The organism is Paracoccus haeundaensis (assembly GCF_006239215.1).
Classification (GTDB): Bacteria; Pseudomonadota; Alphaproteobacteria; order Rhodobacterales; family Rhodobacteraceae; genus Paracoccus; species Paracoccus marcusii.
Map to the genome: position 1 here is coordinate 57,672 of NZ_VDDC01000008.1, position 55,975 is coordinate 113,646.

56 protein-coding genes and 1 pseudogene (2 of these 57 only partly in view) are annotated in these 55,975 nt (G+C 67.8%); 24 read left to right on the forward strand and 33 right to left on the reverse strand.

The annotated features are described in order from the left end of the window. The 9 genes from FHD67_RS04280 to FHD67_RS04320 all read right to left on the reverse strand — a co-directional run. Positions 1-255, reverse strand: the 5' portion of a protein-coding gene (locus tag FHD67_RS04280) for a Y-family DNA polymerase (RefSeq protein ID WP_046001534.1). The gene continues 1,254 nt to the left of window position 1, outside the view; the window shows 255 of its 1,509 coding nt (coding positions 1-255); it begins with the start codon at positions 253-255; its stop codon lies beyond the left edge, outside the window. After that, positions 176-922, reverse strand: coding sequence for an ImuA family protein (locus FHD67_RS04285; protein WP_139597933.1), 747 nt, complete (start codon positions 920-922; stop codon positions 176-178). The genes FHD67_RS04280 and FHD67_RS04285 overlap by 80 nt, the downstream gene beginning before the upstream one ends. 84 nt (positions 923-1,006) lie before the next feature. Beyond that, the gene (locus tag FHD67_RS04290; RefSeq protein ID WP_139597934.1) at positions 1,007-2,239 is read right to left on the reverse strand and encodes an MFS transporter; all 1,233 of its coding nucleotides are present in this window, start codon (positions 2,237-2,239) and stop codon (positions 1,007-1,009) included. Between the two features lie 149 nt (positions 2,240-2,388). Continuing rightward, complete coding sequence (locus FHD67_RS04295) at positions 2,389-3,468, reverse strand: DUF475 domain-containing protein (RefSeq protein WP_045981808.1); 1,080 nt, start codon at positions 3,466-3,468, stop codon at positions 2,389-2,391. Positions 3,469-3,899: 431 nt separating this feature from the next. Then, positions 3,900-4,469, reverse strand: coding sequence for a type 1 glutamine amidotransferase domain-containing protein (locus FHD67_RS04300; RefSeq protein ID WP_139597935.1), 570 nt, complete (start codon positions 4,467-4,469; stop codon positions 3,900-3,902). Between the two features lie 112 nt (positions 4,470-4,581). Continuing rightward, a complete protein-coding gene (locus FHD67_RS04305) occupies positions 4,582-6,381 on the reverse strand; it encodes a glycoside hydrolase family 15 protein (RefSeq protein WP_139597936.1) in 1,800 nt (599 codons plus the stop codon). Next, positions 6,381-7,160 (reverse strand): SDR family oxidoreductase, encoded by a 780-nt coding sequence (locus FHD67_RS04310; RefSeq protein ID WP_139597937.1) that lies wholly within the window; start codon positions 7,158-7,160, stop codon positions 6,381-6,383. The genes FHD67_RS04305 and FHD67_RS04310 overlap by 1 nt, the downstream gene beginning before the upstream one ends. Positions 7,161-7,262: 102 nt before the next feature. Then, positions 7,263-8,123 carry a glutamine amidotransferase-related protein gene (locus FHD67_RS04315; protein ID WP_139597938.1) on the reverse strand — a complete coding sequence of 287 codons (861 nt, stop codon included), beginning with the start codon at positions 8,121-8,123 and terminating at the stop codon, positions 7,263-7,265. Positions 8,124-8,241: 118 nt separating this feature from the next. Beyond that, positions 8,242-8,460 (reverse strand): DUF3072 domain-containing protein, encoded by a 219-nt coding sequence (locus FHD67_RS04320; RefSeq protein WP_045981813.1) that lies wholly within the window; start codon positions 8,458-8,460, stop codon positions 8,242-8,244. Positions 8,461-8,609: 149 nt separating this feature from the next. Here FHD67_RS04320 and FHD67_RS04325 point away from each other — a divergent pair, with 149 nt between their 5' ends. The 5 genes from FHD67_RS04325 (at position 8,610) to minE (ending at position 12,784) form a co-directional block, all read left to right on the forward strand. Continuing rightward, on the forward strand, positions 8,610-9,539 hold the full coding sequence (locus FHD67_RS04325) for a DMT family transporter (RefSeq protein WP_246071223.1): 930 nt from the start codon (positions 8,610-8,612) through the stop codon (positions 9,537-9,539). A gap of 138 nt (positions 9,540-9,677) precedes the next feature. After that, positions 9,678-10,688 carry a peptidoglycan-binding domain-containing protein gene (locus FHD67_RS04330; protein WP_139597939.1) on the forward strand — a complete coding sequence of 337 codons (1,011 nt, stop codon included), beginning with the start codon at positions 9,678-9,680 and terminating at the stop codon, positions 10,686-10,688. A gap of 220 nt (positions 10,689-10,908) precedes the next feature. Then, entirely contained in the window at positions 10,909-11,673 is a 765-nt protein-coding gene (gene minC / locus FHD67_RS04335; RefSeq protein WP_139597940.1) for a septum site-determining protein MinC, read from the forward strand. Beyond that, positions 11,670-12,518 carry a septum site-determining protein MinD gene (gene minD / locus FHD67_RS04340; protein WP_045981816.1) on the forward strand — a complete coding sequence of 283 codons (849 nt, stop codon included), beginning with the start codon at positions 11,670-11,672 and terminating at the stop codon, positions 12,516-12,518. The genes minC and minD overlap by 4 nt, the downstream gene beginning before the upstream one ends. After that, positions 12,515-12,784, forward strand: coding sequence for a cell division topological specificity factor MinE (minE, locus tag FHD67_RS04345; RefSeq protein ID WP_176695051.1), 270 nt, complete (start codon positions 12,515-12,517; stop codon positions 12,782-12,784). The genes minD and minE overlap by 4 nt, the downstream gene beginning before the upstream one ends. A gap of 39 nt (positions 12,785-12,823) precedes the next feature. Here minE and FHD67_RS04350 read toward each other — a convergent pair whose 3' ends face one another. From FHD67_RS04350 to FHD67_RS04360, 3 genes are read right to left on the reverse strand one after another with little or no spacing between them, the layout of a single operon-like run. After that, complete coding sequence (locus tag FHD67_RS04350; protein WP_139597941.1) at positions 12,824-15,061, reverse strand: xanthine dehydrogenase family protein molybdopterin-binding subunit; 2,238 nt, start codon at positions 15,059-15,061, stop codon at positions 12,824-12,826. Next, entirely contained in the window at positions 15,054-16,076 is a 1,023-nt protein-coding gene (locus FHD67_RS04355) for an FAD binding domain-containing protein (RefSeq protein ID WP_139597942.1), read from the reverse strand. The genes FHD67_RS04350 and FHD67_RS04355 overlap by 8 nt, the downstream gene beginning before the upstream one ends. After that, positions 16,073-16,564 (reverse strand): (2Fe-2S)-binding protein, encoded by a 492-nt coding sequence (locus FHD67_RS04360; protein ID WP_139597943.1) that lies wholly within the window; start codon positions 16,562-16,564, stop codon positions 16,073-16,075. The genes FHD67_RS04355 and FHD67_RS04360 overlap by 4 nt, the downstream gene beginning before the upstream one ends. A 110-nt stretch (positions 16,565-16,674) precedes the next feature. Between FHD67_RS04360 and FHD67_RS04365 the strand changes: the two genes are divergently transcribed. Beyond that, positions 16,675-17,214 carry a TetR/AcrR family transcriptional regulator gene (locus FHD67_RS04365; RefSeq protein WP_139597944.1) on the forward strand — a complete coding sequence of 180 codons (540 nt, stop codon included), beginning with the start codon at positions 16,675-16,677 and terminating at the stop codon, positions 17,212-17,214. 12 nt (positions 17,215-17,226) lie between these two features. On the opposite strand, the gene FHD67_RS04370 is transcribed toward FHD67_RS04365, so the two are convergent. Further along, positions 17,227-18,117 (reverse strand): LysR family transcriptional regulator, encoded by an 891-nt coding sequence (locus FHD67_RS04370; protein ID WP_139597945.1) that lies wholly within the window; start codon positions 18,115-18,117, stop codon positions 17,227-17,229. 111 nt (positions 18,118-18,228) lie between these two features. Here FHD67_RS04370 and FHD67_RS04375 point away from each other — a divergent pair, with 111 nt between their 5' ends. From FHD67_RS04375 to FHD67_RS04395, 5 genes are all read left to right on the forward strand, one after another. Next, complete coding sequence (locus tag FHD67_RS04375; protein ID WP_139597946.1) at positions 18,229-18,552, forward strand: nuclear transport factor 2 family protein; 324 nt, start codon at positions 18,229-18,231, stop codon at positions 18,550-18,552. After that, positions 18,549-19,325: an SDR family oxidoreductase gene (locus FHD67_RS04380; protein ID WP_139597947.1), complete on the forward strand. Its 777-nt coding sequence runs from the start codon at positions 18,549-18,551 to the stop codon at positions 19,323-19,325. Before FHD67_RS04375 ends, FHD67_RS04380 begins: the two co-directional genes overlap by 4 nt. 94 nt (positions 19,326-19,419) lie before the next feature. Then, entirely contained in the window at positions 19,420-19,614 is a 195-nt protein-coding gene (locus FHD67_RS04385; protein WP_139597948.1) for a hypothetical protein, read from the forward strand. 460 nt (positions 19,615-20,074) lie between these two features. Further along, entirely contained in the window at positions 20,075-20,440 is a 366-nt protein-coding gene (locus FHD67_RS04390) for a hypothetical protein (RefSeq protein WP_218062270.1), read from the forward strand. Between the two features lie 292 nt (positions 20,441-20,732). Further along, positions 20,733-21,110 (forward strand): DUF1622 domain-containing protein, encoded by a 378-nt coding sequence (locus FHD67_RS04395; RefSeq protein WP_139597949.1) that lies wholly within the window; start codon positions 20,733-20,735, stop codon positions 21,108-21,110. Between the two features lie 30 nt (positions 21,111-21,140). Here the strand turns inward: FHD67_RS04395 and malQ are convergent, their stop codons facing one another. From malQ to FHD67_RS04455, 12 genes and pseudogenes are all read right to left on the reverse strand, one after another. Further along, entirely contained in the window at positions 21,141-22,973 is a 1,833-nt protein-coding gene (gene malQ, locus FHD67_RS04400; protein WP_139597950.1) for a 4-alpha-glucanotransferase, read from the reverse strand. Further along, complete coding sequence (gene glgB / locus FHD67_RS04405; protein ID WP_139597951.1) at positions 22,970-25,150, reverse strand: 1,4-alpha-glucan branching protein GlgB; 2,181 nt, start codon at positions 25,148-25,150, stop codon at positions 22,970-22,972. The genes malQ and glgB overlap by 4 nt, the downstream gene beginning before the upstream one ends. After that, a complete protein-coding gene (treS, locus tag FHD67_RS04410; protein ID WP_139597952.1) occupies positions 25,147-28,446 on the reverse strand; it encodes a maltose alpha-D-glucosyltransferase in 3,300 nt (1,099 codons plus the stop codon). Before treS ends, glgB begins: the two co-directional genes overlap by 4 nt. Beyond that, the gene (locus FHD67_RS04415; RefSeq protein WP_139598034.1) at positions 28,443-30,410 is read right to left on the reverse strand and encodes an alpha-1,4-glucan--maltose-1-phosphate maltosyltransferase; all 1,968 of its coding nucleotides are present in this window, start codon (positions 30,408-30,410) and stop codon (positions 28,443-28,445) included. Before FHD67_RS04415 ends, treS begins: the two co-directional genes overlap by 4 nt. A 205-nt stretch (positions 30,411-30,615) precedes the next feature. Beyond that, positions 30,616-30,822 carry a hypothetical protein gene (locus FHD67_RS04420; RefSeq protein ID WP_046001513.1) on the reverse strand — a complete coding sequence of 69 codons (207 nt, stop codon included), beginning with the start codon at positions 30,820-30,822 and terminating at the stop codon, positions 30,616-30,618. 10 nt (positions 30,823-30,832) lie between these two features. Continuing rightward, positions 30,833-31,689 (reverse strand): annotated as a pseudogene (locus FHD67_RS04425) (SDR family oxidoreductase). A gap of 80 nt (positions 31,690-31,769) precedes the next feature. Further along, the gene (locus FHD67_RS04430; protein ID WP_052715344.1) at positions 31,770-32,333 is read right to left on the reverse strand and encodes a response regulator; all 564 of its coding nucleotides are present in this window, start codon (positions 32,331-32,333) and stop codon (positions 31,770-31,772) included. Positions 32,334-32,449: 116 nt separating this feature from the next. After that, a complete protein-coding gene (locus FHD67_RS04435; protein WP_139597954.1) occupies positions 32,450-33,193 on the reverse strand; it encodes a DUF2243 domain-containing protein in 744 nt (247 codons plus the stop codon). Continuing rightward, complete coding sequence (locus tag FHD67_RS04440) at positions 33,193-34,164, reverse strand: NAD(P)/FAD-dependent oxidoreductase (RefSeq protein WP_139597955.1); 972 nt, start codon at positions 34,162-34,164, stop codon at positions 33,193-33,195. The genes FHD67_RS04435 and FHD67_RS04440 overlap by 1 nt, the downstream gene beginning before the upstream one ends. Before the next feature lie 210 nt (positions 34,165-34,374). After that, complete coding sequence (locus FHD67_RS04445; protein ID WP_045981831.1) at positions 34,375-35,199, reverse strand: manganese catalase family protein; 825 nt, start codon at positions 35,197-35,199, stop codon at positions 34,375-34,377. A 55-nt stretch (positions 35,200-35,254) separates the two neighbouring features. Further along, positions 35,255-35,746, reverse strand: a complete 492-nt coding sequence (locus FHD67_RS04450) for a YciE/YciF ferroxidase family protein (RefSeq protein ID WP_046001510.1) — start codon at positions 35,744-35,746, stop codon at positions 35,255-35,257. A 75-nt stretch (positions 35,747-35,821) separates the two neighbouring features. After that, positions 35,822-36,055, reverse strand: coding sequence for a hypothetical protein (locus tag FHD67_RS04455; RefSeq protein ID WP_046001509.1), 234 nt, complete (start codon positions 36,053-36,055; stop codon positions 35,822-35,824). A gap of 168 nt (positions 36,056-36,223) precedes the next feature. Here FHD67_RS04455 and FHD67_RS04460 point away from each other — a divergent pair, with 168 nt between their 5' ends. Both FHD67_RS04460 and FHD67_RS04465 read left to right on the forward strand, forming a co-directional pair. Then, complete coding sequence (locus FHD67_RS04460; protein WP_045981834.1) at positions 36,224-36,673, forward strand: DUF892 family protein; 450 nt, start codon at positions 36,224-36,226, stop codon at positions 36,671-36,673. A gap of 163 nt (positions 36,674-36,836) precedes the next feature. Beyond that, positions 36,837-37,628 (forward strand): hypothetical protein, encoded by a 792-nt coding sequence (locus FHD67_RS04465; protein WP_139597956.1) that lies wholly within the window; start codon positions 36,837-36,839, stop codon positions 37,626-37,628. 106 nt (positions 37,629-37,734) lie between these two features. On the opposite strand, the gene FHD67_RS04470 is transcribed toward FHD67_RS04465, so the two are convergent. After that, complete coding sequence (locus FHD67_RS04470; protein WP_139597957.1) at positions 37,735-38,208, reverse strand: sigma-70 family RNA polymerase sigma factor; 474 nt, start codon at positions 38,206-38,208, stop codon at positions 37,735-37,737. A gap of 318 nt (positions 38,209-38,526) precedes the next feature. Between FHD67_RS04470 and FHD67_RS20375 the strand changes: the two genes are divergently transcribed. Beyond that, positions 38,527-38,688 carry a hypothetical protein gene (locus tag FHD67_RS20375; RefSeq protein WP_157001366.1) on the forward strand — a complete coding sequence of 54 codons (162 nt, stop codon included), beginning with the start codon at positions 38,527-38,529 and terminating at the stop codon, positions 38,686-38,688. Here the strand turns inward: FHD67_RS20375 and FHD67_RS04475 are convergent. Continuing rightward, positions 38,685-39,107, reverse strand: coding sequence for a response regulator (locus FHD67_RS04475; RefSeq protein ID WP_139597958.1), 423 nt, complete (start codon positions 39,105-39,107; stop codon positions 38,685-38,687). The genes FHD67_RS20375 and FHD67_RS04475 overlap by 4 nt on opposite strands. A 187-nt stretch (positions 39,108-39,294) precedes the next feature. Between FHD67_RS04475 and FHD67_RS04480 the strand changes: the two genes are divergently transcribed. Then, positions 39,295-40,542 carry a glycosyltransferase gene (locus FHD67_RS04480; RefSeq protein WP_176695052.1) on the forward strand — a complete coding sequence of 416 codons (1,248 nt, stop codon included), beginning with the start codon at positions 39,295-39,297 and terminating at the stop codon, positions 40,540-40,542. Here FHD67_RS04480 and FHD67_RS04485 read toward each other — a convergent pair. After that, a complete protein-coding gene (locus tag FHD67_RS04485) occupies positions 40,505-41,080 on the reverse strand; it encodes a DUF2585 family protein (RefSeq protein ID WP_139597960.1) in 576 nt (191 codons plus the stop codon). The two genes, FHD67_RS04480 and FHD67_RS04485, sit on opposite strands and share 38 nt — an antisense overlap. A gap of 1 nt (position 41,081) precedes the next feature. Continuing rightward, entirely contained in the window at positions 41,082-41,234 is a 153-nt protein-coding gene (locus FHD67_RS20380) for a hypothetical protein (protein WP_176695053.1), read from the reverse strand. Positions 41,235-41,376: 142 nt separating this feature from the next. On the opposite strand from FHD67_RS20380, the gene FHD67_RS04490 reads away from it, so the two are divergent. The 3 genes from FHD67_RS04490 (at position 41,377) to FHD67_RS04500 (ending at position 44,109) form a co-directional block, all read left to right on the forward strand. Then, complete coding sequence (locus FHD67_RS04490) at positions 41,377-41,919, forward strand: cysteine hydrolase family protein (protein ID WP_139597961.1); 543 nt, start codon at positions 41,377-41,379, stop codon at positions 41,917-41,919. 163 nt (positions 41,920-42,082) lie between these two features. Continuing rightward, complete coding sequence (locus FHD67_RS04495) at positions 42,083-43,183, forward strand: HPP family protein (RefSeq protein ID WP_232303378.1); 1,101 nt, start codon at positions 42,083-42,085, stop codon at positions 43,181-43,183. An 83-nt stretch (positions 43,184-43,266) separates the two neighbouring features. Then, complete coding sequence (locus FHD67_RS04500) at positions 43,267-44,109, forward strand: DUF1206 domain-containing protein (protein ID WP_045981840.1); 843 nt, start codon at positions 43,267-43,269, stop codon at positions 44,107-44,109. Between the two features lie 16 nt (positions 44,110-44,125). Here the strand turns inward: FHD67_RS04500 and argE are convergent, their stop codons facing one another. Together argE and FHD67_RS04510 are read right to left on the reverse strand one after the other, a co-directional pair. After that, positions 44,126-45,292 (reverse strand): acetylornithine deacetylase, encoded by a 1,167-nt coding sequence (argE, locus tag FHD67_RS04505; RefSeq protein ID WP_139597962.1) that lies wholly within the window; start codon positions 45,290-45,292, stop codon positions 44,126-44,128. A gap of 10 nt (positions 45,293-45,302) precedes the next feature. Continuing rightward, complete coding sequence (locus FHD67_RS04510; protein ID WP_176695054.1) at positions 45,303-46,259, reverse strand: LysR substrate-binding domain-containing protein; 957 nt, start codon at positions 46,257-46,259, stop codon at positions 45,303-45,305. Positions 46,260-46,403: 144 nt separating this feature from the next. On the opposite strand from FHD67_RS04510, the gene FHD67_RS04515 reads away from it, so the two are divergent. From FHD67_RS04515 to FHD67_RS04540, 6 genes are all read left to right on the forward strand, one after another. Beyond that, positions 46,404-48,008 carry an ABC transporter substrate-binding protein gene (locus tag FHD67_RS04515; protein WP_139597964.1) on the forward strand — a complete coding sequence of 535 codons (1,605 nt, stop codon included), beginning with the start codon at positions 46,404-46,406 and terminating at the stop codon, positions 48,006-48,008. 64 nt (positions 48,009-48,072) lie between these two features. Continuing rightward, positions 48,073-49,050, forward strand: a complete 978-nt coding sequence (locus FHD67_RS04520; RefSeq protein ID WP_045981844.1) for an ABC transporter permease — start codon at positions 48,073-48,075, stop codon at positions 49,048-49,050. After that, complete coding sequence (locus FHD67_RS04525) at positions 49,047-49,961, forward strand: ABC transporter permease (protein WP_084697290.1); 915 nt, start codon at positions 49,047-49,049, stop codon at positions 49,959-49,961. Before FHD67_RS04520 ends, FHD67_RS04525 begins: the two co-directional genes overlap by 4 nt. Then, the gene (locus FHD67_RS04530; RefSeq protein WP_139597965.1) at positions 49,958-50,938 is read left to right on the forward strand and encodes an ABC transporter ATP-binding protein; all 981 of its coding nucleotides are present in this window, start codon (positions 49,958-49,960) and stop codon (positions 50,936-50,938) included. The genes FHD67_RS04525 and FHD67_RS04530 overlap by 4 nt, the downstream gene beginning before the upstream one ends. Beyond that, a complete protein-coding gene (locus FHD67_RS04535) occupies positions 50,935-51,936 on the forward strand; it encodes an ABC transporter ATP-binding protein (RefSeq protein WP_139597966.1) in 1,002 nt (333 codons plus the stop codon). The genes FHD67_RS04530 and FHD67_RS04535 overlap by 4 nt, the downstream gene beginning before the upstream one ends. A gap of 16 nt (positions 51,937-51,952) precedes the next feature. Next, complete coding sequence (locus tag FHD67_RS04540) at positions 51,953-53,368, forward strand: M20 family metallopeptidase (protein ID WP_139597967.1); 1,416 nt, start codon at positions 51,953-51,955, stop codon at positions 53,366-53,368. 334 nt (positions 53,369-53,702) lie between these two features. On the opposite strand, the gene FHD67_RS04545 is transcribed toward FHD67_RS04540, so the two are convergent. Together FHD67_RS04545 and FHD67_RS04550 are read right to left on the reverse strand one after the other, a co-directional pair. Then, positions 53,703-54,812, reverse strand: a complete 1,110-nt coding sequence (locus FHD67_RS04545) for a ParB/RepB/Spo0J family partition protein (RefSeq protein ID WP_139597968.1) — start codon at positions 54,810-54,812, stop codon at positions 53,703-53,705. Then, positions 54,790-55,975, reverse strand: partial view of an AAA family ATPase gene (locus tag FHD67_RS04550; RefSeq protein WP_045981848.1) — the 3' portion only. Its footprint extends 221 nt past the window's final position; the window shows 1,186 of its 1,407 coding nt (coding positions 222-1,407); the start codon falls outside the window, past its right edge; it ends in the stop codon at positions 54,790-54,792. The genes FHD67_RS04545 and FHD67_RS04550 overlap by 23 nt, the downstream gene beginning before the upstream one ends.

Genomic DNA, 55,975 nt, shown 5'->3' on the forward strand with positions numbered 1-55,975 from the left:
TTCCAGCGCCGCCATGTCGGCATCCGGGTCGGCCGGTTCGACGCGCAGGTCGGGGACCATCGCCTGCGCCTTGCTGACCGACATGCCCGGCCGCAGCCCAAGCGCCAGCGCGCGGTCGCAGGCGGCAGTGACCACCCGGCGGCTGCCCGCCCGGCCCGACAGGATCAGCGGCGCGCTATCCGAAGGCGTATCGCCCACCCGCCGCAGCCGGTCGATCGGCCACATCGGCAGGCAGACCGAGATGACCCGTGCCATCGCATGCCTCCACTTCCAGATCGAAGGTCTCGCCCGCCCGTGCGCGCATCAGTTCCACCAACCACAGCGCATGGCCAAGGCCCGGCACCGGCAGCGCGACTGAGGGGCGTTCCGACACGCGCCAGCGCGTCATCGCCGCGGTGGGCTGGCCAAAGTCGTCGGCATCCGCCAGCCACCGCCAGCGGCGCAGCGCGATGCCCGTGGTGCCGGTGTTCTTGGCCGCCAGGTGCAGCCTGCGCGAGGCGGTCATGGACAGGCGCCCGATCTCGGCCACGACGGCGGCCAGGCCGCCATGGCGCAACCCCTCCTCCATGCAGGCCAGGACGGATGTCTCGTCCCCGGCCTCGACATGGATGACCCGGTCGGGGGTCAGACCGGCCTGCGCCAAGCCCGGCGCGAACAGGTCCGCCCGCGTCACGCACCACAGGACCTGACCCGGCAGGCGCGCGGCGATGCCGGCCGCGAAGCAGGCGGCCGCGGCCCCGTCATCGGCGCCCGCACCGCTGCCCGCGACCTCGTGCAGACAGCCCAGGGGCAGCCCGCCTTGGGGCAGGCGGCGGTCCAGCTCGGGCAGCCCGAAGGGCAGCACCGCATGGGCCTGCACATGCCCCTCGAGATGCGAGATGCGACTGCGAAGCGCGGAAAGCGTGGCGGAGGAGGCAGACATGGGGTTACCGGAACAGGGCTGTAAGTTCCTGTTTTGTTCTTTTCACCATCAAAAGTCAACGCATCAGGCCATTCCCCTGCCCGGTCAGTCCGCGGACCGGGGTCCCGGCGCGATGGTCCGGCTGAAGAGCAGGAACACCGCCAAGGCCGCAAGGGCCACGCCCGCGCCGATGAAATGGGACATGCCATAGCCGTGGCCAGACACGATCCAGCCGGCAAAGACGTTGGAGAAGGTCGCCCCGACCCCCTGCACGGTCATCACCGTCGCAAAGCCCAGATTGAACCGCCCGGTCTTGGCCAGCAGCCGTTCCGCGGCAACCGGGGTCAGGATGCCCAGCATGCCGGCGCCGATCCCGTCCAGCATCTGCACCGGAACCACGACCCAGAAATCCGGGACCATCCCCGCCAGGACGCCGCGCAGCGGCAGCGCGCACAGCGTGATGAGAAAGCACGACCGCAACCCAAGACGCCGGATCAGCCACGGGGTCGCCGCGGCCACCGCGATCATCGTCGCCTGTGCAACCCCGGTGATCAGCGCCGTCGTGCGGAAAGGCGTTCCCAGCTGGATCGAGAATTCCTGCGCGATCAGCCGGCTCATCGGGGCATTGCCGAAATGGAACAGCATCATCACCAGCGCCAGCAGGATCAGGCCGCGGTTGTGCAACAGCACCGACAGGCCGGATGGCCGGGCATGGTCGTCCGTACCCCGGCCCCCGACCATGCCGCGTGCCACGTCATGGTCGATCCGATCCGGGCGGATCATCCGCAACGCGATCAGCGCCCCAAGCGCCGTCACGATCATCAGCCAGACGACCGAGAACTCTCCGAACAGGCTGACGGCCAGATAGATGGCCATCAGCGATGCCAGGTTGCCGCTGTGGTTCCAGAATTCGTTGCGAGAGATCTGGCGCGGAAAGGCGCGCTGCCCGACCAGCCCTAGGCTGAGCCCTGCCAGGGCGGGGGCGATGACTACGCCCAGCACCGCGGTGGCGATGGTACCGACCCAGACCACGGCCGGATCAGGCACCAGCAGCGTCAGCAGCGCCCCCGCGGTGATGACGATCACCGGGCCGGCGATCAGCGCACGTTTCCAGTGCGACCTGTCGACCAGCGCCCCCGCGAACGGGGTCAGGGCAAGGCCGATCAGCCCACCGACCGTCGCGATCGCTCCCAGGGTCAGCGGCGACCAGCCGCGCGTCGCCAGAAAGGCGTCCAGGAACGGGCCAAGCCCGTCCCGCGCATCCGCCAGGAAGAAATTCAGGATCGCCAGGCCCAGCAGGGAGCTGTCCGACAGGCCGGAACGCGAAACTGTGGCCATGGGATGCGCCCTTGTGATCAGTGGTCCGTCTGCCGAACCCGCCGATCACGCCATCGTTCCCGTTCGAACGATGAAATTGCGACATAAATGATGGCGCGCCATTCATGCCGTTCCTGCGGCCGCGTCGGGCGCGGCCGCAGGGTGCGTCGTCACTGGGCGGCGAGCTGTGCCTCGTGCCGATTCCAGCGGATCGACGACCACAGCGAGATGCCGATCAGCGTCGCACCGCCCAGGCCGGTGATGACCTCGGGGATGTGGACAAGGGACTGGGCGAACATCACCACGGACAGCGCGATGATCGCATAGAAGGCGCCGTGTTCCAGATAGCGGTATTCCGACAGGGTGCTGTTCTCGACCAGCATGATGGTCATGGACCGCACGTACATCGCCCCGATGCCCAAGCCGATCGCGATCACGAACAGGTTCTGGCTGAGCGCGAAGGCACCGATCACGCCGTCGAAGCTGAAGGACGCGTCCAGGACCTCAAGGTACAGGAACGCGCCCAGACCGCCCTTGGCGGCACCGTGCAGGGTCTCCTGCGTGCTGTCCAGCAGCCCGCCCAGAACCTCGACCAGCAGGAAGGTCATCAGGCCCCAGATCGCGGCGGTGAAGAAGGTCGTGCGTTCCGCACCCTCCAGCAGATGCGAGAAGCCCAGGACGAACAGCAGGACCACCGCGACCTCGACCCCGCGGATCGAGGCGTACTTGGCCATGTGATGTTCGATCCAGCCAACCCAGTGCACGTCCTTTTCGTGATCGAAGAAGAAGCTGAGCCCGACCATCATCAGGAACGTTCCCCCGAAGGCGGCGATGGGCAGATGCGCGTCATGCATGATGCGGGCATATTCATCGGGCTGGCTTGCGGCCAGCACCAGCGCCTGCCACGGGCCGATGCCCGCCGCGATCACCACGATCAGCAGCGGGAACACGATCCGCATGCCAAAGACGGCGATCAGGATGCCCCAGGTCAGGAAGCGGCGCTGCCAGACCGGCTGCATGTCCTTGAGCTTGTTGGCGTTCACGATGGCGTTGTCGAAGGACAACGAGATCTCCAGCACCGCCAGCACCGTGACGATGAACAGGATCGACAGCATGCCCCCAAGCGTGCCGGTCGTCTGCCATCCCAGCACCGCGCCCAAGGCCAGGCCCAGGAAGGTGACGATGATCGCCCATTTCAGATAGGAAAGGACCGGGCGCTTTTGCGCGGTGGATAGGGTGTCCTGTGTCATGAGGAAAAGTCCAGGCGGTGAATCCGAAAACAGGTGCCGACATCACGAAAGCGCCGCCACTTTCGTCAGAGGGGCCCGGACACCACTCGATGCGTTCACGACGCCGTGCGACCGTGTGTCCGCCGGGAAGATTCGGCAAGCCCTTCGTTCAGCTTTTCCCGCGATGGGCGCCGTTCCGCGGATCGGGTCGAGGGATGTCGTGTCGATAGCGGGAAGCACGGACCCTTTGCTGATCTTGTCAGATCGGTGACAACGCTTCGGAAAACGGCCAATGCCGGCCGTGGCACGATTGCGCTACTGTGGCTGCGTCATCTCAGTCGCAAAAAAATATGGCCCGGTGGGCCCTGAATTTTTCGTCCAGATGGGACGCGGCTTGACCATAAATGGGTCGGCAGATGCGCCCGTCACGGGTGACGGGCGCGGGAAACGGATCAGGCGCTGCGGGTCTGGTCCTCGTGCCGCCCTTCGCCGAATTCCTCGATCAGCTTGGCGCAGAAGGCGGGCAGATCGTCCGGGTTGCGGCTGGTCACCAGACCGCTGTCGGTCATGACCTCCTTGTCCACCCAAGTCGCGCCGGCATTGGTGATGTCGGTCTTGAGGCTGGGATAGGATGTGATGGTCCGCCCCTTCAGTACACCGGCCTCTATCAGCACCCAAGGGGCGTGGCAGATGGCACCGACGGGCTTGCCCTGCGAGAAGAAGTCGTGGACGAAGGCCACCACATCCTTGTCCGCGCGCAGCGTATCCGCGCCCACGGTGCCGCCCGGAATGACCAGCCCGTGGAAATCGCTGGCCGAGACCGACCCGACCGCGCTGTCGATCTGGTGATCCGACCCCGGGTCCAGATCGCCGTTCACCGTCTTGGCCGTGCCGGTCTTGGTGCTGACGACCGTGACCTTGGCACCGGCGTCGCGCAATGCGGCCAGCGGCTTGGAAAACTCCGGCTCCTCGGTTCCACGGGGAGAGATCAGCAGGGCGATGTTCTTTCCGTCCAGTTTCATGGGACGTTCCTTTCAGCAGCAGTTCGTTCGCTGATAGAACGCGGCCCCCCGGGGGAACGGTTCCTGCGCGCCGACCGGATGGCGCGCAAGCCGCGGGGCATCCTGAAAACTTTCACGGCGCTTGGCGTGACAGGGCCAGGCTGGCCTGCAAGGCCGCCAGATGGCTAAGACCCTGGGGCATGTTGCCCAGCCATTCGCCGCTGTCGGGGTCGATCATCTCGGGCAGGATGCCCGGCGCATCGCCGATACGTGCGCGCAGCCCCGACATCAGCGCAAGCGCCTTGTCGCGCTGATCCAGCAGGACGCGCGCCTCGACCATCCAGAACGAACAGGCCAGAAAGCACCCCTCCTCGGCGTCCATCCCGGTATATCGGTAGTGCAGGTGCCCGCCCGCGCCCAGTTGCGCGTCGATCGCGTCCAGCGTGCTGCGCAGACGGTCATGGCCGTCGTAATCGAAACGCACCGCCAGGATCAGCGCCGCGTCCAGCCGCGTGGTGCCGGGATGCATGACATAGGCGCCGATGTCCGCGTCCCAACAATGCGCATCGATCCAGGCGGCGATGCGGGCGCGTTCGCGGCTCCAGCGGTCGCGGCAGGTGGTGGGCAGCTGGCCGGCATCGGCCAGTTCGACCGCGCGGTTCAGCGCCTGCCAGCAACTGATCTTGGACATTGTGTAATGTTCAAGCTGCGGCAGTTCCCAGATGCCGCTGTCCTTCTGCTTCCAGCGGTCGGCGCATTCGTCGGCCAGATGCGACAGCGTCTCGGCGCTGCGGTCGTCGATCAGGCCGCCGGCGCGCACGAATGCCGACACCGTCTCGAAGATGTCGCCATAGATGCCATGCTGATGCTGGCGTGCCGCGCGGTTGCCCGACAGGACCGGGCGTGATCCGCGATAGCCGGGAACGGGGATCTCCTCCATGCCCTCCTCGACGCCGCCGTCCAGCGAAAAGCAGACCTTGGCCCCATGCGCGCAAAGCTGGTTCAAAAGCCAGGTCAGCGCGGCCTTGGCCTCGGCCATGATCCCCAGGTGCAGGAAGGATTCGATGACGTAGCCCGCGTCCCGCACCCAGGCAAAGCGATAGTCATAGTTCTTGTCGCCCCCGATCCGTTCGGGCAGCGAGGTCGTGGCCGCCGCGGCGATCGCCCCACTGGGCGCATAGAGCAGCACCTTGAGCGCCAGCGCCTGACGCATCAGAAAATCGCGGTCGGGCAGGTCAGGCGCGATCAGGGCGCACCAGTCGCGCCATTCCTGGTCGGACAGGTCGATGCGGGCGTCGATGTCGGACAGGGGCGGCACGACCAGCGGCTCGTTCGCGCCGGCAACGATGGCGATGACCTCGGTCTGGCCTTGGGTCAGGACCAGCCGCGCCTCGACCCGGTCGTCGCCACGATGGTCGATCTGCAGCTGTTCGCCATGCAGGAACAGGCCCAGCACCGATCCTACATGGAACGTCTCGTAGGGGCCGCGCTTGGCCATGTAGGGGCTGCGCTTGCCCGACCGGTGGCCCAGCTGCAGCACCACGTCAAAGCTCATCCGCCCGTCCAGGACCTGAATGCGTCGCGCCAGCTCCGCCCAAGGCAGCCGTCCTGCGGTGGAGCTGTTCAGGCTTTCGGTCAGCACGGCCACGCCGTCATCGGTGCGAAACCGCGTCTCCAGCACGTTGCTGTCGGGCCGGTAACGCCGGGTGGCCGAGAACGTCCCCCGCGGCGTGATCGTGAAATGGCCGCCCTGCGCGCCGTTTTCCAGCACGTCATGACCCACCAGAAGACGATCGAACAGCGGCGGGCTGTCCATATTCGGCACGCACCACCAGTCGATGCCCCCGTCCGCACCGGACAGGGCCACGCCGCGCCCGTCGCCAAGCGCGGCATAATCGGACAGGGGCAGATAGCCCGCGGCGTCGCGCGCCATCAGGCGCCCTGCCCCAGGTTGATCGACAGCCCGCCATCGATGAAGAAGCTTTGCCCCGTCACATATGCCGCCGCGTCCGACGCCAGAAAGGCGATCAGGTCCGCGACCTCGTGCGGTTCGCCCGCGCGGCCCAGGGGGATGTTCTTCTCCATCTTGCGGCGCAGGTCGGGGTCGTCCTTGGCTGCTTGGTTGATCGGAGTCAGGATCATGCCGGGCGCCACGTTGTTCACGGTGATCGCATCGCCCGCCAGCTCCAGCGCCAGCGTGCGCGTCAACATCCGCAGCCCGCCCTTGGCCGCGTCATAGGCGGCCGATCCGATGCGCGGCGTATCCTCGTGGATCGAGCTGACATTGACGATCCGCCCGCCATTCCCTGCCCTGACGGCACGGGTGGCAAAAGCGCGGCACAGCATGAAAGGACCGGTCAGATCCGTGGCGATCGTCTTGAGCCAGTCATCGTCGGTCATCTGCGCCGCCGGCGTCCCGTTGGCGTCGATGCCGGCATTGTTGACCAGCACGCGCGCGGCGATCCCTCGGTCATCCAGGTCCGCGAACATCGCGGCGATGTCGTCAGGGACGCTTTGGTCGCAACGCACATGACGTGCCCGGCGGCCGATCTGGGTGATCTTGGAGACGGTCTCGGACGCGCCGTCGCGGTCCGACCGATAGGTGATCAACAGGTCATGGCCCGCCTTTGCCAGCGCGATGGCGGTTGCCCGCCCGATACCGGAATCGGCGCCGGTCACGATGGCAAGGGGGTTCTGCAGAGTGTCTGGCATGGGATGCGGTCCGAATGGCTGAGGTCCGGTGCCAACGCCCGCCTGCGGCCGTCGTTCCGCGCCGCGGCATCGCGTCCCAATGTTATGGGCCGCAGCGGAGGGTCAGCGCCAGTGCGGCAGACGCAGGGCGTCCCCCTCAAGCGCGGACAGGAAATTGCCGATCTCTCGCATTCGGTTGGCCGTGTCGGTCACCTGATCATCCACGCCCAGCTGCCAGGCCAGATCCGTGCGGGCGGGGTCGTCGCTGAGCGCCTGCAGCCTGTCCGCATGATCCTCGACCGCCTTGATGCTGGCGGCCAGCCCGACATCGACAAGGTCGGACGCCTGGCGGCGCAGCGAGGCCGCGACCTCGGCCAAGGTGATCTCGGGGTGATACTGGACGCCCCAGAAGACGCCGTTACCATGCCGGATCTCGGCCGCCTCGACGGGGGTATCGGCGTTCCGGGCCAGCACCCGTGCGCCCGGCGGCAGGGTCGTCACGACGCTGGAATGCATTGCGGGCGCCGTCCAGACCGGGGGGCGACCGGCCAGCATGGGGTGGTCGCGACCGTCATCGGTGGTCAGGATGTTGCGGGCCAGCGCGGCCTCTATGCCCGGCTGTCGCGGGCCGGTCGCGCCCCCGGCAGCCACCGCCGCGATCTGCAATCCCGCACATGATCCAAAGGACGGCGTCCCTGAATCGAAGACCAAACGCATGAATGAGGCGGCACGGCGCGTCTCGTCGCTGACATGGTGCATCTGGATCGGCGATCCGGCAAAGACGATGCCGTCGAACTGCGCCAGATCGCGCAGGCTCATCTGCGTGCCGCTCTCTACACAGGAGGTCGAATCGATCTCAAGATCATCGCGCAAGGCCTTGAGCGCCAAGGCATAGCTTTCGTGGGAAGCCGTATTGGCATAGCGGCGTCGTTCGTCACGCTGGTCTTTGGTCTCGCTGGCGACAACCAGGATGCGAAGGGGCACGGTTCAGGTCCGATCAACAGGGAAAAGGTGCCGGCCAACGCGACGGCGATCCGGTCGTTCCCGCACGATCGCGACAGGCGAAATCAGGCTGCGAGCCATCGCGGCCCGCAGCCCGGTCTTATTCAAGGTCCAGCTTGGCCTTCAGCGCATCGATGCGGGTCGACGCCTCAGCCTTGCTGATGCTCTCGTCATAGGCGTCGGGCTGGTGCGCCTGCTCGCTGAGCGTCTTGAGATAGGACGCCTGTGCGCCGGTCATCGGATCGTCGCCGCTGACCCACGCCGAAGGGTCCTTTTCGGCATTGTCGACGGGATGGGACTTGGGATCGGTATCGTCCATGGGAACAGCCTTTCGTGTTTCAGCATGGTTAACGCGATACGCATGTTCCGGTTCCGTTCCATTCGCGCCGTGGACGACGAACGGTTGGGGTTTGCACATCGGAACCGGGACGCCTATGCGCAGGGCGCAAGGCAGCGGCGGGGACCACGATGTTGAAGACGGACACGCCCGCGCGGCTGAACGCCATCGGCGCGGCATGGATGATCGTCGCCATGGCGGCCTTTGCGCTGGAGGATGCGCTGGTCAAGGCCGTGTCGGACCTGCTGCCCGTGGGCCAGATCATGATGCTGTTCGGCTTGGGCGGCGCGGCGCTGTTCGCGATCATCGCCCGTGCGCAGGGCGACGCGCTGATGACGCCGGACGTGCTGTCGCGGGCCATGCGGGTCCGGGTGCTCTTCGAGATCACGGGACGGCTGTTCTATGTCCTGGCGCTGGCGCTGATCCCGCTGTCCACGGCGACCGTGATCCTGCAGGCGACGCCGCTGGTGGTGGTGGCCTGCGCGGCCCTGATCTTTGGCGAACGGGTGGGCTGGCGGCGCTGGACGGCGATCGGGCTGGGCCTGCTGGGCGTGCTGATCATCCTGCGGCCGGGGACGGGCGGGTTCTCGGCCCTGTCGCTGCTGGCGGTGATCGGCATGCTGGGCTTTGCAGGCCGCGACCTGGCCAGTCGCGCAGCGCCGCGCAGCCTCAGCACCGCGATCCTGGGGCTGTACGGCTTTCTGGCGCTTGCCGTGGCCGGCCTGCTGTTTTCCCTGTGGCAGCGGCAGGGCTTCGTGATGCCCGATGCGCGCGCCGCCCTGCTGTTGTCGGCGACCGTCTTGATCGGCATCGGGGCCTATTCCTGCCTGATGAAGGCGATGCGCACCGGCGACGTGTCGGCCGTGACCCCGTTCCGTTATACCCGGCTGCTGTTCGGCGCGGCCCTGGGGATCGCGCTGTTCGACGAGACGCTGACCGTGGGGATGCTGGTCGGATCGGGGCTGATTGTGCTGTCCGGCCTGTTCATCCTGTGGCGCGGCAAGGCCAAGGCCCCCGCCATCGGCGATCCCGTCCCGGTCCGCCCCGCCCCGCGGCGATAGGCGTCGCGCGGGGGCCCTCCGGTCCCGACACGAACGGACACATCTACTTTATTTTGCGTCTTCACCGGTTCCGCGGGAAATATTTCGGGTATCACGCACGTTGACAGTACGGCTTTGATCCGCGCGGGAAGGACAGACATGATGCGACGCTTTATCATTTCCACGATGCTGGCAGGCACGATGGCCCTGCCCGGCCAGATGGCAATGGCGGAAACCGACCTGGGCGAGATGGTCGGCACGATCGCCAAGACCCTGCTGGAACAGCAGCAGGCCGCCCAGGAAAGCTCGCTGTGGCAGGGCGTGGTCGAGAACGGCTCTGCCGCGGCCTATCGCCAGTATCTCGACGCCTATCCGAACGGCACCCATGCGCGCGAGGCCCGCCAGCGGCTGTCGAACCTGGGCGGCGCGCCCGTGGCGCAGAACAACGCCGCACGGGCCGAGGCCGATCTGGGCCTGTCGCGGGCCAGCCGCATGGCGATTCAGCGGCGGCTGGCGACGCTTGGCTTCTATCGGTCGGGGATCGACGGCGTCTTCGGGTCCGGCACGCGCCGCGCGATCGCGGCCTGGCAGGATTCCCGACAGCTTCCCGGCAACGGCTATCTGAATGCCAACCAGGCGCGGATGCTGCAGAACGGGGCGGCCGCATCGAACCCCGCCCCCGCCGATCCGGCGACATCCGCGGCGCAGGCCGAACTGGACCTGCGCCTGTCGCGCAGCCAGCGCGTGCAGATCCAGCGCAACCTGATTGCCCTGGGCTATGACCCCAAGGGCGCGGACGGCCTGTTCGGCACCGGCACGCGAGAGGCGATCCGCATGTGGCAGCGCGACACCGGCGAACGGGTGACGGGCTATGTCACCAACGCGCAGGTCCGGTCGCTGCAAAGCGATGCGGCAGGCCGCGACCCGGCGCCGACGGAGAACCGCGCGGCTGCCATCGACGAGGAGCTGCTGGGCCTGACCCGCGACGAACGCGTGGCGATCCAGCGTCAGCTGATCAGTCTGGGCTATCTGAACGGGCGCGCCGACGGGGCGTTCGGACCCTCGACCCGCAGCGCCATCGCCCGCTGGCAGGGCGACAACGGTCTGGCGGCCAGTCGTTATCTGACGGCCGAACAGGTCCGCACGCTGCGGCAGCAGGCGCGCATCTGACCCGACCCGGCCCTGCGCGGCGGTCGCGATCGCTGCGCAGGGGATCGCGCGCGTCGGCAGGGAACCGCCTGTCTGCCATGGGCGGGCCATTCCGGCGGCAGGTTCCTGCTGAAAACGCGCAGGGATTCTTCCTTTGTCCGCCAGTTCGTGAAAGAGGAGGGTCAACAAAAGCGGCGCGGCACCGAATCGCGACCCGCCCCAGAGCAGGAGCAGCCTCGACGTGTCAGAACGATACGCCCGGAACCGGCAAGATCGCGCGCCGGCCACCGTCGCCGCCTTTCAGGTGCGCGGTCGATTCCTGACTGCGCTTGTCCTGCGCATCGATCGTGACAGCCCGGACCCGGCCTTTTATGCCCAGCTGGACGAACAGCTGCGCACCACGCCCCAGTTCTTTGCCGGCGCGCCGATGGTGCTGGACCTGGCCAACGCCCCCGGCCTGCGCGAGGACGGCCGCATCGGCGACCTGCTGGCGCATCTGCGGACCCGCGAACTGCGGGTCTTCGGCGTCCAGAACGCGCATGGCATGGACGAGGCGCTGCTGGACCGGCACGGGCTGATCCCGGTGACCACCGGACGCGACGCACCGCTGCCCCGCGCGGCCGCCGCTGCCGCCGCCGCGTCGGGTGCCGCGGCTGCCGCCGACGTGCCGCCCCCGGTCCAGAACGTCGTCATCCACGCGCCCGTCCGGTCCGGACAGCGGGTGATGGCCGAACATGGCGACCTGACCATCATCGGAACCGTGGCGTCGGGCGCCGAGCTGGTGGCGGCGGGCAACATCCATGTCTATGGCACGCTTCGCGGGCGCGCGATGGCGGGATGTCATGGCGACGAGGGCGCGCATATCTTCTGCCAGAACCTCAGCGCCGAACTTGTGGCCATCGCGGGCCTTTACCAGACCAGCGAGACGCTGGATGCGGCGGCCCTCCAACGCTGCACGCACATATATCTCAGGGATGAAAAACTTTGCATGGAGGTGATCGCATGACGACAGAACCCAAGACCAACCCGCCCCTTGGGCGGGTCATCGTGATCACGTCGGGCAAGGGCGGCGTGGGCAAGACGACATCGTCGGCGGCGATCTCGGCCGCGCTGGCCAAGAAGGGCTTCCGGACCGTCGTCATCGATTTCGACGTGGGCCTGCGCAACCTGGACATGACGATGGGCTGCGAACGCCGGGTGGTGTTCGACTTCATCAACGTCATCCAGGGCGACGCCAAGCTGAAGCAGGCGCTGATCAAGGACAAGCGGGTCGACACGCTGTCGATCCTGCCGACCTCGCAGACCCGCGACAAGGACGCCCTGACCAAGGAAGGCGTCGAGAAGGTCCTGAACGAGCTGAAGGCCGAATTCGACTATGTCGTCTGCGACAGCCCGGCGGGGATCGAGCACGGCGCCCAGATGGCGATGTATTTCGCCGACGAGGCCGTCGTCGTGACCAACCCCGAGGTCTCGTCGGTGCGCGACAGCGACCGCGTCCTGGGCCTGCTGAGCAGCCAGACCAAGCGCGCCGAGACCCAGGGCGCCGAGCCCATCAAGGCGCAGGTCCTGATCACCCGCTATGACCAGGAGCGCGTTGACCGCGGCGAGATGATGACCGTCGACGACGTGCTGGAGATCCTGGCCGTCCCGCTGCTGGGCGTCGTGCCGGAAAGCAAGGCGATCCTGAAGGCGTCGAACGTCGGCACGCCCGTCACCCTGGACGGCCCTTCCGCCGCGTCCCAGGCCTATAACGACGCCGTCAGCCGCCTGACCGGCACCCAAGTCGAGATGCGCATCCAGGGCGAACGCCGCCCCGGCCTATTCCAGCGTCTGTTCGGGCGGGCGTCATGAACCTGTTCGGATTCGCCCGCAAGAAGACCCCGCCCGCGACCGCGCAGACGGCCAAAGACCGCCTGCAGATCCTTCTGGCCCATGAACGCAGCAGCAGCGGCACCGCCGAGGCGGATTACCTGCCGATGCTGCAGCGCGACATCGTCGCGGCGATCCGCAAGCACGTGCCGATCGGCGACAAGGATGTCGACGTCCGCATGGAGCGCGGCGACAACATGTCCAGCCTTGAGATCAACATCGACTTGCCCGCGGTCAAGTCGAACTGATCCCTGCGGCCGGCCCCTGCGCGGGGCCGGCCCTTTCCGTCAGATCAGGCTTTCGGGATGGATCGGGAACCGTGTCGGGCGGATGCCGGTCGCATGCCAGACGGCATTGGCGATGGCGCCCACCGTGCCGGTGACGCCCAGCTCTCCGACACCCTTGATGCCAAGCGCGTTCACGAACTCGTCGTCCTCGTGGACGGTCAGCGCCTCGACATGCGGCACGTCGGCATTGACCGGGATGTGATATCCGGCAAGGTCGTTGTTGGTGAACCGCCCCGTGCGCGGGTCATGGACCGCCTCCTCGTGCAGCGCAAAGCCGATGCCCCAGATCATCCCGCCCAGCAGCTGGCTGCGCGCCAGATGCGGGTTGACGATGCGACCGGCGGCAAAGGCACCGACCAGCCGGCTGACCCGGATCTGACCCAGGTCCGGGTCGACCAGCACCTCGGCGAAGACCCCGCCATGAGAGAACATCGCCCGTTCCGGCTCGCCCTCGCGGGCGCCCCTGCCCTCTCCGCGCAGCAGGTCCAGCCCGGCGCGGGCCAGAATGTCCTCATAGGCCTCGCTGCGGCTGTCGTCGTCGTTGCGGTACAGGCGCCCGCCCCGCGCGGTGACGCCCGCATTGCCGGCCCCGAACAGCGGTGATCCGGGATCCTTCGTCGCGATGTCGGCCAGCTGCCGCACCGTGTCGGCGCCCGCGTTGAACAGCGCCGTGCCCGCCGTGGCCGTGTGACCCGATCCGCCCGCCACCCCGGCGTCGGGCAGGTCGGAATGACCCGACCGGAACTCCAGCCGGTCGACATCGATGCCAAGCCCGTCGGCGGCGATCTGCGCCAGCGCGGTCCAGGCGCCCTGCCCCATATCCGCGGCCGAGGTTTCAACCACAGCGCTGCCATCGGCACGAAGCGTCGCATGCGCCGCAGCCTGGAACATCGGGCAGGGAAACTGCGCCGTGCCCATGCCCCAGCCCTTGAGGAGCCGCCCTTGGCGCATCTGCCGCGGCGCGGTCGGGCGGTCGGCCCAACCGAACAGGTCAGCGGCCCGCGCATAGCATTCGCGCAGCGCCTTGGACGAAAACGCCATCCCCGATGCCGGGTCGGTTTCGGCATAGTTCAGCAGGCGGAAGGCCAGCGGGTCCATGCTCATCGCATGGGCTGCCTGGTCGATGGCCACCTCCAGGGCCGCCGATCCCGGCGCCTCTCCGGGCGCGCGCATCGGGCCGGGCGTGCCGGTATCGGCGCGCACCGCGCTGTGCGTCATGCGCATCGCGGTCGTAGCATAGACGCTGTGCGAGGCGTTCGATGCGCTTTCGATGAAATCGTCGAAGCTGGAGGCGACGGCCAGCGTGTGATGGTCCAGCGCCATGATGCGCCCCTGGTCGTCCAGGTCCAGCCGCAGCGTCTGCCGCGTGGCGGGACGGTGGCCGACCGGGCCGTACATGTGGTCGCGCCGCAGGGCAAGCTTGACGGGCCGGCCCAGATCCCGCGCCGCCAGAACCACCATCAGTTGGGCACCGTAGAGGATGGCCTTGGACCCGAAGCCGCCGCCCAGGAACGGGCTGCGGATCACGATCTGCGCCGGATCGATGCCCAGATAGGCCGAAAAGCTTTGCTTGAGCAGGCCGATGGCCTGGTTCGGCGTGTCGATCTCCAGCCGGTCACCGATCCATCGGGCGGTGATGGCATGGGGTTCCAACGCGTTGTGATACTGGGCCGCGGTTTCGATCACCGTGTCGACATGGTGGGCGGCCCGCGCGCGGACGGCGTTCATGTCCCCCACCAGCAGCGATGGCGGGCGGCCGATGCTGACGGCCTCCGGCTCATAGGGCGCATCGCCGTCTAGGCCGATCCGCGGCGGGTCGGCACGATACTGCGGGTTCAGCAGGCGCGCGCCCTCGGTTGCGGCCTCCAGCGTCTCGGCGACGACCAGCGCGATGGGCTGGCCGGCATAGCGGACCGTGTCGTCCTGCAGCGCCTCGGTCTTCCAGGCAAAGCCGTGGATCTTGGTGTCGGGATGAACCGCCAGCGGGGGTCGGTTCGCGGGGGTATAGACCCTGACCACGCCCGGATGCGCCATGGCCGCGTCGGTGTCCAGATGCGTGACCGTGCCCCGCGCGATGCCCGCGACGGCGGTGACGGCATGCAGCACGCCCTCGGGCCGCAGGTCGGCCGCATAGGGGGCCCGGCCCGTCACCTTCAGCACCCCGTCCCGCCGGGTCATCGGCTGACCCGCGTTCGAGCCCAAGCGCACATGATGCTGGGTGGTCGTCATGTCAGCCATGGTCGTCTCCTTCGAAGACAGAGGCGGGAAGCGCCGGCATCCGGTCGGGCGTGCCCTGTGCGGCCAGCACCAGCGCGCGCAGGGCGATCCGCTGTGCCAGCACGATCTTGGCGGCATTGTCCCCCGACGGCGCGGCATCCTGCACCGCCAGCGCGGCGGCATGGGCAAAGGCGTCCCCGGACGCGGGCTGGCCGATCAGGGCGGCCTCGGCCGCATGGGCGCGCCACGGGCGGGCCGCGACCCCGCCCAGGGCCAGGCGGGCGGCCACGATCCGGTCGTCCTCCACATGGACCCCCGCCGCAGCCGAGACGATGGCAAAGGCATAGGACGTCCGCTCGCGCAGCTTCAGATAGCGGGCGTGTCGGGCCATGCCGCCGGGATCGGGCAGGGTCACATGGGTGATGACCTCTCCGGCCGAAAGGGCGGGCGGCACGCCGACCGCATCGGGCAGCGGGTGGAACACGGCCATCGGCACGCTGCGGGTGCCGGTGGGGCCCGCGACATGGACCACCGCGTCAAAGGCCGCCAGCGCCACGCACAGATCGGACGGGTGCGTCGCGATGCAGGCGTCGGACCAGCCAAGGATCGCGTGGTTGCGCGTCACGCCGCCGATGGCGGAACAGCCCGACCCGGGTTCGCGGCGGTTGCAGGGCGACAGCGGGTCCTGGAAATAGCTGCAGCGGGTCGCCTGCATCACGTTGCCGCCCGTGCTGGCGGCGTTGCGCAGTTGCGGGGACGCGCCGGACAGCAGCGCCTCGGCCACGGCGGGAAACCGGGCCAGGATGCGCGGGTCGCGCGCCAGATCCGCATTGCTGACCATCGCGCCGATGCGCAGGCCGCCGTCATGGTCGTCGATCTCCCGCATCGGCAGCCGCGAGATGTCGACAAGCCGCGACGGCGTCGCCACGCCGATCTTCATCAGGTCCAGCAGGTTCGTCCCACCGGCCAGGATCGCGCCATCGGCGCCCACTGCGGCCTCCAGCGTGTTGGCGCGGGTGTAATCGAACGGGTTCATGCCGCGTCCTCGCGGGCGGTCATGACGCGGGTCGCGTCCAGCACGGCCTCGGTGATGCCGGCATAGGCGGCGCAGCGGCACAGGTTGCCGCTCATCCCTTCGCGGACGCGCTCGGGGTCCAGCCCGACCTCGCCTTCGGCGATCAGGGCGACGGCCGACATGATCTGGCCGGGCGTGCAATAGCCGCACTGGAACCCGTCATGGCGGATGAACGCGGCCTGAACGGGGTGCAGTTCCTCACCCTGGGCCAGGCCTTCGACCGTGGTGATGCTGGCACCGTCATGGGACAGCGCCAAGGCCAGACAGGCGTTCATGCGCCGCCCGTCGATCAGCACGGTGCAGGCGCCGCACTGGCCGCGGTCGCACCCCTTCTTGGTCCCGGTCAGGCCGATCCGTTCGCGCAGCACATCCAGCAGGGTCGCGCGCGGGTCGTCCAGGGCGATCGCCCGGGGGGTTCCGTTGATGGTCAGGTTCAGGGTCTGTGTCATCTTTCCCTCGTTGGCGGTAAGCTATCGGGAAGTCGGGCCGGTGGCGGCCATGGCATCACTATACGGAGGCATCCTCCGTTTCGCAACAACGATGAAGGAGACGTCGGGGAATGGGCGAAGACACGCCAGTCGCGCGCAAGCCGCGGGCAGATCAGGCCCGCAACCGCGACCGCCTGCTGACCGCCGCGCGCGAGGTCTTTCGCAGCGACGCCGCCAGCCTGGAGGCCGTGGCGCGACGCGCAGGCCTGGGCATCGCGACGCTGTACCGCCATTTCCCCACGCGCGAGGCGCTGTTCCAGGCCGTCTATGCCCGCGAGGTCGAGGCGCTGGAGGCACTGGCCCGCGCCGACGACCTGCCCGTCTGGATGCACGCCGCGCTGGACATGATGGCCACCAAGCGGGGCATGGTCGCGGCCCTGGCCCCGGTGCTGGACAAGGAGGCGCCGTTCTTCACCGAACAGTCGGCGCGCATGCTGGCGGCCGTGGGCGGGCTGCGCGACCGCGCCGTGGCCGCGGGACAGGTCCGCGGCACGGTCACGGCGGACGACCTGATCCGGGTGCTGCTCAGCCTCAGCTATGGTCCCGGCGCGGACCCGGCGCGGGCCGGCTTGCTGCTGGACGTGTTCCTGGACGGGCTGCGGCCGCGATAGGACCGCGGACCATCACGCACGCCCCGCGTCGCGGACCATGGCCAGGAACGCCGAAAACCCCGCCGACGGGTTGCGCCGATCCGGATAGTACAGGCTGAAGCGCGCCCGCGGCGGCGTCCAGTCGGCCAGCAGGCGCACCATCCGCCCGGCAGCAATGTCATCGGCAACGTCCTGTTCGATGAAGAACCCGATGCCGGCGCCATCCAGCACCGCGGCGCGCGCGATGGCGGCCTCGTCCAGGGTCAGGCGGCCCTGGGCCTCGATCTGCACCACCTCGGCGCCGCGCTGAAACGGCCAGCGCAGCAGCGCGCCGTTGGGCAGCCGCACCCGGATGCACTCCGCCGGGGGCAGATCGGCCGGCGTCAGGGGCGTACCATGTGTCGCGATCCAGCCCGGCGATGCGACGACGGCATGGCGCTGCGGCCGCCCCACGGGCAGGGCGATCATGTCACGCGGCACCAGGTCCGCAGGGCGCAGGCCCAGGTCGAACCCTTCGGCCACGATGTCGACCAGCCGCCCTTCGGTGACAAGATCGACCTGCATCCGGGGGTGACGGCGCAGGAAGGCCAGGACCAGCGGCGCCACCTCGCGCCCCGCCTGGACGGATGCGTTGATGCGCAGCAGGCCGGAGGGGGTCGTCCCTTGCGACTGCGCGGTCTCCATCGCGGTGCGGATCTCGGTCACCGCGGGGCCGATGCGGGCGACAAAGGCGCGGCCGGCATCGCTCAGCGACACGCTGCGGGTGGTGCGGTTGAACAGGCGGACGCCAAGCGCCGCCTCCAGCCGCGCGATGCTGTGCGACAGGGCGGTCGTCGACATGCCCAGGTCCAGCGCCGCGGCTCGGAACGATCCGCGCCGCGCGATGGCCAGCACTGCCTCCAGCGCCTTCAGCCCTGCATCCATCGCACGACGCCCATTGTCCCGATCCTGTCATCACCAGATGCCGATCTATCCCGATTATCCGCATGACCGTCCAGCGCTATGTTGGGGGCAGCAGACATGAAAGGACGTCCCATGCAGATGCCGCCCCCGATCCGCACCTATTTCAGCGCCCGCGCGCCCCAGGATGGCGACGCCCTGGCCGCCGCCTTCGCCACCGATGCCGTCGTCCACGACGAAGGTCGCGACCATCACGGGCCGCGGCAGATCCGCGACTGGTGGCTGGCCGCCAAGGCCAAGTACCGCCACCATGCCGAACCGATCGACATGACCCAGGCCGATGGCAGGACGATCGTCCGCGCCACCGTCACCGGCGATTTCCCTGGCAGCCCGGCAGTGCTGCGCTTTGCCTTTGCGCTGTCCGACGATCGCATCACCACATTGGAGATCGGCGCATGACCTGGTTCCTGACGCTGGCGGGCAAGCGCGCCCTGATCACCGGCGGCACGCAGGGCGCAGGCGCGGCGACGGTGGCGCTGTTCCGCGACCTTGGCGCGCGGGTGCTGACCACGGCGCGCAAGGCCGCCGACCTGCCGGACGATCTTTTCGTCGCCGCCGACCTGACCACCCTGGCGGGATGCGACAGCGTCGCGGCCGCCGTGCGGGATCGGATGGGTGGCGTCGACATCATCGTGCACATGCTGGGCGGATCGTCCGCCCCCGGCGGCGGCTTTGCCGCCCTGGGAGAGGCGGAGTGGGAGGCCGAACTGGACCTGAACCTGCGGCCCGCGCTGCGTCTGGACCGCGCGCTGGTGCCCGGCATGGTCGCGCAGGGGTCGGGCGTGGTGGTCCACGTGACCTCGATCCAGGCGCTGCTGCCCCTGCCCGAGGCCACGACCGCCTATGCCAGCGCCAAGGCCGCCCTCTCGGTCTACAGCAAGAGCCTGTCCAAGGAGGTCGCGCCTCGTGGCGTGCGCGTGGTCCGCGTGGCGCCGGGATGGATCGAGACCGAAGCCTCGGTCAGGCTGGCCGAACGCGTGGCGGCGGATGCAGGCACGGACCTGGACGGGGGGCGGCGGATCATCATGGACAGCCTTGGCGGCATCCCCCTGGGCCGCCCGTCCCGGCCCGCCGAGGTGGCCAGTCTGATCGCGTTCCTGGCGTCCGATCGCGCCGCCAGCATCACCGGCACGGAATACGTGATCGACGGGGGGACCGTGCCAACCGCGTGACGGTCGGCGCCATTTTCGCCCGGCGCGCGTTGCAGTAGGGATCGGCGGGCCGCAGCCATGCCCGACCCCACCAGTCCGGACCGGAGAGAGCAGAATGCAGACATTCGTCATCGCCCTGGGCGCCGCCCCGCACATGAAGCTGTCGCAGGCAGGCGACGGATTCACCGCGACCGACGCGCCCATGGCATTCGACAGCCATCAGGCGGCCTATGACTATCTTGTCCGGCATACGGAGGAAGACCCGCTGAAGGGCGTGCGGGCCGAGATCATCGAGGATCTGTCGCTCTAGGCAATCTTGCCCGCATAAGGTGAAACTTTTCCGGACCCCGCCCGTAAACTGTATGTGCAGGGTTTGCCCGATCAGCGAGTTCCCTCTCCTCTCAGCCTTCATTAGGCGGGTGGATCAGGCCCCTGCAGCGGCCCCCGGTCCCGTTTCCGGGGGCCGGTCTTGTTCGTGCCGTCGGATATGCGATCACCCCACCCTGTCGAAACAGATAGGCTGACTGGTCAATCAATTTCAGGCATAAGGTACATAACAACCGGGGACGTTGATTGGTGTTGTTTTAGGTTCTTTCCCCGGTTGTTTATCTGCCCGAACCGGTTTTGTACGCGACGCGTGCGGGACGGGACTGCCGATCGATCCATCCGCGATCATTGCTACGCCCCCTGCCATCATCACGACACTGTGCCGCCCGTCGGGGAACCGGCTGCGATCCCTCCTGTTGAGGTGGAACGCAAGCGGGAGATGCATGATGGATGACACACGGGTCTGGAACTTTGAGGAAAGCCTGTGGCGCGCCTCGGAAGGGCGCTACCATGAGCGGGTCGACCCCGAATGCGTGATGGCGCTGAGCCATGCGCCCTATCTGTTTCACGGCGAGGCCGCGGTCGAGGCCGTCACCGGCACGCCGGAATGGGACGAGGTCGCCTTTTCGAACCGCCATATCTCTCGTCCCCAGGAGGGTCTGATCGTCGTCGGCTATGAGGTCAAGGCGCAGAAGGGCGACACCACATTTACTGCCGCCTGTACATCCGTCTATCGGCAGAAGGCCCATGAGGACTGGACGGTCGTCCAGCACGCGCAGGTCGTGCAGGGGCATGGCGATCAGGCCTGATGACCGGTCAGCGGTTCAGGCAGTAGGATCGATCCCGGCAGGAATGCCGGGATTTTCTGTTGGATTTGAATGATTTGGGATCGAACCTTTTCCGTAACGCATTCCTTGTAACGGTCAGGAATGACGCCCCAATGGCCGTGCGGGAGGGCGGACAGGCGACCACTTATTGGTGTCGGGCATTAGGGCGACGATGTCCGTCGAACCTTGGGTGGTGCATCGGATGCCGTCTTGCTCTATTCCCTGCCTGAACGGACGAAGACGGCATGAACCGGCCGCCACAAGATGAGGCAGCATGACTGACACGACGATGTCCTCCATGGCGGATCACCTGGGCATGGTGGCGACGGGGCTGGAATGGATCGTGATCGCGCTGGAGCTGTTCGCGATCGGGATCCTGCTTCCGGGCGTGGCGCGTTTCGCTACGCGTTTTGTGTCGGGTGACGTGATGCATCGCGACGCGCATGACCGCCATCATCAGCTGAACCATGGGCGGCTGGCACTTGGCCGGCACATCCTGGCAGGGCTGGAGGTGCTGATCGTGGCCGACCTGATCCGCACCATCCTGCATCTCAGCCTGGCAAACATCCTGCTGCTGGGCGCGATCGTGGTCATCCGGTCCTTCATCTCGTTCATGATGGAATACGAGATGAAGGCGTTGAAGAACGACTGACGGCCCCTGGCGCTGCCTGTTCCACAGGGGTCAGACAGCGTTGGGTTCGATCGGCCGTTCCGCTGCCAGTCCGCCTGTCAGATCCCGAAACAGCGCCGTTGCTACCAGATCGTCCAGCGGCATCGACAACTTGCGCCGCCAGTTGGGATATTCGTCCACCGTCGACGGCACGTTGACCGGGTGCAGCTCGGCCGCCAGATCCTCCAGACGCACGGCGAACAGGCGCGACGGCGCGCTGGCCAAGTGGCGATGCACGGCGATGGTCAATGTGGTGGGGGCGTCGGTCGGGTCGATCCCCGCCGCGACGTCGCCGGTCAGCAGCCCTGCCGCGACAAGATCGGCCAACAGATCGGCGCGTTCCACCGTGCGCGCATCGCGCTGTTCGGTCGCGGCCGCGTCGCTGATGAAGCCGAACCGCTGTCGCAGGGCCACGTCATCGCCCTTCCACCAGCCGCGAAACGTCGGCAGGTCATGCGTGGACAGGCAGGCAAGCGCGTCGCGCGGATAGTCCGCAGGCGGGATGAAGCCGTCCTCGCGTCGTTCGAAGAAGAAGATGCGATAGGACAGGATGCGGCACGCCTCCATCACTTCGCGGAAGCCCGGGGGCACGTTGCCCAAGTCCTCTCCGATGATGGTGGTCCGGTTCTGCCGGGATGCCTCGGCCAGTGCGGACAGCATGTCCTCCAGCGGATAGCGGGCATAGGTTCCGTCGGCGGCCCCGGCCCCCTTGGGCATCAGGAACAGCTGCCACAGCCCCATCGCATGATCGATCCGCAGCGCGCCTGCCTGCCGTGTCGCGTGCCGGATCAGGTCGCGGAACGGTGCCGCGCGGGTCGCGGCCATGGCGACGGGTGACAGCGGTGCCAGACCCCAGTCCTGCCCCTGTTCGTTGAAGTAATCGGGCGGTGCCCCGATGCGCACGTCGGGCAGCACGATGTCGCTGCCCCAGCTGCCAGAACCGTCGGCCGCCTCTCCGACGGCGAAATCCAGATAGAGGCCGATCGCCATGCCCAGATCGCGACAGCGGTCGCGCAGGGCCTGAAGTTGCGACTGGCACAGATATTGCAGCCACATGTGAAAGGCGACGTCATCCGCCCGTTCCTGCGCCATCTGGCGCATGGCATCGCCATCGACATCGCGCCATGCCTTGGGCCAGCCAAGCCAACCCGCGCCGTGACCGGCATCGACCATCGCGGCCGAGGCGACCTCGAACAGCGCATGGCGGCGCAGATCGTCGCCGCCTTGGGCCACGAAATCGTCCGGCAGGCTCGCGCCTGCGGACCAGATGGCGCGCAAGGCCGACAGCTTGGCCGCGGCTACGCCCGGATAGTCGACCAGTTCCGCGGCGCGCAGGTCCTCAAGCACCGCCGCATCGGCCATGTCGGCGCGAAATCCCGGCACCTGATCGACGGCCAGGTACAGCGGATTCAGGAACCGGCGGTTCGAGGGTGAGAACGGGCTGCACCGTGACGGGTCGGCCAGAAACATCGCGTGCAGCGGGTTCAGGCCCAGAAACGCCGCCCCGGCTTGCGCGGCATGACCGGCCAGCACGTGCAGGTCGCCGAAATCGCCGATGCCCCAGTTGCGGTCGCTGCGCAGTTGGTACAGCTGCAAGGCGATGCCCCAGTGACGACCCTGACCGGGCACATGGCATTGCGCGCCGGCGGGCGCGGTCAGGCATGGCTCTGACGCCAGGGGCGGCAGCGTGTCCGCGTCGAACGCCTCCAGCAACCCGCGCAAAGTTTCATCGGGGGCGTCATGCACGGCGCCCCCGACCAGGTCGTATTGCGGCTGGATGCCATAGGCGCGGGCGCGGGCATGCAGGTCGCTGCCGTCACCCGGCGCCGAAGGGGCAGAGGTCATGCCTGCACCGGCATCAGCACGATGGTCGCCAGCGGCGGCAGGGTCAGGCTCAGCGACTGGTCGCGGCCATGCCAGACGACGGCTTCGGCATCGCGCACCGCCGCGTTGCCGACACCCGATCCGCCATAGGCCTGATCGTCGCTGTTTAGCACCTCGCGCCAGGCACCGGGAACCGGAACGCCGATCCGGTAATCCTCGCGCACGACGGGGGTCAGATTGCACACCACCACCACCGGGGGCGCGCCGTCGTCCGACTTGCGCATCCAGACCAGGACGCTTTGGGCGCTGTCGCTGCTGTCGATCCATTCGAACCCGTCGGGATCGCAATCCAGCCGGTGCAGCGCGGGCGTGTCGCGATACAGCCGGTTCAGGTCCCCGACCAGCGCCTGCACGCCGGAATGCATGGGGTCGTCCAGCAGATGCCAGTCTAGCGACTGGTCGTGGTTCCATTCGCGGTCTTGCGCGAATTCGCAGCCCATGAACAACAGCTTCTTGCCCGGATGGGTCCACATAAAAGCGTAATAGGCCCGCAGGTTCGCGAACTTCTGCCAGCGGTCGCCGGCCATCTGGCGGATCAGCGATCCCTTGCCGTGCACGACCTCGTCATGGCTCAGCGGCAGGACGAAATCCTCGGAGAAGGCATAGACCAGGCCGAAGGTCAGATCGTGCTGATGATACTGCCGATGGATCGGGTCCAGCCGGAAATAGGCCAGCGTGTCGTGCATCCAGCCCATGTTCCACTTGAACGCAAAGCCCAGGCCCCCCTGGTCGACCGGACGGCTGACCATCGGGAAGGCGGTCGATTCCTCGGCGATGGTCACGGTGCCGGGATGGTCGGTGATGACACGGGTGTTCACCTCGCGCAGAAAGTCGATGGCCTCCAAGTTCTGGTTGCCGCCATGGCGGTTGGGCACCCATTCGCCGGGCTGGCGCGAATAGTCCAGATACAGCATCGACGCCACCGCATCCACGCGCAGCGCGTCGACATGGAACTTGTCGACCCAGTAGAGCGCGCTGGCCTGCAGGAAATTGGCAACCTCGCGGCGGCCGAAGTTGTAGATCAGCGTATTCCAGTCCTGATGGAACCCCTGGCGCGGATCGGCATGTTCGTACAGCGCCGTGCCGTCAAACTGCGCCAGACCATGCGCGTCGGACGGGAAATGCGCGGGCACCCAGTCCATGATGACGCCGATGCCCGCCTGGTGCAGCCGATCCACCAGCCGCGCGAATGCCTCGGGGGAACCAAAGCGGCTGGTCGGCGCGAACAGGCCCACGGGCTGATAGCCCCATGATCCGGTAAAGGGATGTTCGCCCACCGGCAGGAATTCGACATGCGTAAAGGCCATCTGCTGGACATAGGGCACCAGCAGATCGGCCATCGCGTCATAGTCCAGGATCTCGGCATCGCCGCCCCGGCGCCATGACCCCAGATGCACCTCATAGATCGAGATGGGCGCCTGGCGGTCCTGCCAGCGCGCGCGTTCGGTCATCCATGCGCCGTCGCGCCAGTCGTGATCGGGCAGCCCGTGGACGACGGACGCGGTTTCCGGCGGCTGCTGATGGGCGAACCCGACGGGGTCCGCCTTGAGCGGCAGGCGTTCGCCATGCGCGCTGAGGATTTCGTACTTGTAGACCTCTCCGGTCGTCAGGCCGGGGATGAACAGCTCCCAGATGCCGGGGCCAAGACGGCGGCGCATCGGGTGGCGGCGCCCGTCCCATGCGTTGAAATGGCCGACCACGCTGACACGCCGCGCGTTGGGCGCCCAGACCGCAAAGGCCACGCCGGCGACGCCCTGATGGGTGACCGGATGGGCGCCCAGCTTGTCGTACAGGCGACGGTGGCTGCCTTCGGCCAGCAGGTATTCGTCCATCTCTCCCAGCACGGGGCCAAAGCGATAGGGGTCGTCGACCTGCCATTCATGATCGCCCGCCCGCATCGCCAGTCGATAGTCCCCCTGCGGGGCGGGCCCGCAGAAGAACCCTTCGGGGTGGATGCGTTCCAGCGAAAAGACACCGCCATCGGCCACCGCGCGGACCTCGGCGGCCTGGGGCGCAAAGACGCGCAGCTGCCCGTCATGCGGACCTAGGATCGCGAAGGGATCGTGATGCTGGCCCCGCAGGATCGCCTCGATCCCGGTGTAGGTCAGCCCGTCGGGCAGATATGCGACATCGGTCATGCGTTCTCCTGCGTCAGCAGTTCCAGGATACCGGCCAGCGGGATGCCGACCCAGGCCGGGCGGTTGCCCAGCTCGTACCCGGTCTCGTAGATGGCCTTCTGCAGCAGGAACAAATCCAACAATGCATCGGCCGCGGCGCGATCGGATGGCAGGTTCGCAGACCCCTCGACATGCTGGCGATAGCTGTCCAGGAAGGCCGCGCTGACGGTGCGCCGCCAATCCTCGATCCGCTCCAGCGCCTGTTCGACCGTCGTGCCAAAGCTGGCGCGATGCCGTGCCACGACCGTCATCGCGGCATAATCAAAGGACCGCAGCATGCCCGCCACGTCGCGCAAGGGCGACGACAGGGCCCGACGTTCGTCCAGCGACCGAGCGGGCTCGCCTTCGAAATCGATGATGGCCACGTCGTTCTGCGCCAGCAGGACTTGGCCCAAGTGATAGTCGCCATGGATGCGCGACAGCCCGCCGGACGGGGTCAGCTTCGCAACCCGGCGCAGCTGGTCCAGCAACGCGTCGCGCTGCGCCAGCACCTGTTGCGCCAGGGGCGCCGCATCGTCCGGCAGGTCGGCCTGTTCCAGCCGTGCCAGCATCGCCTCGGCATCGGCGACCGCATCATCGGCCCAACCGCGCAGCGTCTCGGCGGTCAGGTCCTGCAGCGCGAAAGCCGGATCATCGGTGGGCGTCGCCAGGGCGCGGTGCAGCTCGGCAGTCCGCTGTCCCAGCAAGGTGCCGATCGACAGCGGAAAGTCGTATCCGTGCCGCACCGGCGCGGCATCGCCCGCCGAGGTCCATCCGTCGCTTTCGTTCAGTTCCAGCATCAGCGCATCGACGATGCCCGTCCAGGCATCACCCCGGTTCGGCACGAAGGCAAAGGCCGCCGCCAGGGTCGTGTCCTGTTCACCCTTGTGATCCAGATGGCCCAGATAGCGCGGCGTATGGGCAAAGCCCGCGACCGTGGTCAGGAACTGCGCCACTTCCACATCAGGCTGATGCCCGGTGCGCAGGCGACGGTACAGCTTCAGGATGATCTGGTCCGAGAAGGCGATCGACAGGTTCGACTGCTCGACCCCCATCTGGCGCGGGGTGCCGGGTTCAGTGATGGCTCGCAGGGCGTCGGTGCCGTGGAACTGCAGATCGCCCTGGGCCTTGCCTTCGACCATTCCGTCCAGCAGCAGCTGCGGCAGGCGTTCGTCGAAGGCGCCGTCGACCAGCGCGCCAACCCGTGCGGTGTGGCGGATCTTGGCCAGCGTCCAGGACAGCTTGGGCGCACCGGGACGCAGGTTCTCGTCGCCCCACCGGGCCGACAGGGGCAGGAAATAGCTCTGCTCCTCGCCCTCGCCGCCGGGGGTCACGTCCAGTGCGACCATCGCATGTTCGCCCTGCCCCAGATCGCCCAGCTGACGCAGACGAACACGGGTCGGGACGGACTGGTCCTTGGCCGCGAACCAGCGCTGCAGCGGCAGCCATTGGGGTAGAACCTCGGCCTGCAGCTGCGCCCCCTCGCGGCCGGCCAGCGCGGTGCTGACCTTGCCGTCGCGGGTGGTCAGCGTCATGAATTCCGGCAGGATGTCGGGCAGCTGTTCGTGCCAGGACGGCATCTCCTCCTCGCCCGACAGGGCGAACCAGAAGAACCCATAGGCCGGCAGGGTCAGCATGTAGGGCAGATCGCCGATCGGCGGAAAGGCCGACCGGCCGGTCAGCTCCACCGGCACCATGCCGCGGCGGCTGGCCAGGTCCAGCTCGACCGCCTGCGCGCTGTCCGACAGGTTGGCGACGCACAGATAGGCGCGCCCCTCGTGTTCGCGGACATACGCCAAAATCTTGCGGTTGCGCGGATAAAGCAGCGTCATCTCTCCGCGCCCGAAGGCGGGATGCTGGCGGCGCACGGTGATCATCCGGCGCATCCAGTTCAGCAGCGACGATGGGTCGTCCGCCTGCGCCTCGACGTTGATCACCTGGTGGCCATAGACCGCGTCGATGATCGTCGGCAGATAAAGCTGCTGCGGCTTGGCCGTGGAAAAGCCCGCATTGCGGTCGCCCGACCACTGCATCGGCGTGCGGACCCCGTCACGGTCGCCCAAGTAATAGTTGTCGCCCATACCGATCTCGTCACCGTAATAGATGATCGGTGTGCCGGGCATCGACAGCAGCAGCGAGTTCAGCAGCTCGATCTTGCGGCGGTCATTCTGCATCAGCGGCGCCAGGCGGCGGCGGATGCCCAGGTTGATGCGCGCCCGCGTGTCGGTGGCATAGGTCTGCCACAGATAGTCGCGCTCCTCGGACGTCACCATCTCCAGCGTCAGCTCGTCATGGTTGCGCAGGAAGATGCCCCACTGGCAGTTTTCCGGGATCTCGGGCGTCTGGCGGATGATGTCGGTGATGGGGTGTCGGTCGGCCTGCGCCAGCGCCATGTACATACGCGGCATCAGCGGGAAATGGAAGCCCATGTGGCACTCGTCACCCTCGCCGAAATAGGGTCGGGTGTCCTCGGGCCACTGGTTCGCCTCGGCCAGCAGCATCCGGTCGGGAAAATGCTTGTCCAGATCGGCACGGATGGCCTTCAGGACGTCATGCGTCTCGGGCAGGTTCTCGTTGTTGGTGCCGTCGCGTTCGACCAGATAGGGGATCGCGTCCAGGCGCAGCCCGTCGACCCCCATTTCCAGCCACATGCGCATGACCTTTAACACCTCGGCCAGCACCTTGGGGTTGTCGAAGTTCAGGTCGGGCTGGTGCGAATAGAACCGGTGCCAGTAATAGGCTCCCGCGACCGGATCCCAGGTCCAGTTTGACTTTTCCGTGTCCAGAAAGATGATCCGCGTCTCGGGCCATTTCTCGTCCGTGTCGGACCAGACATAGAAGTCGCGCGCCGCCGATCCGGGCTTGGCATGGCGGGCCTTCTGGAACCACGGATGCTGGTCGCTGGTGTGGTTGATGACCAGTTCGGTGATCACGCGGATGCCGCGCCGATGCGCCTCGGTCACGAAGGCCTTGAAGTCGCGCATCGCGCCATAGGACGGATTGATCGACCGATAGTCGGCGATGTCATAGCCGTCGTCGCGCAGGGGCGAGGGATAGAAGGGCAGCAGCCAGATGGCCGTCACGCCCAACTCCTGAACATAGTCCAGCCGCTGCATCAGCCCGGCGAAATCGCCGATGCCGTCGCCGTTCGAATCCATGAACGCCTTGATGTGCAGCTGATAGATGACCGCGTCCTTGTACCAGTCGGCCTGGTCGCGGTCGATGCCGCCGGTGACGGCGAAGGTTGCGCCGTCGCGCTTGGGGTTCGGGATGTTCATGGGCGCGGCGCTCCGGGTGCGATGAGTTGCCAGATGGCATAGGGACGGGTCTGCGGATCAAGGTCCAGGGTCTGGGTCTTGCCGTGCCAGGTGAAGCTGTTGCCGTGGATCAGGTCACGGACCTCGATCGACGCGTCGTCGGGCAGGCCGAATTCCCACAGCGGGACCTCGAACTGGAACACCTGGGTGTTGTGCGGGTCCAGGTTGACGTGGATCAACACGTAATCGTCCCCGGAGCGCTTGCCATAGGCCAGAACCTGGTCGTTATGGGCCACGTGGAAGGTCAGATCGGTGAACTGGCGCAGCGCCGGGTGATCGCGGCGCAGGCGGTTCATCAGGCGGATGTCGTCCTGGATGTTGCCCGGCTGGTCCATGTCCCAGACCCGCAGCTGGTACTTCTCGCTGTCCAGATACTCTTCCTTGCCGGGCACGGGCGCGGCCTCGCAGATCTCGAAGCCGCTATAGACGCCGTAATTCCCGCCCAGGGTCGCGGCCAGTGCCAGGCGGATGCGAAACCCGGGCCGACCGCTGGACTGCAGATAGCGTGGATTGATGTCGGGGGTATTCACGAAAAAGTTCGGGTTCATCACCAGACGGCTGTCGGTCTGCGTCAGCTCGGTCAGGTACTCGGTGATCTCGGCCTTTTCGTTGCGCCAGGTGAAATAGGAATAGGATTGCGAAAAGCCGACCTTGGCCAGCCGCTTCATCACCTTGGGCCGGGTGAAGGCTTCGGCCAGAAAGATCACGCCCGGATCGACGCGACGGACCTCGGCGATCATCCATTCCCAGAAGGGGAAGGGCTTGGTGTGCGGGTTGTCCACGCGGAAGATGCGCACCCCGTGGTTCACCCAGAACAGCACGATGTCGCGCAGCGCGTACCACAGCCCCGGCAGGGCATCGCGATAGAAATGGACGTTGACGATGTCTTCGTACTTCTTGGGCGGGTTCTCGGCGAACTTTATGGTGCCGTCGGGGCGCCAGTCGAACCATTCCGGGTGTTCCCTGATCCACGGGTGATCCGGCGAGCACTGGATCGCGAAATCCAGCGCGATCTCCAGCCCGTGGTCGCGGGCGGCATCGATCAGGCGGCGGAAATCGTCGAAATCGCCCAGTTCGGGGTGGATCGCATCATGCCCGCCATCCGCGGACCCGATGGCATAGGGGCTGCCGGGATCGCCCGGCCCCGCGGTCAGGCTGTTGTTCGGACCCTTGCGGTTCGTGCGCCCGATCGGGTGGATCGGCGGGAAATACAGCACGTCAAAGCCCAGATCGCGCACATAGGGCAGGCGCGCGATCACATCGTCGAAGGTGCCGTGCCGGTCCATGCTGCCCGATTGTGACCGGGGCATCAGTTCATACCACGCGCTGAAGGCCGCGGCCTGCCGGTCGACATGCAAAGGCAGCGTGTCGGACAGCGTCAGGTCGGTCCGGGGTGCAGCGCGGTTCATCAGCGCGGTCACCTGATCATCCGTCAGCGCGGCCAGGCGGGCCGCATCGCCCTGCGCCGCCAGACCGTCGTCCTGCGCCAGAACCGCCTCCAGCGCGGCCCGGTCGTCGGCGCCGCCTCGGCCCTTGGGGCCCATGGCGGCCTCGATCAGACGCCGGCCCTCGGTCAGTTCCAGCGATATGGCTTGACCCGCGGCATGCTTGGCCAGGATCTCCTTGCGCCATGTCGCGAACAGGTCGCGCCAAGCGGCAAAGCCGATCTGATAGTCCCCCGGCGCGTCGAAGGCGTGACTGGCCTGCCAGCGGTCGTTGATGACGAAGGTCATCGGCACCTCGGCAAAATCCTCCTGCCCGACCGGGCGCCACAGCAAAGCGGCGCCGATGATGTCGTGCCCGTCCGAAAAGATGTCCGCCTGGAACAGGTCCGGCTGCCCGGCCACGACCTTTGCCGCAAAGCGCCCGCCATCGACCTGATGGGAAATCCCCTCGATCGCCAGACGCGCGGCGGCAAGGCGCAGCAGGGTCGGATCGGCGTCGGCTGCCCGTCGCGGCGATCGCCGGGGAGTGCGGGCCTTGGCGGGGGATGGCGTAGCGGGCTGGTCGTTGGACACGGATATGCCTCCTTGGATCGGACAGGAACAGAACAGGCACCGCCCGCGAATGTTCCGGCAGAAGGCGAAACAAGGGTCGATTTGCCCGCACCAAAGGCAGGAAGGCCGGGCCCTAGTAGGTCCCCGGCGGATCGCTGGCCGGAAAGGATTCGTCCCCGCGTTCATCGACATCGGACCAGTCCGGGGGCGGATCGCGCATCTGGTCGGGCCCGGCAGGTCGGATCGCATCGCCCGCGTCGGGGCCGGATCGGCGCGCCACGGATCGGACCAGCAGCGCGACCCCCGCAAGGGCCGCGACAAGGGCAAGGGTTCTGGTCATGGCATCCCCCTCAGATGATCGGCTGACCGCCGGTGACCGCGATGGTCGCCCCGGAGATGTAGCTGGAGGCCGCCTCCGCCAGCATCACATAGGCCGATGCCAGTTCCGCGGGCTGCGCCGGCCGCCCGATGGGATAGTTCTGGCCGAAGGTGGCGACCTTGTCGCCCGGAAAGCTGGCCGGGATCAGCGGCGTCCAGACCGGCCCCGGCGCCACGACATTCGCACGGATGCCCCGATCGGCCAGCATCTGCGCAAGCCCCGCGGTGAAGTTCTGGATCGCGCCCTTGGTCGTGGCATAGGCCAGCAGGTCCGGGCTGGGCTTGTCGGCATTCACCGATGCGGTGTTGATGATCGCGGCCCCCCGACCCATATGCGCGACCGCGGCCTTGGTCAGATGGAACATCGCGTCGATGTTGGTGGCGAAGGTATAGCGCCACTCCTCGTCGCTGATGTCCTCGATTTTGGCAAAGCTGCGCTGATGGGCGGCGTTGTTGACCAGGATGTCGATGCGCCCGAACCGATCGGCGGTCTGCGCGATCACGTCGCGACAATTTTCGGCCTTGGACAGGTCGGTCATGATGACCAGACACTCGCGGCCGGCCTGGCGGACCAGGGCGGCGGTATCCTCCATGTCCCCCTTTTCGTCCAGGCAGACCAGCGCCAGGTCGGCCCCCTCGCGGGCATAGGCGATGGCCACGGCGCGCCCGATGCCGCTGTCGGCGCCGGTGATCAGCGCCACGCGACCCTTCAGACGGCCGTTGCCCTTCCAGCTGTCCTCGCCGTATCGGGAACCGGGTCCATCCTACGGAAGCTGCCGGGCAGGTCCTGTTCCTGTTCGGGAAAGGGCGGATAGGGATAATCGGTCATGCGCGGTCTCCTGTGGCATTCGGGCCCGTCACGGGACGGACCGGTGCCTGCAACCGGCGACAGGGCGCGATGTTCCCGCCCTAGTGGAAATGGCGGGACAGGTTCCGCGCGATTTCGTGGTCCATCAGGGCGATCATCAGGCCGCGCAGGGTGCCCGTGACGGCATCGCCCTCGATGGCGCGGATCGCCTGCAGCATCACCCGCTCGACCAGGCGTTCGGCCGCAGCGGCGTCCGAGGCGACGAGGCGGACATAGGACAGCATGTCCACCATGACCTCCTGCACCCCGTCCGCGTCACCGAACCGCAGGCGTTGCGCATGCAGCTGCAGCAGCAGGCTGCGCGTCGGGCTGGGCTTGGCGTGGATGACGGTCTGGCTGAACCGGTCCGGGACGTCCCGCACGGTATAGCCGGTCAGAAAGACGAACGGCACCTCCTGCAGGCTCAGCTGATCGGCGATGCAGAACGACGTCTGCGCGCCCAAGCGCACGTCCAGGATCGCCGCGTCGGCATCCGCGCTGGTCAGGCTGCACATCGCATCGCCGATGTCCGAAAAGGGACCGATCACGGTATCGCCAAGATTGCTGATGTCGCGGGACAGCTGTTCGGCGATCAGGAATTCGTCTTCGACCACCAGAATGCGCATGGTCCCCCCGGATCGCCATCGTCAGGCATGACCCTATCCAATCACGCAAAGACTGCCCATTAAACATACCTTAACGGAAGGGCCTGTTTCGGCGAAAAATTGCCTATCGTGCAATATCAGGTTCTGCGCCATCCCAGGCAGCCCGCGGGCAGGCCCCCGCCCGCGACCAGCAGGGCGCCCTGTCCGTACAGACGCCATGCGCCGCCGGCGGGCATGTCGACCACAGCCAGGGACAGGGCCGCGTCCTGCCACAGGATGGCTGCGCCTGTTGCGGTCAGGCGGTCGCGGATCTGGGCGTCCGTCAGGTCCTTGCGGAACACGACCGAGGCAAGCCGGCCGTCGCCGGGCGGCTGTGCGGCCCAGATGCCCATCCCGACGGTCAGCGCCAGCAGCGCGGCCGTGATGCCCCCGACGCGACCTTCGGGACCGCGCGGCCCCATTGCCACGTATAATCCGGCGGCCGCGGGCAGGATGCCGAACCCGATCAGCCAGCCCGCATCCCACAGCAGCGGGACGGGGCTGTCGTCCCGGATGCGGTGGATGCCCAGCACCCAATGCGACAGCACCGCATCGATGCCGTGCCACAGTCCGAACCCGACCGGCAGCATGGCCCACAGCCGGCGGCGCGGATCGGCGCCGATCACCGACCGGTGGCGCCACACCGCCACCAGGCCGACCAGCGCGACCGCGTACATGGCGGCGTGGAAATAACCGTCCCACAGGATCTGCAACCGCAGGTCGTCCATGCCCGGCACCAGGCTGAGAAGATGGTGCCATTGCAGGATCTGGTGCAGCAGGACCCCGTCGAAAAAGCCGCCCAGGGCAAATCCCAGGGTCACCGCGGGCAGCCACGCCCGCATCACCCGCCCTCCTGCGGGGCGGGGGCCAGGGCACGCCGCTCGGCGCTGCGCAGGATGCTGTGGATGCGGCTGGCGGCGATCTGGGCCTGGCCCATCGCGGTGCCGATCTGGTTCAGCCCGGTCGTCAGATCGCCCGCGGCGAACAGGCCTGGCACCGTCGTCTGCTGATGATCGTCCGTGGGGATCCGACCGTCCGGCGCGGGCGTCAGGCCAAGCCGGGTCGCCAGTCCCGCCTGCGCCACGGCCCCCAGGCCCGACCAGACCGCCTCGACCCGCAGCGGGGGCGCGTTCGGGCGGATCAGCGTAACCCCCGGCCCGGACAGGTCCCAGGTCACGTCCGGTGACGTGTCGACCGCGACGCCCGCATTCGTCAGGCTGCCGTGATCGTCGGGCGACAGTCGCAACGGCGTGCCAAGCGTCAGCAGGGTGACCTGCCGGGTGTAATGGGACAGGAACAGCGCCTCGGACGCGGCATGGGCATCGGCGCCGATCACGGCCACCGGCCTGTCCGTCGCTTCATAGGCGTCGCAGACGGGACACAGGCGCAGCTGGCCGGCCAAGATTGCGCCGCGGGCATCGGCGATCGGCGGCAGCCGGTCGACGGCCCCGGTGGCCAGGATGATATGCCGCGCAATGTGCAGGCTGCCCGCCAGAACCTCGAACCCACCATGCGGCAGGGGGTCCAGGCGCACGACGCGCCCCCGGATGACAGGAACGCCCAGATCGGTCACCTGTTGGCGCATCCGCCCCAACAGGCGACCGCCCCGGATGCCCGTGGGATAGCCCGGATGGTTCCAGGTCCGCGGGATCAGCGCGGCGCGGCTGGCGCCAGCATCGATGACGACCACGCGACGCCGGAACCGGGCCAGGTGAATCGCCGCCGTCAGCCCGGCCGGACCCCCGCCGATGATCACGCAGTCCAGCATCACGCTGTCGCCCGCGCCGGCGTGACCGAAGGTTGACTGTCTCATGATCGCGTCGGCATCCGGCCGTAGATTGGCGTCGCGCAATGACCGATCCGCCGTTCCGTGCGAAGGGCTGTCGCGCGGTGCGACCTGTCGCAAGGTGCCGAAAGACTGCGGCGCCCGATTCCAGGTACGGTGGCGGCGGATAGGTTGTCGGTCATGGGCATGTCCTGGAACGAGGGCGTGCCGGCGACCCCAGGGCCGCCGGCACGGATGCTACATCTGTTCGGTCTGCGCGCCGCTGCCGGTGCGGGCCGGACCCAGGTCGGGCTGCTGACCCATCGCGGTCGTGGGCTGGGACGTGAATTGGCCCTTGCCGTCGACGGACGGACCCTGCGACCAGCGGCCGTCGACCGGCGCGCTGCCATCCGCCTGGAACCCCAGGAAGGCATAGCTGAACTCGGACTGCTCCTCGGCCTGGGGAAAGCTGTTGGGGATCGGGAAAGCGCCCTGCGCGCCGCCCAGTTCCTCCAGCGCGGCCATCCACTGGTTTTGGTGCATCGTGTCCCGCGCGATCAGATAGGACAGCATGTCCTTCATCCCTGGGTCGTCGGTCATGTTGTACAGCCGCACAGCCAACGTGCGCCCGGTGGATTCGGCAGCGATGTTGGCGGTCATGTCGGCGGCGATATTGCCGCTGGCATAGATGTGGGACATGTCGAAGGGCACGCCGTCGCTGTCCACCGGCATCGCCGACAGACCCGCCGACAGCAGGTTCTTGAGGTTCATGCCACCCATCACGGCCTCCACCGCCTTGTCGCGGGCGCCCTCCTCTTGCATCGCCAGGGGCGCGCCTTCCAGGTTCAGGGCGACCGCGGTGGCCAACATCTCGATATGGCCCAGTTCCTCGGCGGCGGTGTTCATCAGCAGGTCGCGGAACCGGGCGTCGCCGCGCGCGCCGCAGGCTTGGAAGAAATACTGCATCGCCACGCGGATCTCTCCCTCGACGCCGCCGATGGCCTGCTGCAGGGCGCGGGCGAACAGCGGGTTCGGGGCATCGACGCGGACGGGATATTGCAGCTTGTTGTCGGTATAGAACATGGATCTCTCCGGTTTGGGGGACCGGCGCCGCGCGATGCGGGCCGGTGGGGTCGGGTCAGCCCTGGGCGGCGGCGTTGATGACGGTCTCGGCCAGACCGGTCAGGATCTCGTCGGTGGCCGTCTCCTCCTGCAGGGTCTGGTCCAGCAGGCGCTCGGCATCCGCCAGGCCCAGCTGCGCGGCCCAGGCCTTCAGTGTGCCATAACGGGCGATCTCGTAATGCTCGACGGCCTGGGCCGCGGCCAGCAGGCCCGCATCCAGCGCGGGGCTGCCCTTGAACTCCTCCATGATCTCCTGTGCCTCGGCGATGATCCCCTCGATCGCGTCGCAGGTCTTGCCGGTCGGGCGCTTGCCCAGGGCATCGAACACCTCGGACAGGCGCTCGTACTGGGCCTGCGTCTCCTGTTCGTGGGTCTGGAAGGCGGCCTTCAACTCGGGGTCCTGGGCCGCACGCGCCATCTTGCGCAGCGCGGTGCCGATCTTGCGTTCGGCGTAATAGATGTCCTTCAGCGTTTCATGAAACAGCGTGTCCAGTGTCTGTTCGGCCATGGGTGCTCTCCTTGACGTTTTGGGGCCGCTGAACCGGCGGTTGCGGCGAATGTTCCAGCGCGCCGACCGAAAAACTCACAGCGCGATCAGCAGGACGACGGCGATCCCCACGATCACCGCCAGCGGGATGGCGATGGTGCCCAGCAGCATCATCGCCCCCGACCTGGCGGGGACGCGGTAATAGGCCATGTCGGCGGGCTGGCCGCTTTCGGCGGCGGATTCGTCGATCCTGGCGGACGGGGGCGCGGTGCCGTCGGTCTGGGCGCCAGGTCGATCGGCGGGCAACGGGCGTTCGGGATCCTGGGTCATGGGCCTCTCCTGTTGGGGCGGGGCGTGCAACCGGGACGGGGCCGCGATGTTCCCGCCCATCGTCGCGGCGGGCGGATCGGGTGCCGTCGAACGATGCCCTGGAACAAACCGGCGATCCGCCGGTTGCACGCCCCCAAATTCGGAACGTCCCACAGAAAGGACCCTCCCATGGCCACCACCGTCGGCACCGAAGACACGATCACAGACCTGGTCACGAACCTGATCCTGCTGGAGCGCGATGCCATCGCCGCTTACGAATCCACGATCTCGCGGTTGTCGGACCCGGCTTTGTCGCAGCAGGTCGAGACGTTCCGCCAGGATCACCTGCAACACCTGGAGGTGCTGAACCAGATCGCCGCCGAGACGGGCGCCGATGCGCCGGCGGAAGGCGACATGAAGCAGATGCTGACCACGGGCAAGATCGCCCTGGCCGGGCTGATGGGCGACGGCACGATCCTCAAGGCCATGCGCACCAACGAGGAAGACACCGTCACCGCCTATGAACGCGCGTCGAGCCACCCCTCGGCGCTTCCCAAGACGCTGGCCTTCTTCCAGAAGGCTTTGGCGGACGAACGTCGGCACCGCGACTGGATGCAGCGGACCGCCGACATGCTGTGAAGGACGCCCAACTCCTCCGGGTCGTCCTTCGGGACCGGCGCTGTGCCCGAGCGCCGGTCCTTTTTTCGTCTCACGCAGGCGTGCGGGAACATCTGCGGGTGGCCCCGGTTGGGACCGTCCAAGCGCATGACCATGGCGCATCATCATCTCCGGAGGAGACATCATGACCTGGACATTGACACAGACCAGCCGCGCGGCCCTTGTCGCGGCGACTCTTGCCCTGGCACTGCCGGGCGCGGCCCTGGCTCAGACCACCGCACCCGACAGCGCAGGCGGCGGCGCGGCGGCGGACGGTGCCGTCTTGGGCGGCGGCGGAGCCCCGATGACCGGCACGGAGGATGCCGGGGCCGAAGGCTCCAGCACCGCCGACATGAGCACCACGACCGGCAGCGGTCAGAATACGGGATCGGCCGCGCAGTCGGGCGGTTCGGCCGACATGTCGCTGACCTATGAACGCGTCGTGGCCGACCTGCAGTCGGGCCGCGACTACGGCGATCAGCTGGAGGGGATGGATGCGGACACGACCGTCACCGTCATGGGCCTCAGCGAGCTGGAACAGGTGGGCGGCGGCGCAGTCTCGACCGCCGAGGAGGGCACGCCCCCGATGACCGGCGGCCAGACCACGATCGACACGAACGGCTCGGCGGCGATGCAGTCGGACACCACCTCCGGCGCCTCGGCCGGCGGCGCGGCGGATGCCCCCGCAGGCATCGCGGACGGGATGGCGACCGGAGGCGGAACCCAGACCAGTGCCGTGACCGAAAGCACGCCGGGCGATGTCGACGCGGCGCTGGAGCAGGCCCAGGACAACCTGACCACCCTGCGGGAAACCCTGTCGGAAAACCAGGCCGTCACCGACGCGCTGGAGGCCACTGACCACACCACCGACGACGTGATCGCCCTGCATCGCGATGGTCAGGAACTGACGGTGATCGTGGACGACCGCGACGAATGACGATCAGAGCGGGGCCCGATCATCGGGCCCCCTTCACCCGGCGCAGGGACATCATGCGATGTCATCGGAATTGCGGTCGCTGACTGGCCTGACGCATGCGAACGCTTCAGAATTCCGGTTCCAACGCCCGTTTCAGCATTGTCCGCGCCCGATTCACGCGGCTCTTGATGGTACCGATGTCGCAGTCCAGAATCTCGGCCGCGCGGATATAGCTTTCGCCCAAGACCGACACCAGGACGATAGCCTCGCGGTAATGGACGGGGATCCGGCCCAGCTGGTCCCACATCTCCTGATGGCGCAGGTGCCATTCCTGCGTGGCTTGCGATATCGGCTTGTCGGACACGCAATCCTCGGACCCGGTGCGTTCGCGGGCCGACTTGCGGACGTTGGTATAGAAACGGTTGCGCATGATCGTGAAAAGCCAGGCCCGCATATGGGTGCCCGGCTGGTACTTGTCGGCATGTTCGATGGCACGCAACAGAGTCTCCTGGACCAGATCGTCGGGATCCTCCTGTCGCCCACACAACGAGCGCGCATAGGCGCGCAGGGCAGGAATGTGATGAAGTACATTGTCGGACATGGTCGGCTACGCCTGTTCCCAAAGCAGCACGCTAAACAAATGCGTACATACCGATCTGGTTCCGCAAACGTGATCGAACGGGCGTTTCCCGCCTGTTTCGGCGATGCGCGCGTCTTTTGGAACATTCCAACGGTTTGCAGGTTCAGCGGACGGACATCACGGGGGGTGCCTGCGCCGTTTTCGCAACGATGCGTGACCGTCGGGGACGAATTCGCGGTGCCACGGCAAATGTGAACTGTCACCGACCCCGCGCCGTGGTATCTGCTGAAGGCAATGGAAGACGTGTTTGGCAGGCCGCCAGGCGCTTTTGAGGTCACGATGAGCAAGACGGATCCCCGCCCGCCCCAGGACGAAATGGACGACAGCATGAAGGAACTGCTGATCGAGATGGAAAAGGTGGCCGTGCCGCCCCGGCTGCAGGAACTGGCACGCCGTCTTGAGGCCGCCATCGCGGCGTCCAAGGCGCGCCGGGACGGCTAGCCCTCGATCACGCCGCGCTGGCCCGACCGGACGCGGCATTGCGGCCCGAAAACGCGGGTCCGGCGGGCCGCGTCGGCCAGGGCCATCACCGCGTCGATGCAGGCATCGCCGATGATCGGCTTGACGAAATGCGGCACCGCGTCAAAGCGTTCGGGCATGTCCTCCCTTTCGAAACCGGTCACGAAGATGAAGGGCACCCCCTGTTCCGCCAGCGCGTCCGCCAGTGGAAAGGCCAGCTGGGTGCGCAGCTGGACGTCCAGGATCGCCGCATGCGGACGCCGCCGGGCGGACATCAGCGCGACGGCCAGGGGGATCGACCCGGTCGGACCCAGAACCTCCGCCCCGCGGTGGCGGACCTCCGTCGCCAGGTGCAGCACGGCCCAATAGTCGTCCTCCACGATCAGTATCCTGCAGGTCATGGCCGTTCCTTTCGTTCCGCAAGGGCGGCGCAACCGGCAAGTCGGGACCATGTTCCTGACGGCGCGGAACAAACCGCCCCGATCGCGGTTCAGCCCGCCACGAAGGCCCGATCCGTCGATGGTGCATTGCCGGGGACAAAGTTTTGCAACGATTGCCCCAAGCCGTCGTTGGGCCTGCAAGAGGACGATGATGGTACAATACGACCGGCTTGCCGCCCGCATCCTGATGATCTGCCCGCCCTATCCCAGCCATCGCCAGGCCTTCGCCGCGCTGGCCGAGGAGCTGCGTGCCCGCGGCCACCATGTCCGCTTTCTGGCCGGCGACACGGTCCGCTCCAGGCCCTGCCTGCCGCCCAACGACCGCCCCCATTCCGCGCGCCTGCACGGAGAGATCGCCGCGGGCGCCGCGCGCACGCAGATGCTGTGCCGGCTTGGTCCGGCGGCCATCGCCGCCTATCGGCCCGACCTGATCCTGGGCGACCAGACAGAGCCGGCGGCGGGCCTGCTGTCGCGCCACATGCGCATCCCGATGGTGTCGATCGCCTGCGCCCTGCCTTTCGACGACGAACCCGGCGTGCCGATCCCGTTCCTGGGGTGGCGCCCCGACCACAGCGAACGGGGGATCGAACGGCTGCGGACCGCGCGGCGGATCGCGCAATGGGTGATGCGGCGGCAGTCGCGGGTGATCCAGACCATCGCCCTGGACTGGGACCTTGGGCCGCTGCGCGATTTCACCGATTGCGTGTCGCCCCTGATGACGCTGGCGCAGGCGGTGCCGGGGTTCGACCACCCCCGCCCCGTGACCGGCGGGCGGGTGCGCCACATGGGCCTGTTCCGCGCCCCGGTCGCCGAGCCACTGCCCTGCGACATCCGCCCCGACCCGGATCGACCGCTGGTCTATGTCAGCCTGGGCACGCTGCAGGGGCACCGGCACCGCCTGCTGGCGCGGATCGCGCGGGCCTGTCGCCGGGCCGGGGCGCAGGTGCTTGTCTCGCTTGGCGGCCAGTCGGCCGAGGGCGCGTGCGACATCCCCGCGGATTGGGTCCGCAGCTTTGTCCCGCAGCGCGCGATCCTGGAACGCGCGCAGGTCTGCGTGACCCATGCGGGCATGAACACGGTCATGGAGTGCCTGGAACAGGGCGTGCCGATGCTGGCCCTGCCCTTGACGAACGATCAGCCGGGCGTCGCCGCCCGCATCGCCCGGACCGGGACCGGCCTGCGCCTGTCGCCCCGGTGGGCGTCCGAAGCACGCATCCACGACGCGCTGTGCCGCCTGCTGGACGACCCGTCGTTTCGGGCGAACGCCCACGGCTTTGCGCAGGACGCGCCGCATTGGCCGCGCGCCGCCGGGGCCGCGGACGCGATCGAAAGCGTGCTGGGCCGGCGCCCGTCCCTGGTCACAGCGCCTGTTGCAGCGCGCGAATGGCGGCGATGACGAAACCGTCCTGAATCCACAGGGACAGCGCGATCTCTGTCCCGACCGCCAGGGCCAGCACAACCCGCGCTGATGCGACCCGCGCGAACAACGCCCCTGCGACCGCGCAGGCCGTGTCGGCGAATGCGTTCAGGCGACTGTCGCCGTGATAGGCCAATGGGTCCGCCGCGTCATAGCCGAACAGGCGGATGCTGACGGGCAGGTTCTCGATCACCTCCCAGGTCGTGCTGCTGGCGACGACGACGGCCAGCAGCGCCCAGAGGCCCAGATCGGGCCGCAGCCGCGTGACCAGCAGGACCAGCAGCGCGCCCGTCACCGCATGCAGCAGGGAATAGGGGTCCAGCAGGGTCTGGGAATTCAGCGCCGGATCGCCGGGCATCGCCCAGATCCGGCCGCAGTCGCAGCCCCACGGACGTTCCAGCGCCGCAAAGACCGCCAGCTTGACGGCGGTTGCGATGACGATCACCGCGACCGCCCGTGCGGCCTGGCGCGACCCCTGATCGTCGGGGGTCGCGGCCGCGTCGGAATGCGCTGTCACGTCAGGATTTGGACGGGGTTTCGTCGGCGGACGGCTTGTCCATCTTGGCGGGGTTCATCACGTCGAACTCCTTGGGGTCGTGGGGTACGCCCTGGCCCTGGCCCTGGCCGTTCTGGCGGGGCACGACGGGGTTGGATTTCTTCTTGTCGTCCATGGCGCGGTCCTTTCGTCGGTCATGTCCGCATCAACATCCCGCCGCGGGCGATGTTCCGTCCGGATCGCAGGCTTTGCGCCATGACCCCTATCGCGATGGGGGGCATCCGGTGCACCATGGCCCGACTGACAGGAGGAACCCCATGTCCAAACGCGCCATTCTGGTCGTCGATCTGCAGAACGAATACTGGCCCGACGGCAACCTTCCCCTTCACGGGATCGAGGCCGCCGCCCACAACGCCGCCCGCGTGATCGCCCATGCCCGTTCCAGGGGCGATCTGGTCGTGAACATCCGCCACGAGATTCCCGGCGGCCCGATCTTCGTCCCCGGCAGCGCGGGCGCCCGGATCAACGACGTCGTGACCCCCGCCCAGGACGAGGCGGTCATCACCAAGAACCACCCCAACTCGTTCCGCGAGACCGGGCTCAAGGATCTGCTGGACGACCACGGCGTCCGCGACGTGGTCGTCGTCGGCGCCATGAGCCACATGTGCATCGACGCGACCACGCGCGCCGCCAACGACCACGGCTTTGCCACCACCACGATCCACGATGCCTGCGCGACCCGCGACATCGAGTTCGGCGGACAGACCGCCCCCGCGGCGCATGTCCACACCGCGATCATGGGCGCGCTGGCGTTTCTCTATGGCGATGTAATCAGCACCCAGGATTTCCTGAAGACCTGACGGCCCCGGCCCGATGCGCGGACCGCGTGTCGGGCGGCTGCTGAGGGATGAACACCGCACAGGCTGCAGGGGCCCGCCGCGGGCATATCCCGGAATGCCCTTTCATCTGCCCAAATAATGGACATAGTGACCGCGAAACGTGCAGTTGACCGGGACCGTGACCATGCGACCACTGATGATCAGCGCACTGCGCGCCTTGGGGCCGTCGGTCGCCTCGACCCCCCTGCCCGAGGCGGTGCGGGCGGGCGTCGGGGCCGTCGCGGGCCTGATCATCGCCGGGCTGTTCGTGCTGTCGCCCGCGGTCGACAGCCAGCTTGGCCTGTACCTGATCGCGCCTTTCGGGGCCAGTTCAGTCCTGCTGTTCGCGGTTCCGAACAGTCCGCTGGCGCAGCCCTGGGCCGCCATCGTGGGCAATACGGTGGCGGCGCTGATCGGTGTCGCGGTGTGCTTGCATGTGGCCGATCCCGCGCTGCGGATCGCGGTGGCGGTGGGCTTGGCCATCACCGCGACGATCCTGTGCCGCGCTTTGCACCCCCCTGCCGGGGCCGTCGCCATGACCGCCGCGATGAGCCCCGACGCCATCGCGGACCTGGGCTATCGCTTTGCGGTGACGCCGGTGGCGGCGGGGACGGTGCTGCTGGTCGTCGTCGCGGCGGTCTATGCGCGGCTGACCGGGCGCCGCTATCCGATGCGCCAGGTGGACGACCGCAACGCCCACCGCACCGCCGACCCGGACCCCGCCGCGCGCATCGGCCTGTCCGAGGATCAGCTGACCGATCTTCTGGAACGCTATCGGCAGAACTTCAACCTGGGCGCGGGCGATCTGGCCCGCCTGGTGGGGGCGGCCGAACTGCAGGCGGCGGCGCAGCGGGTCGGGCCGGTCACGGCGGGCACGATCATGTCGCGCGATCTGGTGACCGTCGGCCCCGACGCCCCGGCCGAACGGGTGGCGGCGCTGTTCCGGCGCCACCGCTTCACCTCGATCCCCGTTGCCGGGCCCGACGGACGCTATCTGGGCATGATCTTCCAGATCCACATGATCGCAACCGATGTGCGGCCCGCGGGCCCGGCGGCCGCGCTGATGCGGGCCGACATGCCCACCGCGCGGGCCGACACGCCGCTTGGCGATTTGCTGACCCTGATGGCCGAGGGCGACGTGGACGCCGTCCCGGTCCTGTCGGGGCCGTCGCTGGTGGGGGTGGTGACGCGCACCGACCTGATCAGCGCCTTTGCCCGACACGATCCGCGCGGGCCGGAGGGCTGACGGCGGGTTTTCGGGCCAATCGCTTGACGCGGCCGCCCGGACCTGCGGTAGGTTCGGCACAAACCGGAACGGGAACGACGAACATGACCGAAAGCAAGCTGGGCTGGGCCATGCCGCTGATGCGGGCAGGCTATATCGGCAAGGGGCTGGTCTATCTGGCCGTCGCGGGGATCTCTCTCTATTCGATCTGGCGGGGGGGCAGCGCGCAGGACACGTCCTCGGCCCTGGGCTGGCTGGACACGACCTGGGGCGGCGGCGTGCTGCTGTTCGTCATCTTCATCGGCATGCTGGCCTATGCGCTGTGGCGGGTGCTGGACGCGGCCTTCGACCTCGAAGACTACGGCAGCGACGCAAAGGGCATCGTCGCCCGCATCGGCATGCTGGTGACCGGCGCGATCCACCTGGGGATCGGCGCGACCGTCTTTCCGCTGCTGTTCGGCGGCGGGTCGGGGGGCGGCTCGGGCGAGGGGTCCAGCATCCCCGGCCATGTCCGCACCGTCATGGAATGGCCCGGCGGCCGCTGGCTGATCGGGGCCGCGGCGGTGCTGATCATCGGGGCGGGCGGGCATTACATGCGCCAGGGCTGGACCAACGAATACCGCCAGCACCTGCGCGCCAACCCGGTCACCACGCGCTGGAACCCCGTGCTCAAGGCGGGTCTGATCGCGCATGGCGTGGTGGTCGGCGTGGTGGGCCTGCTGTTCGGCTTCGCGGCCTGGCAGGCCAACCCCCAGCAGGCCGGCGGCACCGGAGAGGCGTTCTCCTGGCTGTCGGGGCAGGTCTATGGCCAGATCCTGGTGACGGGCGTCTGCCTGGGGCTGCTGGGATTCGCACTGTTCTGCTTCGTGAACGCGGCCTATCGGATCGTGCCCAAGGTCTCGGGGCCGGACGTCCAGACGCTGGCCGCCAAGCTGATGCCGCGCTGACGGCCAGCGGGCGGCGTCACGCCCCCCGCGTCGCCCAATCGGCCAGCCGCCCCAGGAAGGCGTCGCAGGCGTCCAGCTGGGACCGCTCGATGTATTCGTCGGGCTTGTGGGCCTGGGCGATCGCGCCAGGCCCGCAGATCACCGTGGGCACCCCCAGCATCTCCGCAAAGCGGCCGCCCTCGGTACCGAAGGCGACCTTGGAATGGCCGTTGCTGCCGGTCAGGCGCTTGACCAGGGTGACGGCCTCGGCGTCGGGCGGGGTCTCCAGGCCGGGGAACTGGGCAAAGACCTCGATCTCGATCCCGGCCTCGGGGGCGATGCGCCGCATCATCGGTTCCAGCTCGTCGCGGGCGTAATCACGCAGCTCCTGGACCAGGGCGTCGGCATCCTCCTGCGGAAGCACCCGGAACTCGCAGTCCAGCGTGCACAGGTCGGGCACGATGTTCAGTGCCGTGCCGCCGCGGATGGTGCCGGTATGGGCGGTGCTGTGCGTGATGTCATAGTCGGCGTCGCGCCCGCCTTCGGTCGCCAGCCGGGCTGCGATGTCCTGCATCCGCACCACCAGCCGGGCGGCGTAATCGACCGCATTCACCCCCTGCGGCGCCAGCGAGGAGTGGCACCCCCTGCCCCGCACCGTCACCCGCATCGAGCGTTTGGCCTTGTGCCCGATCACCACCTGCATCGAGCTGGGCTCTCCGACGATGCACAGGGCGGGGCGGATGCCCTCGTCGCGCAGCATCTCCAGCAGGCCGACCACGCCCACGCAGCCGACCTCCTCGTCATAGGAAAACGCCAGATGCACGGGCCGCGCCAGATCGCGCGCCACAAGGTCCGGCACGGCGGCCAGCACGCAGGCCAGGAACCCCTTCATGTCGCAGCTGCCCCGCCCGTACAGCCGCCCGTCGCGCGCGGTCAGCGCATAGGGGTCGCTGGCCCAGTCCTGGCCCTCGACCGGCACCGTGTCGGTATGGCCCGACAGGATCACCCCCGGCCGATCGGCGGGCCCGATCGTCGCCCACAGGTTGGCCTTCTGCCCGGTCGCATCCATGACCAGCCGGCTGTCCACCCCATATTCCGCCAGATAGGCCCGGACATGGTCGATCAGCGCAAGGTTGGAGCGGTGGCTGGTCGTGTCGAAGGCGATCAGCTGCGCCAGGATCTGCTGGCTGGTGGGGGTCTGCATCGGGATTCCTTTATCGCAGGGCGGTGGGGGTCGGATAGGCGGCGCGGTCCAGGCTGTCGGTGACGTCCTGCATGAAGGCCCGCGTCACCGCGGAGGGCGCCCGGCTGGCCGGCAGCAGGAAATGCGTGCTGTATCGGATCGCGGGCAGGAAGGGGCGCATCGCCACCTGATCGGCCATCTGGTGGACCAGCGGGAACGGGTTCAACAGCGACACGCCCAGACCCTCGCGCACGAACTGGATGACGGACACGTTGGTCGACGCCTCCAGCTCGATCCGCAGGGCCAGGCCCGCGCGGTCGAACAGGCGGTCGATGGCGGCGCGGCTGGAATGGCGGCGCGACAGGGCGATGAACGGCTCGTCATGCAGGTCCTCGGGGCGGATCACCTCGAACGCGGCCAGGTGGTGGTCGCGCGGCAGGACACAGATTGCCTGCGTTTCCAGCAACAGCTCGGATGTGATGCCTTCATGGGCAACGGTGCTGTCGCTCATCCCGACATCGAACCGACCCTCGGCGATGCCGGTCAGCAGGCTGTCGCTGGCCAGCACGTCGAAGGTGATCTGGCAGCCCGGATTGGCCCGCTTGAAGGCCGCGATCCGGCTTGGCAGGAACCGGTGCGCGATGGTCGGCGGGGCCACGATGGACAGCGTCCCCTCATGCGCGCCCTGCGGCCGGTCGGCGCGATGGACCAGCCGGGCCAGCGTCTCCAGCACCGGCGCCAGCTGCTCGCTCAGCGACAGGGCCTCGATCGTGGGAACCAGGCGACCATTGGTGCGCAGGAACAGCTTGAAGCCAAGCCGCTCCTCCAGCTGCGCCAGCCTGCGGCTGACCGCCGACTGAGAGATGTCCAGCCGACGCGCCGCGCTGATCGCGGTGCCATTGGCCACCAGCGCCTGCAGAACCTCCAGTTCGCGCAGGGATATTCCCGACCGGCGATCCCGGTCGGCGGCAGTGTCATCCGGTTCCATCGCCACCCTATGAGAAAAACGCATCGATATTCGCGATTGACATCTGATTATCGCATCATACCCTGATCGCCAAGCGGGATTGCACCACCGGGGAACAACTTCGGGGTGACCGATCCGCGCATCACCAGCAGAGAGGATATCGCGATGAAAGCATTCGGCTTGCCCCTGGCCGCGGGCATCGTTCTGGCGGGCCTGACCCCCGCCGCCGCCCAGACCCTCACAATCGGCCTCAAGTCCGAGGCCACGTCGATGGACCCGCTGTTCCACCAGCTGTCCACCAACATCCAGGTCTCCAAGAACATCTTCGAGGCGCTGACCACCCAGGACGCGCTGCAGATGGTCACCCCCGGCCTTGCCGAAAGCTGGGAGGCGGTGGACGACACCACCTGGCGGTTCAAGCTTCGCCAGGGCGTGAAATTCCACGACGGCGGCGACTTCACCGCGCGCGACGTGATCTATTCCTTCTGCCGGGTGCCGCTGGTGCAGAACTCGCCCTCGGCCTACACCATCTTCACGGGCGGCATCGCCGACATGGCGGCCGAGGACGACCACACGCTGACCATCACCACCAAGGCCACCAATCCCTTGCTGCCGGTCGACCTGTGGAGCCTTGCGATCCTGTCCGCCGATGCGCTTGGCGCCGACGACCAGGTGACCTACGGCCCCGACGGCACCTGCGAGGGCATGGGCGACGTGCCCCAGGCCCCGGCCTTCAACGACCCCGCGGTCGCGGTGGGCACCGGCCCCTATGTGCTGGACCGCTATACCCGTGGGTCCGAGGTCGTGGTGACGCGTTTCGACGACTACTGGGGCGGCACCCCGCAATGGGAAAGCGTCACCATGCGCCCGATCACCAGCGACGGCCCCCGCGTGGCGGCCCTGCTGGCGGGCGACGTGGACATGATCGAATCACCCCCCATTCAGGACATCCCGCGCATCGAACAGGGCGGCTTCACCATCGTGGACGCACTGTCCAACCGCGTGATCTATCTGCACATGCTGCAGCAACCGGATGCCCCCGGCATCGGCGGCACCGACGGGGAAAACCCGCTGATGGACGCACGGGTGCGCAAGGCCATCTCGATGTCGATCAACCGCCAGGCCATCACCGAACGGATCATGGGCGGCTATGCCCAGGCCGCGGGCGAATTGCTGCCGCCGCCGATGTTCGGCACCTCGGACCGCCCGGTCGAGGCCTATGACCCCGACGCCGCCCGCGCCTTGCTGGCCGAGGCGGGCTATCCCGACGGGTTCTCGCTGACGCTCGGGACGCCGAACGACCGCTACATCAACGACGAACAGGTGGCGCAGGCCGTGGCCCAGATGATGGCCCAGATCGGCATCCGCGTCAGCGTGGACGCCAGCACCGCCAGCCAGTTCTTCTCGCGCCGGAACGCGCTGGAATTCCCGATCTACCTGGCGGGCTGGGGCGCGTCCTCGGGCGACATGTCGTCCCCGCTGAAATCGCTGGTGGCCACCTATGACGAGGCGACGGGCATGGGGCCGACCAATGCCGGCCGCTATTCCAACCCCGAGATGGACGCGCTGCTGACGACCGCGATGGCCACCATCGACGACGCCGCGCGCGACCAGATGCTGCAGGACGCCCAGACCCTGGTGCTGGACGATACCGGGATCATCCCGCTGCATTACGAACAGACGGTCTGGGCGATGAAGCCGGACCTGACCTACGAACCCCGCGTCGACCAGTACACCCTGGCCGCCGAGGTCAAGCCAGCAGCCGAATGATGCGCCCCTCCGGCACCTCGCGTCGCGGGGTGCCGGACCCCAGCCCCATCACAGGGACCCCGTCATGATCGTCTATCTTGTCCGCCGCGTGGGCCAAAGCCTGCTGGCCGTCATGGCCATGGCCGTGCTGGTCTTCCTCGGCGTCTTCTTCATCGGCAATCCCGTCGATGTGCTGGTCAGCCCCGAGGCGAGCCAGGCCCAGATCGCCGCCACCGTCGAACGGTTGGGCCTGGACCGGCCGCTCTATGAACAGTTCGGCATCTTCGTCTGGAACGCCCTTCACGGCGATCTGGGCACCTCCTTCGTCTATGGCCGCCCCGCGCTGGAGATCATCCTGGACCGCCTGCCCGCCACGCTGGAACTGGCGCTGGTCGCGCTGGCCCTGTCGGTGGGCATCGGCATCCCGCTTGGGGTCTGGGCCGGGCTGCGGCCCCACGGCATCGCGGGGCGCACGATCATGGGCGGGTCCATCCTGGGCTTCTCGCTGCCCAACTTCTGGCAGGGGATGCTGCTGATCCTGGTCTTTGCCGTGCTGCTGGGCTGGCTGCCCGCGGGCGGGCGCGGCGAGACCACCGAATTCCTGGGCATGCAGGTCAGCTTCCTGACCTGGGACGGGCTGTCGCACCTGATCCTGCCCGCCATCAACCTGGCGCTGTTCAAGATGTCGCTGATCATCCGCCTGGCCCGCGCCAACACGCGCGAGGTCTGCATGCAGGATTACGTCAAGTTCGCCCGCGCCAAGGGCCTGTCGCCGCGCCGCGTGGTGCTGGTCCATGTGCTCAAGAACATCATGATCCCGGTGGTGACCATCATCGGGCTGGAACTGGGCTCGATGGTGGCCTTTGCCATCGTGACCGAAACCGTGTTCGCCTGGCCCGGCATGGGCAAGCTGCTGATCGACAGCATCAACCTGTTGGATCGCCCGGTGATCGTGGCCTATCTGATGCTGACGGTGCTGATCATCGTGGGCATCAACCTGCTGGTCGATGTCATCTATTCCGCCCTGGACCCCCGCATCCGCCTGTCGGAGATGAAGGGATGACCGACATCGCACCCCCCTCCCCCGCCCCGGTCCGCATCGACAGCCCCGCCAAGCGCATCGCCAAGCAGTTCGTCGAGGACCGCATCGCGGTTCTGGGCCTTGTCCTGTTCGTGGTGATCGCGCTGATCGCCATCGCGGCCCCCTGGATCGCGCCCCAGAACCCCTACGACCTGATGCAGCTCAGCATCATGGACGGCGGCCTGCCGCCCGGAGAGGTCAGCATGGCCACCGGCCAGACCTTCTGGCTGGGCACCGACCAGCAGGGCCGCGACATGCTGTCGGGCATCATGTACGGGCTGCGCATCAGTTTGATGGTCGCGGTCGTGTCGCTGACCCTGGCCATCACCATCGGCACCATCGTCGGCGTCGCCGCCGCCTATTTCGGCGGGCGCTTCGACAGCCTGGTGATGCGCATCGTCGACCTGCAGCTGTCCTTTCCCGCCATCCTGATCGCGCTGATCCTGCTGGCGCTGCTGGGACGGGGCGTGGACAAGGTGATCCTGGCGCTGGTCATCGTGCAATGGGCCTATTACGCGCGCACGGTGCGCAGCTCGGCCATGGTGGAAACCCGCAAGGATTACATCGACGCCGCCCGCTGCCTGGCCCTGTCGGACCGCCGGATCATGTTCCGCCACCTGCTGCCCAACTGCGTGCCGCCCCTGATCGTGGTCGCCACCGTGCAGATCGCCCAGGCCATCGCGCTGGAGGCGACGCTGTCCTTCCTGGGCGTGGGCGTGCCCATCACCGAACCCTCCCTGGGGCTGCTGATCGCCAACGGCTACGACTACCTGCTGTCGGGCCGCTACTGGGTCAGCGTCTTTCCCGGCATCGCCCTGGTCGTCACCATCATCGCCATCAACGTCGTGGGCGACCGCCTGCGCGATGTCCTGAACCCGAGGTTGCAGACATGACCGCCCTGCTGGACGTTCGCGAACTGCAGACGCATTTCATGACCCGCGACGGCACCGCCCGCGCCGTGGACGGGGTCAGCTTCACGCTGGAGCGTGGCCAGATCCTGGGCCTGGTCGGCGAATCCGGGTCCGGCAAGTCGGTCACCGGCTTCTCGATCCTGGGGCTGGTCGACCCGCCCGGCCGGGTGGCCGGGGGGCAGGTCGTCTTTGACGGCACCGACCTGATCGCAGGCGGGGAAAAGGCCATGCGCCCCCTGCGCGGCAAGCGCATCGCGATGATCTTCCAGGACCCGATGATGACGCTGAACCCGGTCCTGCGCATCGACACCCAGATGATCGAGACCGTCCGCGCCCACGAAACCGTCTCGCGGGCCGAGGCCCTGCGCCGCTGCCGCGAGGCGCTGGTCCAGGTCGGCATCTCCTCCCCGGACGAGCGGCTGAAAAGCTATTCGCACCAGTTCTCGGGCGGCATGCGCCAGCGCGTGGCGATCGCCATCGCGCTCCTGCACAAGCCCGACCTGATCATCGCGGACGAACCCACCACCGCGCTGGACGTGACCATCCAGGCCCAGATCCTGTCCGAGGTGCAAAAGCTCTGCGCCCAATCGGGCACCGCCTTGATCTGGATCACCCATGACCTGGCCGTCGTGTCGGGCCTAGCCGACCGCCTGGCGGTCATGTACGCGGGCCGCATCATCGAGGAAGGGCCCACCGCCGCGATCATCGCCAACCCCCGTCACCCCTATACGCGCGGCCTGATCGACAGCGTCCCACACGGCAAGCGCCACGGCGCGATGCTGACCCAGATCAAGGGCATGACGCCGTCGCTTCTGAACCTGCCATCGGGGTGCAAGTTCGCCCCGCGCTGTCCGCGCGCCGATGCCGCCTGCCAGGTCGAACCCACCCTGACCCCCGCCGGCCCCGGCCGCCAGGTGCGCTGCCACCACCCCCATGCCGACGCAGAGGCCACCCCGTGACACCACAGCCCATCCTGCAGATCGACGGCGTGTCCAAGCGGTTCACCAAGGACCTGGACATCGCCGAACGCACCGCCCGGTCCCTGGGCGCCCGCATCGCCCCGGTCACCGTCCACGCCGTCGACGGCATCGACCTGTCAGTCCGCCGCGGCGAGGTGCTGGGCCTGGTCGGCGAATCCGGCTGCGGCAAGTCCACGCTTGGCCGCATGGTGGCGGGGCTGGCCCGCCCCAGCCAGGGGCGCATCCTCTATAACGGCCAGGACGTGGCGACCCTCAAGGGCGCCGCCGCACGCGACGCCGCGCTCAAGATCCAGATGGTGTTCCAGGACCCCATGTCGTCCCTGAACCCCCGCCTGCAGGTCCGCGATATCGTCGGAGAGGCGCCACGCGTCCACGGCATCGTGCCCCGCCGCGACATCCCCGCCTATGTCGAGCGGATGTTGGAGCAGGTGGGCCTGGACCCCAGCATGGGCAAGCGCTACCCGCACCAGTTCTCGGGTGGACAGCGGGCGCGGGTGGGCATTGCCCGCGCGCTGGCGGTGCGCCCCGATTTCCTGGTCTGCGACGAATCCGTGGCGGCGCTGGACGTGTCGATCCAGGCCCAGGTTCTGAACCTTTTCGTTCAGCTTCGGCAGGATTTCGACCTGACCTACCTGTTCGTCAGCCATGACCTGGGCGTGGTCGAACATATCTCGGACCGGATCGCCGTCATGTATCTGGGCCGCCTGGTCGAACTGGGCGAGGCCGAGGACCTGATCGCGCGCCCGAACCACCCCTATACCCAGGCCCTTGTCAGCGAGATCCCGACCTTCGAGACCGGCAAGAAGACCTATCATGCCATCAAGGGAGAGATCCCCTCGCCCCTGAACCCGCCGCCGGGGTGCCATTTCCACCCCCGCTGCCCCCATGCCCATGACCGATGCCGCCTTGAGGTGCCCGCGCTGCGCGAGGTTGCCCCCGGCCGCCTGTCGGCCTGCCACCTGAACGACCAAGCCTGACCAAAGGAAAGACCCCATGCGAAACGACAACCCCCTCTGGCCGCTGGTCGATGCCCGCGCCGCCCAGTTCACCGGCCTGGCCGATGCCGTGTTCGACACGCCCGAACTGGCCTATGGCGAGGTCAAATCCTGCGCCGCCCACACCCAGATGCTGCGCGATCAGGGCTTCCGCGTGACCGAAAACCTGGCCGGCATCCCGACCGCCGTCATGGGAGAGGCGGGCACGGGCGGCCCGGTCATCGCCATCCTGGGCGAATACGACGCCCTGCCCGGCCTGTCCCAGGAACCCGGCCTGGCCGAGCCGCGCCAGATCGCCGATCACGGCTTCGGCCATGGCTGCGGCCACAACCTGCTGGGCTCGGCCGCGCTGTCGGCGGCCACCGCCGTCAAGGACTGGCTGGAGGCCAACGGCGTGCCCGGCCGCGTCCGCTACTACGGCTGCCCGGCCGAGGAAGGCGGCGCCGCCAAGACCTACATGGTCCGCGACGGCCTGTTCGACGACGTCGACATCGCCATCACCTGGCATCCGGCCAGCTTCAACGCCGTCGACGACATGCGGTCCCTGGCCAACACGCGCATCGATTTCACCTTCCACGGCAAGGCCGCCCACGCGGCGGGCGCGCCGGAGCTGGGCCGGTCGGCCTTGGACGCGGTCGAGCTGATGAACATCGGCATCAACTACATGCGCGAACACATGCCCGACGCGGCGCGGGTCCATTACGCCTATCTGGACGCCGGCGGCATCGCGCCCAACGTCGTCCAGGCCAAGGCGACCGTGCGCCAGCTGATCCGCAGCCCGGACCTTGCAGGCCTGTCGTCCTTGGTCGACCGCGTGCGCAAGATCGCCGACGGGGCGGCGCTGATGTCGGGCACCACCGTGACCTCGCGCGTGTTCTCGGCCGTGTCCAACCTGACCGAGAACCTGCCCCTGTCCCGCGCCATGCAGGCCCAGTTCGAGGCCCTGGGCCCCGTCCCCTTCGACGCGGATGACACGGCCTTCGCCACCGCCATCCGCGAAAGCCTGTCGCGCGAGGACATCGCCGACACGTTCAAGCGGCTGGCAATGAAGCCCGACTACGACCTGCCGCTGTGCGATTTCATCGCCCCCCTGGACCGGCCCTTCATGGGCGGCATGGGTTCGACCGACGTGGGCGATGTCAGCTGGGCGGTGCCCACCGTCCAGGCCCGCGTCGCCACCTGTGCGGTGGGCACCGCGCTCCACAGCTGGCAGCAGACCGCCCAAGGCAAGGCCCCCGCCGCGCACAAGGGCATGCTGCACGCCGCCAAGGTCATGGCCGCGACCGCCCATGCCGCGCTTACCGACCCGGCGCTGATCCAGGCGGCCAAGGCCGCCCATGCCGACCACCTGGCCCAGCACCCCTATCGCTGCCCCATCCCGCCCGAGACCCGCCCCCCGGTCGAGGGCCTCTGACGCCAACCGCCGCCTCAGAACCGGCGGCGGCAGCGACCCGTCATAATCTTTACCCCGCCGGTTCCCGACCAGCGGGGTGAAGGCACGCGTGAGTAAGGGTTGAAGCACCGTGGCCGGTGAACGCGGCGAATGACACTGTTCGCTCTGCGTCACGACACCGTGCCGTCGAAATGGGCCCCGTCACCGATAATTCAGCGCGTTTACAACGCCCTAGGGACACAACCCCGCGGCGACCTGAAGTCTTGCCCGTAAGTGCCCACAGCGCCGCTGCCGTACCCCCCTGCCCTACTGCCATCGCCCGAATTTCCGGCCGGCCGGTTTCGCCACGAAACCGTCAGCGCTCCAGCAGCGCCCGTATCTCCAGCATCAGGCTGTCCACCAGTTCGGTGGTCAGGGCAGCCCCCTCCAGGCGCAGCAAGTGCCCCCTGCTGTCGCTGGACCGCCGTATCGTCACCCCACTAGATGTCCGCAGGGTCTTGTCGTCCAGCCAGCCATGGGCCGTCGCAGGGCGCTTGGGGCGCCCTCCCCGTCCCGGGTCGCGGACCCCCTGATCCTGCTGCCGGATCACCGGTTCGATCACCGCCCATTCCGCATCCGCATCCTCGGGGGCCGCATGGGACAGGGCCTGGCGAACCTGGCTCTCGGCCCCCTGCCGCAGTGCGGTCGCCAGCTGCAGCCCGCGACGCTCGGTCAGCTGCTCGGGGAATTGCAACATGTCGCCAAGTTCTTCAAATATAAGGGAAAAAGACCGAATCTTGGACCGTTTTGCCTTCGATCCGCTGCCGAACAGCTTGTCGACGGCATCTTCGGTATTGGCAAAGGCACCATGGTTTGCCGCGATGACCGCGATACGCCCCCGCTCGAAATGGCTCAGGTTCTCGCGGACCTCGTTCTCCTCGATCATCTGGACAAAGGCGTTGCCCGCATCGGCGCGGGGCCGGACGATCGCCCGGATGGTCGCGTACTTGTCCGCCTGCGTCAGGTCGCGCAGCCCCCGCGTGGCCAGCAGCCGGCGATAGCCCGACAGAAGGCCATAGCGCTGCCCCGCCCTGCCCTCCTGCTCCAGCGCAAAGACCTCGATCGGCAGCCGCAGCCCGTGCGAGGCGATCGACTGGCGCAGCTCCAGCATCTCGGCCTCGCCCATGGTCATGCGGTCGCGGATCATCGCGTCCTCGTCGATCTGCTCCAGCGGCAGGTCAACCATCAGCAGGCCGCTGTCCTGCGCCGCATGCAGACGCGCGGCGTCGGCCTCGGCACGGGCACGCGCTGCACGACTGTCCGCCCCGTCGGGCTGGAATTGGGACGCGCTTTCGGCCGCAACCTGGGCGATCGGCGCGATGCCCCGGACCGAGGCGGCGCGGTCAAAGGTTTCGCTGCGAAACTCCGCCTCGATGCGGGTCAGGTCATCGGTGCTGGGGGCTTCAAGACGTCTGCGCTTGACCATCGGTCTGCTCCTGTTCCTGCTTTTCCATCTGAAGATCGCGCCACCAGGCCCCCAGGATCAGCTCCTTCACCTCGGCCCAGGTGCGGTCGAACGTCTCGCGGCCGCGGACATAGGTGTCGCGATTGAACTCTCGGTAATCGGCCTCGTAGATGCCATTCACCTGTTCCCCGGCCTGGCCCACCATCGCGGTCAGCTCCTGACGATAGGTCGTCATGAAGTCGCCGAAATAGGCCTGGATCACGTTGGCCAGGTCGGTCTGCTGACCGGCCTCGAAACGGGTGATGATGGCGCGGACCGCGTCCCATTCGAACCGCATCTCGGGCAGTCCGTCGCGGCGGCGGGCGGTATTCTCTCCATCCTCGACGCTGGCGAAGGTCGAATAGAGCATGTCGAAGAACCGGCCCGTCGAATCGAACTCCAGGAAGGTCGCGCCCAAGGGCACCAGCAGGATGTCGGCGGCCGCCAGCGCGTTGATCGTCAGGTAGCCAAGGGCAGGGGGCGTGTCGATGATGATGATGTCATAGTCGTCCACGACCCCGTCATGGGTCAGCCCGTTCGACAGCGCGTCCCACAGCGGCCAGCCGCGCAGACCCATCCGCCAGACAGGCACCTGGAATTCGGCCCAGTACAGGTTCAGCTGCGCGCCCAGAAGGTCGATATTGGGCCAGTGGGTCTTCTGGATCAGGTCGCGGGCGCCGATCTTCAGCGCCTCGGTCAGGGTCTCGTCGAAGGGCAGGGGGGGTTGGCCGCGGGCCTCGCGGACGCGGTTCTCGTCCTGCAGGGCAAGGGCATAGTCCTTGGCCAGCAGGGGGAAGGCCGTGGACCATTCGTCCGTCACCTGCCCACCCATGATCGAGGTCATGCTGCCCTGGCTGTCCAGGTCGATCACCAGCACCTTGTAGCCGTCCAGCGCCGCCGACATGGCCAGATGCGCCGCGGTCGAGGTCTTGCCCACGCCGCCCTTGAAGTTCGCCACCGCCAGCACCTTGGCCGGCAGGCCCTCGGGGCGCCAAGGGCGGTATTCGCGGTCGGCGGCCCCCTCCTGGGCAAAGTGGTCGCGCAGGCGCAGGACGTCGTCCAAGGTGAACCACTTGGAGTTGCCCTCACCGACGCCCTGGGGCAGGTCGGGGTTCTTGCGCAGCACGCGGCGGAAATGGGCGGTC

Bases quoted from the DNA above. Each gene is read 5' to 3' on its own strand.
- FHD67_RS04450 (WP_046001510.1), bottom strand. From the start codon at position 35,746: ATGGCCGAACAGACACTGGACACGCTGTTTCATGAAACGCTGAAGGAC.
- argE (WP_139597962.1), bottom strand. From the start codon at position 45,292: ATGCAGACCCCCACCAGCCAGCAGATCCTGGCGCAGCTGATCGCCTTC.
- FHD67_RS04350 (WP_139597941.1), bottom strand. From the start codon at position 15,061: ATGGCTGACATGACGACCACCCAGCATCATGTGCGCTTGGGCTCGAAC.
- FHD67_RS04375 (WP_139597946.1), top strand. From the start codon at position 18,229: ATGCAGATGCCGCCCCCGATCCGCACCTATTTCAGCGCCCGCGCGCCC.
- FHD67_RS04310 (WP_139597937.1), bottom strand. From the start codon at position 7,160: ATGCCAGACACTCTGCAGAACCCCCTTGCCATCGTGACCGGCGCCGAT.
- FHD67_RS04390 (WP_218062270.1), top strand. From the start codon at position 20,075: ATGATGGATGACACACGGGTCTGGAACTTTGAGGAAAGCCTGTGGCGC.
- FHD67_RS04300 (WP_139597935.1), bottom strand. From the start codon at position 4,469: ATGAAACTGGACGGAAAGAACATCGCCCTGCTGATCTCTCCCCGTGGA.
- FHD67_RS04480 (WP_176695052.1), top strand. From the start codon at position 39,295: ATGATGGTACAATACGACCGGCTTGCCGCCCGCATCCTGATGATCTGC.
- minD (WP_045981816.1), top strand. From the start codon at position 11,670: ATGACGACAGAACCCAAGACCAACCCGCCCCTTGGGCGGGTCATCGTG.
- FHD67_RS20375 (WP_157001366.1), top strand. From the start codon at position 38,527: ATGAGCAAGACGGATCCCCGCCCGCCCCAGGACGAAATGGACGACAGC.
- FHD67_RS04530 (WP_139597965.1), top strand. From the start codon at position 49,958: ATGACCGCCCTGCTGGACGTTCGCGAACTGCAGACGCATTTCATGACC.
- FHD67_RS04395 (WP_139597949.1), top strand. From the start codon at position 20,733: ATGACTGACACGACGATGTCCTCCATGGCGGATCACCTGGGCATGGTG.
- FHD67_RS04330 (WP_139597939.1), top strand. From the start codon at position 9,678: ATGATGCGACGCTTTATCATTTCCACGATGCTGGCAGGCACGATGGCC.
- glgB (WP_139597951.1), bottom strand. From the start codon at position 25,150: ATGACCGATGTCGCATATCTGCCCGACGGGCTGACCTACACCGGGATC.
- FHD67_RS04380 (WP_139597947.1), top strand. From the start codon at position 18,549: ATGACCTGGTTCCTGACGCTGGCGGGCAAGCGCGCCCTGATCACCGGC.
- FHD67_RS04460 (WP_045981834.1), top strand. From the start codon at position 36,224: ATGGCCACCACCGTCGGCACCGAAGACACGATCACAGACCTGGTCACG.
- FHD67_RS04540 (WP_139597967.1), top strand. From the start codon at position 51,953: ATGCGAAACGACAACCCCCTCTGGCCGCTGGTCGATGCCCGCGCCGCC.
- FHD67_RS04365 (WP_139597944.1), top strand. From the start codon at position 16,675: ATGGGCGAAGACACGCCAGTCGCGCGCAAGCCGCGGGCAGATCAGGCC.
- FHD67_RS04295 (WP_045981808.1), bottom strand. From the start codon at position 3,468: ATGACACAGGACACCCTATCCACCGCGCAAAAGCGCCCGGTCCTTTCC.
- FHD67_RS04305 (WP_139597936.1), bottom strand. From the start codon at position 6,381: ATGGCGCGCGACGCCGCGGGCTATCTGCCCCTGTCCGATTATGCCGCG.
- FHD67_RS04325 (WP_246071223.1), top strand. From the start codon at position 8,610: ATGTTGAAGACGGACACGCCCGCGCGGCTGAACGCCATCGGCGCGGCA.
- FHD67_RS04500 (WP_045981840.1), top strand. From the start codon at position 43,267: ATGACCGAAAGCAAGCTGGGCTGGGCCATGCCGCTGATGCGGGCAGGC.
- FHD67_RS04475 (WP_139597958.1), bottom strand. From the start codon at position 39,107: ATGACCTGCAGGATACTGATCGTGGAGGACGACTATTGGGCCGTGCTG.
- FHD67_RS04510 (WP_176695054.1), bottom strand. From the start codon at position 46,259: ATGGAACCGGATGACACTGCCGCCGACCGGGATCGCCGGTCGGGAATA.
- FHD67_RS04545 (WP_139597968.1), bottom strand. From the start codon at position 54,812: ATGGTCAAGCGCAGACGTCTTGAAGCCCCCAGCACCGATGACCTGACC.
- FHD67_RS04385 (WP_139597948.1), top strand. From the start codon at position 19,420: ATGCAGACATTCGTCATCGCCCTGGGCGCCGCCCCGCACATGAAGCTG.
- FHD67_RS04495 (WP_232303378.1), top strand. From the start codon at position 42,083: ATGCGACCACTGATGATCAGCGCACTGCGCGCCTTGGGGCCGTCGGTC.
- FHD67_RS04355 (WP_139597942.1), bottom strand. From the start codon at position 16,076: ATGAACCCGTTCGATTACACCCGCGCCAACACGCTGGAGGCCGCAGTG.
- FHD67_RS04360 (WP_139597943.1), bottom strand. From the start codon at position 16,564: ATGACACAGACCCTGAACCTGACCATCAACGGAACCCCCCGGGCGATC.
- FHD67_RS04490 (WP_139597961.1), top strand. From the start codon at position 41,377: ATGTCCAAACGCGCCATTCTGGTCGTCGATCTGCAGAACGAATACTGG.
- FHD67_RS04525 (WP_084697290.1), top strand. From the start codon at position 49,047: ATGACCGACATCGCACCCCCCTCCCCCGCCCCGGTCCGCATCGACAGC.
- minE (WP_176695051.1), top strand. From the start codon at position 12,515: ATGAACCTGTTCGGATTCGCCCGCAAGAAGACCCCGCCCGCGACCGCG.
- FHD67_RS04285 (WP_139597933.1), bottom strand. From the start codon at position 922: ATGTCTGCCTCCTCCGCCACGCTTTCCGCGCTTCGCAGTCGCATCTCG.
- FHD67_RS04430 (WP_052715344.1), bottom strand. From the start codon at position 32,333: ATGCGCATTCTGGTGGTCGAAGACGAATTCCTGATCGCCGAACAGCTG.
- FHD67_RS04470 (WP_139597957.1), bottom strand. From the start codon at position 38,208: ATGTCCGACAATGTACTTCATCACATTCCTGCCCTGCGCGCCTATGCG.
- FHD67_RS04445 (WP_045981831.1), bottom strand. From the start codon at position 35,199: ATGTTCTATACCGACAACAAGCTGCAATATCCCGTCCGCGTCGATGCC.
- FHD67_RS04370 (WP_139597945.1), bottom strand. From the start codon at position 18,117: ATGGATGCAGGGCTGAAGGCGCTGGAGGCAGTGCTGGCCATCGCGCGG.
- FHD67_RS04455 (WP_046001509.1), bottom strand. From the start codon at position 36,055: ATGACCCAGGATCCCGAACGCCCGTTGCCCGCCGATCGACCTGGCGCC.
- treS (WP_139597952.1), bottom strand. From the start codon at position 28,446: ATGAACATCCCGAACCCCAAGCGCGACGGCGCAACCTTCGCCGTCACC.
- FHD67_RS04515 (WP_139597964.1), top strand. From the start codon at position 46,404: ATGAAAGCATTCGGCTTGCCCCTGGCCGCGGGCATCGTTCTGGCGGGC.
- FHD67_RS04435 (WP_139597954.1), bottom strand. From the start codon at position 33,193: ATGCGGGCGTGGCTGCCCGCGGTGACCCTGGGATTTGCCCTGGGCGGC.
- FHD67_RS04520 (WP_045981844.1), top strand. From the start codon at position 48,073: ATGATCGTCTATCTTGTCCGCCGCGTGGGCCAAAGCCTGCTGGCCGTC.
- malQ (WP_139597950.1), bottom strand. From the start codon at position 22,973: ATGACCTCTGCCCCTTCGGCGCCGGGTGACGGCAGCGACCTGCATGCC.
- FHD67_RS04440 (WP_139597955.1), bottom strand. From the start codon at position 34,164: ATGAGACAGTCAACCTTCGGTCACGCCGGCGCGGGCGACAGCGTGATG.
- FHD67_RS04465 (WP_139597956.1), top strand. From the start codon at position 36,837: ATGACCTGGACATTGACACAGACCAGCCGCGCGGCCCTTGTCGCGGCG.
- FHD67_RS04290 (WP_139597934.1), bottom strand. From the start codon at position 2,239: ATGGCCACAGTTTCGCGTTCCGGCCTGTCGGACAGCTCCCTGCTGGGC.
- FHD67_RS04320 (WP_045981813.1), bottom strand. From the start codon at position 8,460: ATGGACGATACCGATCCCAAGTCCCATCCCGTCGACAATGCCGAAAAG.
- FHD67_RS20380 (WP_176695053.1), bottom strand. From the start codon at position 41,234: ATGGACGACAAGAAGAAATCCAACCCCGTCGTGCCCCGCCAGAACGGC.
- FHD67_RS04420 (WP_046001513.1), bottom strand. From the start codon at position 30,822: ATGACCAGAACCCTTGCCCTTGTCGCGGCCCTTGCGGGGGTCGCGCTG.